The 55,644-nt window shown below is 73.0% G+C and carries 56 protein-coding genes (2 of these 56 cut by a window edge); 25 read left to right on the top strand and 31 right to left on the bottom strand.

Annotation, left to right across the window (positions count from 1 at the left end; all coding sequences use genetic code 11):
• Positions 1–68, top strand: the end of a protein-coding gene (locus tag ACLQ22_RS01925) for a S8 family serine peptidase (protein ID WP_425690763.1). It extends 3,202 nt beyond the left edge of the window; the window shows 68 of its 3,270 coding nt (coding positions 3,203–3,270); its start codon lies off the left edge, out of view; its stop codon occupies positions 66–68.
• A gap of 243 nt (positions 69–311) precedes the next feature.
• Here ACLQ22_RS01925 and ACLQ22_RS01920 read toward each other — a convergent pair whose 3' ends face one another.
• Positions 312–761: a hypothetical protein gene (locus ACLQ22_RS01920; protein ID WP_425690762.1), complete on the bottom strand. Its 450-nt coding sequence runs from the start codon at positions 759–761 to the stop codon at positions 312–314.
• A gap of 42 nt (positions 762–803) precedes the next feature.
• Complete coding sequence (locus tag ACLQ22_RS01915; RefSeq protein WP_132233380.1) at positions 804–1,793, bottom strand: 4-hydroxy-3-methylbut-2-enyl diphosphate reductase; 990 nt, start codon at positions 1,791–1,793, stop codon at positions 804–806.
• Between the two features lie 315 nt (positions 1,794–2,108).
• Here ACLQ22_RS01915 and xseA point away from each other — a divergent pair, with 315 nt between their 5' ends.
• Positions 2,109–3,329, top strand: coding sequence for an exodeoxyribonuclease VII large subunit (gene xseA / locus ACLQ22_RS01910; RefSeq protein WP_121396570.1), 1,221 nt, complete (start codon positions 2,109–2,111; stop codon positions 3,327–3,329).
• 36 nt (positions 3,330–3,365) lie between these two features.
• Positions 3,366–3,578: an exodeoxyribonuclease VII small subunit gene (locus ACLQ22_RS01905; RefSeq protein WP_121396571.1), complete on the top strand. Its 213-nt coding sequence runs from the start codon at positions 3,366–3,368 to the stop codon at positions 3,576–3,578.
• Between the two features lie 107 nt (positions 3,579–3,685).
• On the opposite strand, the gene ACLQ22_RS01900 is transcribed toward ACLQ22_RS01905, so the two are convergent.
• The 3 genes from ACLQ22_RS01900 to ACLQ22_RS01890 form a co-directional block, all read right to left on the bottom strand.
• Positions 3,686–4,540 carry a hypothetical protein gene (locus tag ACLQ22_RS01900; protein ID WP_121396572.1) on the bottom strand — a complete coding sequence of 285 codons (855 nt, stop codon included), beginning with the start codon at positions 4,538–4,540 and terminating at the stop codon, positions 3,686–3,688.
• A gap of 245 nt (positions 4,541–4,785) precedes the next feature.
• A complete protein-coding gene (locus tag ACLQ22_RS01895; RefSeq protein WP_425690761.1) occupies positions 4,786–5,592 on the bottom strand; it encodes a hypothetical protein in 807 nt (268 codons plus the stop codon).
• A gap of 111 nt (positions 5,593–5,703) precedes the next feature.
• The gene (locus ACLQ22_RS01890) at positions 5,704–6,417 is read right to left on the bottom strand and encodes a DUF4245 domain-containing protein (protein ID WP_425690760.1); all 714 of its coding nucleotides are present in this window, start codon (positions 6,415–6,417) and stop codon (positions 5,704–5,706) included.
• 152 nt (positions 6,418–6,569) lie between these two features.
• Here ACLQ22_RS01890 and glpX point away from each other — a divergent pair, with 152 nt between their 5' ends.
• Both glpX and ACLQ22_RS01880 read left to right on the top strand, forming a co-directional pair.
• Entirely contained in the window at positions 6,570–7,601 is a 1,032-nt protein-coding gene (gene glpX, locus ACLQ22_RS01885) for a class II fructose-bisphosphatase (protein ID WP_121396576.1), read from the top strand.
• The gene (locus tag ACLQ22_RS01880) at positions 7,598–8,578 is read left to right on the top strand and encodes a DMT family transporter (protein WP_425690759.1); all 981 of its coding nucleotides are present in this window, start codon (positions 7,598–7,600) and stop codon (positions 8,576–8,578) included. Before glpX ends, ACLQ22_RS01880 begins: the two co-directional genes overlap by 4 nt.
• A gap of 69 nt (positions 8,579–8,647) precedes the next feature.
• Here the strand turns inward: ACLQ22_RS01880 and ACLQ22_RS01875 are convergent, their stop codons facing one another.
• The 7 genes from ACLQ22_RS01875 to ACLQ22_RS01845 form a co-directional block, all read right to left on the bottom strand.
• A complete protein-coding gene (locus tag ACLQ22_RS01875; protein ID WP_425690758.1) occupies positions 8,648–10,237 on the bottom strand; it encodes a hypothetical protein in 1,590 nt (529 codons plus the stop codon).
• Between the two features lie 66 nt (positions 10,238–10,303).
• On the bottom strand, positions 10,304–11,272 hold the full coding sequence (locus ACLQ22_RS01870) for an NAD(P)/FAD-dependent oxidoreductase (RefSeq protein ID WP_425690757.1): 969 nt from the start codon (positions 11,270–11,272) through the stop codon (positions 10,304–10,306).
• Positions 11,273–11,388: 116 nt separating this feature from the next.
• Complete coding sequence (locus ACLQ22_RS01865) at positions 11,389–12,042, bottom strand: rhomboid family intramembrane serine protease (RefSeq protein WP_425690756.1); 654 nt, start codon at positions 12,040–12,042, stop codon at positions 11,389–11,391.
• Between the two features lie 112 nt (positions 12,043–12,154).
• Positions 12,155–12,853 carry a lytic transglycosylase domain-containing protein gene (locus ACLQ22_RS01860; RefSeq protein ID WP_425690755.1) on the bottom strand — a complete coding sequence of 233 codons (699 nt, stop codon included), beginning with the start codon at positions 12,851–12,853 and terminating at the stop codon, positions 12,155–12,157.
• Positions 12,854–13,128: 275 nt separating this feature from the next.
• The gene (locus ACLQ22_RS01855; protein WP_121396585.1) at positions 13,129–14,544 is read right to left on the bottom strand and encodes a PhoH family protein; all 1,416 of its coding nucleotides are present in this window, start codon (positions 14,542–14,544) and stop codon (positions 13,129–13,131) included.
• 380 nt (positions 14,545–14,924) lie between these two features.
• Entirely contained in the window at positions 14,925–15,263 is a 339-nt protein-coding gene (locus ACLQ22_RS01850) for a hypothetical protein (RefSeq protein WP_121396586.1), read from the bottom strand.
• A gap of 31 nt (positions 15,264–15,294) precedes the next feature.
• Positions 15,295–15,639 (bottom strand): hypothetical protein, encoded by a 345-nt coding sequence (locus ACLQ22_RS01845; protein WP_121399059.1) that lies wholly within the window; start codon positions 15,637–15,639, stop codon positions 15,295–15,297.
• A gap of 264 nt (positions 15,640–15,903) precedes the next feature.
• On the opposite strand from ACLQ22_RS01845, the gene ACLQ22_RS01840 reads away from it, so the two are divergent.
• From ACLQ22_RS01840 to otsB, 3 genes are all read left to right on the top strand, one after another.
• Positions 15,904–16,344, top strand: a complete 441-nt coding sequence (locus tag ACLQ22_RS01840; protein ID WP_425690754.1) for a helix-turn-helix domain-containing protein — start codon at positions 15,904–15,906, stop codon at positions 16,342–16,344.
• Positions 16,345–16,506: 162 nt separating this feature from the next.
• A complete protein-coding gene (locus ACLQ22_RS01835) occupies positions 16,507–16,860 on the top strand; it encodes a hypothetical protein (RefSeq protein WP_425690753.1) in 354 nt (117 codons plus the stop codon).
• Positions 16,861–16,962: 102 nt separating this feature from the next.
• Entirely contained in the window at positions 16,963–17,787 is an 825-nt protein-coding gene (gene otsB / locus ACLQ22_RS01830; RefSeq protein WP_425690752.1) for a trehalose-phosphatase, read from the top strand.
• Between the two features lie 66 nt (positions 17,788–17,853).
• Here the strand turns inward: otsB and ACLQ22_RS01825 are convergent, their stop codons facing one another.
• The 4 genes from ACLQ22_RS01825 to ACLQ22_RS01810 all read right to left on the bottom strand — a co-directional run bounded on the left by ACLQ22_RS01825 (position 17,854) and on the right by ACLQ22_RS01810 (position 23,285).
• On the bottom strand, positions 17,854–18,624 hold the full coding sequence (locus ACLQ22_RS01825) for an isoprenyl transferase (protein ID WP_121396592.1): 771 nt from the start codon (positions 18,622–18,624) through the stop codon (positions 17,854–17,856).
• Between the two features lie 31 nt (positions 18,625–18,655).
• Positions 18,656–19,813 (bottom strand): geranylgeranyl reductase family protein, encoded by a 1,158-nt coding sequence (locus ACLQ22_RS01820; RefSeq protein ID WP_425690751.1) that lies wholly within the window; start codon positions 19,811–19,813, stop codon positions 18,656–18,658.
• A gap of 727 nt (positions 19,814–20,540) precedes the next feature.
• Positions 20,541–21,401: a hypothetical protein gene (locus tag ACLQ22_RS01815; RefSeq protein WP_425690750.1), complete on the bottom strand. Its 861-nt coding sequence runs from the start codon at positions 21,399–21,401 to the stop codon at positions 20,541–20,543.
• Between the two features lie 42 nt (positions 21,402–21,443).
• A complete protein-coding gene (locus ACLQ22_RS01810) occupies positions 21,444–23,285 on the bottom strand; it encodes a phosphoenolpyruvate carboxykinase (GTP) (protein WP_425690749.1) in 1,842 nt (613 codons plus the stop codon).
• 398 nt (positions 23,286–23,683) lie between these two features.
• Here ACLQ22_RS01810 and ACLQ22_RS01805 point away from each other — a divergent pair, with 398 nt between their 5' ends.
• Positions 23,684–24,217 carry a GtrA family protein gene (locus ACLQ22_RS01805; protein WP_121399061.1) on the top strand — a complete coding sequence of 178 codons (534 nt, stop codon included), beginning with the start codon at positions 23,684–23,686 and terminating at the stop codon, positions 24,215–24,217.
• A 65-nt stretch (positions 24,218–24,282) separates the two neighbouring features.
• The gene (locus ACLQ22_RS01800) at positions 24,283–25,020 is read left to right on the top strand and encodes a GtrA family protein (protein WP_425690748.1); all 738 of its coding nucleotides are present in this window, start codon (positions 24,283–24,285) and stop codon (positions 25,018–25,020) included.
• Positions 25,021–25,087: 67 nt separating this feature from the next.
• Here the strand turns inward: ACLQ22_RS01800 and ACLQ22_RS01795 are convergent, their stop codons facing one another.
• Both ACLQ22_RS01795 and ACLQ22_RS01790 read right to left on the bottom strand, forming a co-directional pair.
• Positions 25,088–25,660, bottom strand: coding sequence for a PH domain-containing protein (locus ACLQ22_RS01795; RefSeq protein WP_425690747.1), 573 nt, complete (start codon positions 25,658–25,660; stop codon positions 25,088–25,090).
• An 84-nt stretch (positions 25,661–25,744) separates the two neighbouring features.
• Positions 25,745–26,620: a biotin--[acetyl-CoA-carboxylase] ligase gene (locus ACLQ22_RS01790; protein ID WP_425690746.1), complete on the bottom strand. Its 876-nt coding sequence runs from the start codon at positions 26,618–26,620 to the stop codon at positions 25,745–25,747.
• A 105-nt stretch (positions 26,621–26,725) separates the two neighbouring features.
• Between ACLQ22_RS01790 and ACLQ22_RS01785 the strand changes: the two genes are divergently transcribed.
• Positions 26,726–28,309, top strand: a complete 1,584-nt coding sequence (locus tag ACLQ22_RS01785; protein WP_425690745.1) for an acyl-CoA carboxylase subunit beta — start codon at positions 26,726–26,728, stop codon at positions 28,307–28,309.
• A gap of 111 nt (positions 28,310–28,420) precedes the next feature.
• On the opposite strand, the gene ACLQ22_RS01780 is transcribed toward ACLQ22_RS01785, so the two are convergent.
• From ACLQ22_RS01780 to ACLQ22_RS01765, 4 genes are all read right to left on the bottom strand, one after another.
• Complete coding sequence (locus ACLQ22_RS01780; protein WP_425690744.1) at positions 28,421–29,284, bottom strand: hypothetical protein; 864 nt, start codon at positions 29,282–29,284, stop codon at positions 28,421–28,423.
• The gene (locus tag ACLQ22_RS01775) at positions 29,277–29,777 is read right to left on the bottom strand and encodes an RNA polymerase sigma factor (protein WP_121396602.1); all 501 of its coding nucleotides are present in this window, start codon (positions 29,775–29,777) and stop codon (positions 29,277–29,279) included. Before ACLQ22_RS01775 ends, ACLQ22_RS01780 begins: the two co-directional genes overlap by 8 nt.
• 61 nt (positions 29,778–29,838) lie before the next feature.
• A complete protein-coding gene (locus ACLQ22_RS01770; protein WP_425691062.1) occupies positions 29,839–30,813 on the bottom strand; it encodes a ketopantoate reductase family protein in 975 nt (324 codons plus the stop codon).
• Between the two features lie 26 nt (positions 30,814–30,839).
• Positions 30,840–31,583 carry a M50 family metallopeptidase gene (locus ACLQ22_RS01765; RefSeq protein ID WP_425690743.1) on the bottom strand — a complete coding sequence of 248 codons (744 nt, stop codon included), beginning with the start codon at positions 31,581–31,583 and terminating at the stop codon, positions 30,840–30,842.
• A 101-nt stretch (positions 31,584–31,684) separates the two neighbouring features.
• Here ACLQ22_RS01765 and ACLQ22_RS01760 point away from each other — a divergent pair, with 101 nt between their 5' ends.
• Together ACLQ22_RS01760 and ACLQ22_RS01755 are read left to right on the top strand one after the other, a co-directional pair.
• On the top strand, positions 31,685–32,236 hold the full coding sequence (locus tag ACLQ22_RS01760) for a Uma2 family endonuclease (protein WP_425690742.1): 552 nt from the start codon (positions 31,685–31,687) through the stop codon (positions 32,234–32,236).
• Positions 32,237–32,367: 131 nt separating this feature from the next.
• Positions 32,368–33,120, top strand: a complete 753-nt coding sequence (locus ACLQ22_RS01755) for a GH25 family lysozyme (protein ID WP_425690741.1) — start codon at positions 32,368–32,370, stop codon at positions 33,118–33,120.
• 99 nt (positions 33,121–33,219) lie between these two features.
• On the opposite strand, the gene ACLQ22_RS01750 is transcribed toward ACLQ22_RS01755, so the two are convergent.
• Together ACLQ22_RS01750 and ACLQ22_RS01745 are read right to left on the bottom strand one after the other, a co-directional pair.
• Entirely contained in the window at positions 33,220–33,450 is a 231-nt protein-coding gene (locus ACLQ22_RS01750; protein WP_425690740.1) for a hypothetical protein, read from the bottom strand.
• A gap of 91 nt (positions 33,451–33,541) precedes the next feature.
• Positions 33,542–35,470, bottom strand: a complete 1,929-nt coding sequence (locus ACLQ22_RS01745) for a protein kinase domain-containing protein (protein ID WP_425690739.1) — start codon at positions 35,468–35,470, stop codon at positions 33,542–33,544.
• A gap of 92 nt (positions 35,471–35,562) precedes the next feature.
• Between ACLQ22_RS01745 and ACLQ22_RS01740 the strand changes: the two genes are divergently transcribed.
• The 5 genes from ACLQ22_RS01740 (at position 35,563) to ACLQ22_RS01720 (ending at position 40,340) form a co-directional block, all read left to right on the top strand.
• Positions 35,563–35,772, top strand: a complete 210-nt coding sequence (locus ACLQ22_RS01740) for an acyl-CoA carboxylase subunit epsilon (RefSeq protein WP_121396611.1) — start codon at positions 35,563–35,565, stop codon at positions 35,770–35,772.
• Positions 35,773–35,915: 143 nt separating this feature from the next.
• Positions 35,916–36,395: a hypothetical protein gene (locus tag ACLQ22_RS01735; RefSeq protein WP_425690738.1), complete on the top strand. Its 480-nt coding sequence runs from the start codon at positions 35,916–35,918 to the stop codon at positions 36,393–36,395.
• A 1,477-nt stretch (positions 36,396–37,872) separates the two neighbouring features.
• A complete protein-coding gene (gene mycP / locus ACLQ22_RS01730) occupies positions 37,873–38,934 on the top strand; it encodes a type VII secretion-associated serine protease mycosin (protein ID WP_425691061.1) in 1,062 nt (353 codons plus the stop codon).
• Between the two features lie 98 nt (positions 38,935–39,032).
• Complete coding sequence (locus tag ACLQ22_RS01725) at positions 39,033–39,677, top strand: Maf family protein (protein WP_425691060.1); 645 nt, start codon at positions 39,033–39,035, stop codon at positions 39,675–39,677.
• 9 nt (positions 39,678–39,686) lie between these two features.
• The gene (locus tag ACLQ22_RS01720) at positions 39,687–40,340 is read left to right on the top strand and encodes an O-methyltransferase (RefSeq protein ID WP_425690737.1); all 654 of its coding nucleotides are present in this window, start codon (positions 39,687–39,689) and stop codon (positions 40,338–40,340) included.
• 171 nt (positions 40,341–40,511) lie between these two features.
• On the opposite strand, the gene ACLQ22_RS01715 is transcribed toward ACLQ22_RS01720, so the two are convergent.
• From ACLQ22_RS01715 to ACLQ22_RS01700, 4 genes are all read right to left on the bottom strand, one after another.
• Positions 40,512–41,972, bottom strand: coding sequence for an MFS transporter (locus ACLQ22_RS01715; RefSeq protein ID WP_425690736.1), 1,461 nt, complete (start codon positions 41,970–41,972; stop codon positions 40,512–40,514).
• Positions 41,973–42,054: 82 nt separating this feature from the next.
• Positions 42,055–42,810: an ABC transporter permease gene (locus ACLQ22_RS01710; protein ID WP_334605359.1), complete on the bottom strand. Its 756-nt coding sequence runs from the start codon at positions 42,808–42,810 to the stop codon at positions 42,055–42,057.
• An 18-nt stretch (positions 42,811–42,828) separates the two neighbouring features.
• Positions 42,829–43,788: an ATP-binding cassette domain-containing protein gene (locus ACLQ22_RS01705; protein ID WP_121396619.1), complete on the bottom strand. Its 960-nt coding sequence runs from the start codon at positions 43,786–43,788 to the stop codon at positions 42,829–42,831.
• Positions 43,789–43,918: 130 nt separating this feature from the next.
• A complete protein-coding gene (locus tag ACLQ22_RS01700) occupies positions 43,919–44,530 on the bottom strand; it encodes a PadR family transcriptional regulator (RefSeq protein ID WP_425691059.1) in 612 nt (203 codons plus the stop codon).
• Between the two features lie 146 nt (positions 44,531–44,676).
• On the opposite strand from ACLQ22_RS01700, the gene ACLQ22_RS01695 reads away from it, so the two are divergent.
• Complete coding sequence (locus ACLQ22_RS01695; protein WP_425690735.1) at positions 44,677–46,428, top strand: acetyl/propionyl/methylcrotonyl-CoA carboxylase subunit alpha; 1,752 nt, start codon at positions 44,677–44,679, stop codon at positions 46,426–46,428.
• 163 nt (positions 46,429–46,591) lie between these two features.
• On the opposite strand, the gene ACLQ22_RS01690 is transcribed toward ACLQ22_RS01695, so the two are convergent.
• A complete protein-coding gene (locus ACLQ22_RS01690) occupies positions 46,592–47,479 on the bottom strand; it encodes a LysR family transcriptional regulator ArgP (protein WP_425691058.1) in 888 nt (295 codons plus the stop codon).
• Positions 47,480–47,575: 96 nt separating this feature from the next.
• On the opposite strand from ACLQ22_RS01690, the gene ACLQ22_RS01685 reads away from it, so the two are divergent.
• Both ACLQ22_RS01685 and ACLQ22_RS01680 read left to right on the top strand, forming a co-directional pair.
• Complete coding sequence (locus ACLQ22_RS01685; protein WP_425691057.1) at positions 47,576–48,172, top strand: LysE/ArgO family amino acid transporter; 597 nt, start codon at positions 47,576–47,578, stop codon at positions 48,170–48,172.
• Between the two features lie 77 nt (positions 48,173–48,249).
• On the top strand, positions 48,250–49,689 hold the full coding sequence (locus ACLQ22_RS01680; RefSeq protein ID WP_425690734.1) for a GuaB1 family IMP dehydrogenase-related protein: 1,440 nt from the start codon (positions 48,250–48,252) through the stop codon (positions 49,687–49,689).
• A gap of 92 nt (positions 49,690–49,781) precedes the next feature.
• Here the strand turns inward: ACLQ22_RS01680 and ACLQ22_RS01675 are convergent, their stop codons facing one another.
• Positions 49,782–50,351, bottom strand: a complete 570-nt coding sequence (locus ACLQ22_RS01675) for a TetR/AcrR family transcriptional regulator (protein ID WP_425690733.1) — start codon at positions 50,349–50,351, stop codon at positions 49,782–49,784.
• An 82-nt stretch (positions 50,352–50,433) separates the two neighbouring features.
• On the opposite strand from ACLQ22_RS01675, the gene ACLQ22_RS01670 reads away from it, so the two are divergent.
• The 4 genes from ACLQ22_RS01670 (at position 50,434) to ACLQ22_RS01655 (ending at position 55,228) form a co-directional block, all read left to right on the top strand.
• On the top strand, positions 50,434–50,880 hold the full coding sequence (locus ACLQ22_RS01670) for a DoxX family protein (protein WP_425690732.1): 447 nt from the start codon (positions 50,434–50,436) through the stop codon (positions 50,878–50,880).
• A gap of 25 nt (positions 50,881–50,905) precedes the next feature.
• On the top strand, positions 50,906–51,370 hold the full coding sequence (locus ACLQ22_RS01665) for a MarR family winged helix-turn-helix transcriptional regulator (protein WP_121396628.1): 465 nt from the start codon (positions 50,906–50,908) through the stop codon (positions 51,368–51,370).
• On the top strand, positions 51,364–53,097 hold the full coding sequence (locus ACLQ22_RS01660; protein WP_425690731.1) for an ABC transporter ATP-binding protein: 1,734 nt from the start codon (positions 51,364–51,366) through the stop codon (positions 53,095–53,097). The genes ACLQ22_RS01665 and ACLQ22_RS01660 overlap by 7 nt, the downstream gene beginning before the upstream one ends.
• A 175-nt stretch (positions 53,098–53,272) precedes the next feature.
• Positions 53,273–55,228 (top strand): ABC transporter ATP-binding protein, encoded by a 1,956-nt coding sequence (locus ACLQ22_RS01655; protein ID WP_425691056.1) that lies wholly within the window; start codon positions 53,273–53,275, stop codon positions 55,226–55,228.
• Between the two features lie 59 nt (positions 55,229–55,287).
• On the opposite strand, the gene thrS is transcribed toward ACLQ22_RS01655, so the two are convergent.
• Positions 55,288–55,644, bottom strand: the end of a protein-coding gene (gene thrS, locus ACLQ22_RS01650) for a threonine--tRNA ligase (protein WP_425690730.1). Its footprint extends 861 nt past the window's final position; 357 of the gene's 1,218 nt are visible here — the last part of the coding sequence; the start codon falls outside the window, past its right edge; its stop codon occupies positions 55,288–55,290.

Below are 55,644 nucleotides of genomic sequence, written 5' to 3'. Positions count from 1 at the left end.
TGTCCGTGGTGACCACCGAGGGCGCGGTCGTCGGCCGCGGTGCCGTCTCCATCGGCACCGTGAACTGACCCGTCCCGCACCGGAACACCGGAGCCCGTCCCCATCCGGGGGCGGGCTCCGCCCGTTCCGGCGACTTCCGTCGCGACGCACAGGCTCGGGACGTCCGGCTAAGACGGGCTCGGGGATGTCCCGCGACGCACGGGCTCGGGGTGTCCCGACGCGACCGCGAGTGGACGGGCTCCGGCCCCTCCGGTCAGTCGTGGCGGGCGATCTCGGGGCGTCCCGACGCGGACGGGCTCCGGCCCCTCCCGTCAGCCGCGGCGGGCGGTCTCGACCAGGAAGGGCGTGCCCTGCTGGCAGGTCGTGAGCAGGTCGCGCTGGACCCGGCCGGTGACCGTGACCTTCGCGCCCGCCTTCAGCAGGTCGCGCGGGCCGCCGATCAGCAGGTAGTTGTCGAGCAGCAGGCAGTTGGGCTCCACCCCGGAGGTGACGGTCCCGGTCAGGGTGGTGCCGCCGGCCGGCGGCGTCTTCGTCGGCCCCCCGGTGGGCCGCGTGGGCGGCGGCAGGGCCGGCCCCGTCGGGTCCACCGGGTCGCCGGGGGTCGGCGTGGGGATGCTCGGATCAGGGCTGGGCGGGCTGGTCACCGGCTGCGCTCCCGTCGGGGTCGGGGTGGGGGTGTCGCCGGTACCGTCCTGCCCGCCGCAGGCGCTCAGCGCCACGCAGACGGCCAGCGCGGAGACGGCGAGCCGAAGAGTCCTCATACCCGTGTCTGACGCAGCGGGGCCGCGTGCCGTTCCCGCCGGTCAGCCGCGGGCCGCGGCGGCGGCCTTCATGTCCCGCTTGAGCTCCTGCGGCAGCGAGAAGGTCAGCCGCTCGTTGGCGGTCACCACCTCGTCGACGTCGGTGAAGCCCCGCGCGGCGAGGTGGGCGAGCACCTCCTGGACGAGCTGGTCGGGAACGCTGGCACCCGAGGTCAGGCCGACCGTACGCGCCCCTTCCAGCCACGCGTCGTCGATCTCGTGCGCGAAGTCGACGAGGTGACCGGCGCGCGCCCCGGCGTCCAGGGCGACCTCGACGAGGCGTACGGAGTTGGAGGAGTTGGCCGAGCCGACGACGATCATCACGTCGCACTCGGGCGCGATCTCCTTGACCACGTGCTGCCGGTTGGAGGTGGCGTAGCAGATGTCGTCGCTGGGCGGCGACTGGAGCATCGGCAGCCGCTTCTTGAGCCGGGCCACCGTCTCCAGCGTCTCGTCGACCGAGAGGGTGGTCTGGGAGAGCCAGACCACCTTGTTCGGGTCGCGGACGGTGATCCGGTCGGCGTCCTCCGGGCCGTCCACGAGCTGGATGTGCTCGGGGGCCTCGCCGGAGGTGCCGATGACCTCCTCGTGCCCCTCGTGGCCGATCAGCAGGATGTCGTAGTCCTCGGCGGCGAACCGCTTCGCCTCCTGGTGCACCTTGGTGACCAGCGGGCAGGTCGCGTCGATCGCCCGCAGCGAGCGGGTCCGGGCCTGCTCGTAGACCTCCGGGGCCACCCCGTGCGCGGAGAAGATGACGGTGGCGCCCTCCGGCACCTCCTCGTTCTCCTCCACGAAGATCGCGCCCTGGGCCTCCAGGGTCTGCACGACGTGCTTGTTGTGCACGATCTGCTTGCGTACGTAGATCGGGGCGCCGTAGAGCTTGAGTGCCTCCTCCACGGTCTGCACCGCGCGGTCCACGCCCGCGCAGTAGCCGCGGGGCTTGGCCAGGATCACGCGCTTGCCGGTCCGGGACGTCACTTCAGCCTGAGTCACCCGCCCATCGTACGTGCCGCTCCCGAGGGCGACACGGGACGCGACCGCCACCACGGCGCCGGCCGTGGCCTGCCGGAACGGGCGCACCGGCGGCGCGCGCGGCCACCGGCGCACCTCCGGAAGGCCCTTTCCGGCACCGACGCGCCCAGGGTGATCCTGATCCCATCATGCCCTCGCGCGGGGCACCGGCACGCCGGCCCGCCCGCCCGCCGCCGCCGCGCCGGTGCCGACCGGGCGCCGCCCGCCCCGCCGAGCCGCGCCCGCCGGCCCGGCCACGCCGGGTCGCTCGCGCGGGGCGGGCCGTAGGGTGGGCCGGTGAGCACAGGCGAGGTGGGGCGGAGCACGTCCGAGGAGCCGTGGCCGGTCCGGGTGGTCAGCCAGAAGGTCGGCGCCTGGATCGCCCGGCTGGGCTGGGTGTGGGTGGACGGGCAGGTGGCGCAGATCAGCCGCCGGCCCGGCGCCAGCACCGTCTTCCTCACGCTGCGGGACCCGTCGGCCGACCTGAGCCTGACGGTCACCACCAACCGGGACGTGCTGGACGTCGGCGCGCCCGAGCTGCGCGAGGGCGCCCGGGTGGTGCTGCACGCCAAGCCGGAGTTCTACGCCGCCCGGGGCACGCTGAGCCTGCGCGCCGACGAGATCCGGCAGGTCGGCCTCGGCGAGCTGCTGGCCCGGCTGGAGAAGCTGAAGAAGCTGCTCGCGGCCGAGGGGCTGTTCGACCGGGCGCGCAAGCGCCGGCCGCCGTTCCTGCCCAACCGGGTCGGGCTGATCACGGGCCGCGCCTCGGCCGCCGAGCGCGACGTGCTGACCAACGCCCGCCGGCGCTGGCCGGCGGTGGAGTTCCGCACGGTGAACGTGGCCGTGCAGGGGCCGAGCGCCGTGCCGCAGATCGTCGACGCCCTCAAGGTGCTGGACGCCGACCCGACCGTCGACGTGATCGTCATCGCCCGGGGCGGGGGCGGCATCGAGGACCTGCTGCCCTTCTCCGACGAGGCGCTCTGCCGGGCCGTCTTCGCCTGCCGCACTCCGGTGGTCAGCGCGATCGGCCACGAGACCGACGCGCCGCTGGTCGACTACGTCGCCGACGTACGTGCGTCGACGCCGACCGACGCCGCCAAGCGCGTGGTTCCGGACCTCACCGAGGAGGTGCGCGTCATCCGGCAGGCCCGGCACCGCCTCGAACGCGCGGTGCGCAACCTGGTGGACCGCGAGTCGCACCGGCTCGACGGCCTGCGCTCCCGACCGGTGCTGGCCCGCCCGCAGGTGATGGTCGACCAGCGGCTCGCCGACCTGACCGGGCTGCGCCAGCGGGCCGGGCGCTGCCTGGACCACCGGCTCGCCGCCGCCGACGACGACCTGCGGCACACCCTGGCCCGGCTGCGCGCCCTCTCCCCCGCCGCGACCCTCGACCGGGGCTACGCGATCGTCCAGCGCGCCGACGGCCATGTTGTGCGCGCGGCGTCCGAGGTCGGCAAGGGCGACCCGCTCCGGGTACGCCTCGCCGACGGCGAGCTGGCCGCGACGGTCGACGGCTGAGCGGGGACGGGATCACGATGTGGTGGGATGGCCGCGATGACTGACGAGAAGAAGGACGAACGGCTCAGCTACGAGCAGGCCCGCGCCGAGCTGGCGTCGGTGGTCGAGCGGCTGGAGACCGGCGGTACGACGCTGGAGGAGTCACTGGCGCTCTGGGAGCGCGGCGAGAAGCTCGCCGACACCTGCCAGCGCTGGCTCGACGGCGCCCGCGCCCGCATCGACGCCGCCCGCCAGGACCCCGCCTCCTGACCCACCCCCGCGCGTCGATCATGGAGTTGTGGTGGGCGATACAGGGCAGTTTGCACCTTGTGTCACCCACCACAACTGCGTGATCCACGAGGCGGGGGCGGGGTGGGTCAGTTGAAGAGGTTGTAGAGCTCCGCCGGGGCCTCCACGACCTGGTCGGCCGGCGGCTTCTGGGCGGCGGTGGCGCTGCCGTAGTCCGAGTACGTGATCCGGATGTCCTGCGCCTTGGTCTGGCCGGCGGCCGGGATCTGGATGACCATCTCGCTGAGCCGGCCCTGCGGGTCGAGCTTCGCGGTGAACGGCACCGACTTGGCCTGCGCCCCGAGGGCCGTGATCACCGTCGGGTCCACCGAGCCCGCCTCCGCCGCCTTCGACACGTCGATCGTGCCGGCGTACGCGCCCTCGCCCGTCTGACGCACCTCCGTGATGCCCTGCGTCAGCACCTCGCTGCCGGCGGGGTCGACCTTGTCGAAGTCGAAGCCGAGGTTGCGGTTGCCCTTGATCCGGGTCTGGTCCAGGTGCTGGTACTTGCCGAGGTTGAGCTTCTGCACTCCCGGCACGCTGCTGGCGGTCGTGCCGCCGAGTTCGACCTTCACCCAGCTGTCGGGCTTGTAGTGGACGAGGTCGAGCTTCATGAACAGGTCGTCGGTCGGCTTGCCGATCGTCACCCGCATCTCGGCGCTCTGGGTCGGCTCGTGCACCCGTCCCTCGGCCGTCGAGCCGACGCCGGACATGGTGAACCGGAAGTTGCCGTTGCTGATCTCACGGGTGGAGGCCAGCAGCGCCTGCTTGGCGTCACCGGACGCCGGGGCCGCGCTGCCGGAGGCCGCGGGCGTACCGGAGGCCGAGACGGACGGGGAGGCGGACGAGCCCGCCGTCGGGGTCCCGGAGGCGTTGCAGGCGGCCAGACCGGGAGTGAACAGGGCGGCGGCCACCAGGCCGGCGCTCAGGCGTCGAACAGTCATACGTGTCTCCCACGTGGGTCACCCGACGCACCTGGCGGCGGCCGGAAACCGGGCGGCGCACCACGTCGGCTGCGCCGCGCGAACCCCCTGAGGCCGGCTGCCGGGGCGACCGGTCCGGGTCCGCCCCACTCCTGTTCCCTGTCGCCGCGTCGCACAATCACCGGGATGTCCGGTTGCCCCGGACGGGTGACCCCGGAACGCGGAAACGGGGCGGCCGAGGCCGCCCCGTTTCCGTCGTGCCGGTGCTACTTCTTGAACATCTCGTACGTCTCGGGGGACGCCTCGACCACCTTGTCGGCCGGCGGCTTCTGCGCGGCGGTGGCGTTGCCGTAGTCCGCGTACGTGACCTTGATGTCGTGCGCCTTGGTCTCGCCGGCGCCCGGCACCGAGATGACCAGCTCGGTGAGCCGGCCCTCCGCGTCCACCTTGGCGGTGAAGGGCAGCGCCTTGGCCTGCGCGCCGAGGGCCTTGACCGTGTCGGCGTCCAGGGCGGAGGACTCGGTCGCGGCGGACGCGTCGAGCTTGCCGGCGTAGCTGCCCTCGGCGGTCTTCTGCACCTCGGTGATGCCCTTGGTCAGCGCTGCGCTGCCGGCCGGGTCGACCTCCTCCATGTAGCGGCTGAGCTCACCGGCGCCCTTGACCTTGGACTGGTCGAGGTGCTGGTACTTGCCCTTCATCTTGTCCGCGCCCGGAATCATGGCGCCCAGCTCGCCGAGGTCGAGCATCACCCAGCTGTCCGGCTGGATGAAGATCAGCTCCATGCCCATCGACGTGCCGGAGCCGTCGTCGAACTTCATGGAGAACTGGGCGCTGTTGCTGGGCTTGTGGACCAGGCCCTTGCCGCTCAGTCCGTCACCGGCCAGGGTGAAGGTGAAGTTGCCCTTCTCGATCTCCTTGGTGGAGGCGAGCAGCGCCTCCTTCGGGTCGGCGGGCACGGCCGACGTTGCCGAGCCCGCGTCGGCCGGCGCGGGACCGTCCGACTTGCAGGCGGCCAGGCCGGGAACGAGCAGGGTGGCGGCGAGCACGCCGACGCTCCACCGTCGAATGTTCACAGTTGTCTCTCTTCGTAAAACGGTAAGCACCCGGCGGACTTCAGCCACCGGGCAGTGAGCCGGGGCAGCGTAGCCGATCCGACCGACACTCGGGGGGCGGTTTCCGGCCGCCTACCGGATCGCGGTGGCCAGGTGTCGCAGCTCGTTGTCCCGGGCGTCGCCGACCACGATCACGGTCCGGTTCGGTTCGAGCAGGACCAGCGCCTGCTCGTTGCCCCGGGCGGTGTACCGCTGCCAGGTGCGCCCGCCCAGGTCCGTCTGGCCCTGCGGCTGTCCCTCGGCGGTCAGCTCGGTCGGCAGCAGCCGCTCCGGCGGCACGCTGCTCTGCACCATCTGGGCGGCCCGCCCCTCCGGCGTGAGATAGCCGAGCCGGAGGCTCGACCCACCCTCGACGGTCTGGAATTTCGCGCTGACCGTGCGCCAGCCGTCGCCCAGCTCCGCCGGCTCGCTGACCGGGAAGGCGTTGGCGGCCCGCGCCGATTCGAGGGCGGGCGCCGGGTCGACGGTCGTCGGCTGGTCGCCGCCGAGGAACCCCCGGTAGAAGGCCAGCAGCAGGGCGATCGGGATCAGCAGCACGAGCAGCGAGATCGCCATGTCCTTCGGCGAGCGCTCCGACTTGCGGGTGTCGATCCCGGGCGGCGGCGCGGGCTGCTCGCCCGTCTCCGCCCCGCCATCGGGCGGGGCCGCCCCGGGGGCGCCGGCGGGTTCGACCAGCGCCGGCTCCCCCTCCGGTACGGCGGCGGCCCGGCTCGGGGCGACCGGCGGCTGGCCGTCCGGCGGCGTCGAGTCGGCGGGTACGCGATCGGCAGGCTGTGCGGCTTCCACCCCACCATCTTCGCAGCCGCCCGACCGGCCGTATCCGGGCCATCACCGCCCCGACCCCGCGCCGGGTGAGCGATCGTGTGAGGATCAGCGACAAACCCGGCAGCGGCGACGCCGCACCCTGCCGCCCCGCAACGTCGCGAGGAGGAGCCGTCATGACGAACACCAGGACGCGGATCCCACAGGATCTCGACCGCAACCTCGCCCTCGACCTGGTCCGGGTCACCGAGGCCGCGGCGATGGCCGCCGGTCGCTGGGTCGGTCGGGGCGACAAGGAGGGCGGCGACGGAGCCGCGGTCGACGCGATGCGCAAGCTGATCAACTCGATCCCCATGCGGGGCGTCGTGGTGATCGGCGAGGGTGAGAAGGACAACGCCCCGATGCTCTTCAACGGCGAGCACGTCGGCGACGGCACCGGCCCGGAGGTGGACGTCGCCGTCGACCCCGTCGACGGCACCACGCTGATGAGCAAGGGCATGCCGAACGCGGTGGCGGTGCTCGCCGTCTCCGAGCGGGGTGCGATGTTCGATCCGAGCGCGGTCTTCTACATGGAGAAGCTCGCCGTCGGACCGGCGTACGCCGACGTGGTGGACATCAACGCCGGGGTGGCCGAGAACCTGCGCCGGATCGCCAAGGTCAAGGGCACGGACGTCTCCGAGGTCACGGTCTGCGTGCTGGACCGTAGCCGTCACGACGACCTGGTCACGCAGATCCGCCGGACCGGGGCGGGCATCCGGTTCATCTCGGACGGCGACATCGCCGGTTCCATCGCGGCGGCCCGCGGCGAGTCGGACGTCGACGTGCTGATGGGCATCGGCGGCACCCCCGAGGGCATCATCTCGGCCTGCGCGCTGAAGTGCATGGGCGGGGCGATGCAGGCCAAGCTCTGGCCGCGCGACGCCGAGGAGCGGGAGAAGGCGCTCGCCGCCGGGCACGACCTGGACCGGGTGCTCACGACCGACGACCTCGTCACCGGGGACAACTGCTTCTTCGTGGCCACCGGCGTCACCTCCGGCGACCTGCTGCGGGGCGTGCGCTACCGGGCCGGCGGCGCGTACACGCAGTCGATCGTCATGCGCTCGAAGAGCGGCACCATCCGGGTCATCGACTCGTACCACCGGCTGGAGAAGCTCGCCCTCTACTCGGCGGTCGACTTCGACGGCCGCCCCCTGGCCGAGCAGGAGTGAGCGTCGCCGGGACGCTGGCGCCGGCCCCGTCGGCGGCCCGCCGGATCACCGGCGTGGGCCTCGCGACCGCCTCCGGGCTGGCCGTGGCCGTGCAGTCCCGGATCAACGGCGAGTTGGGCGTACGCCTGGCCGACGGGATCGCCGCCGCGGTCGTCTCGTTCGGGCTGGGCCTGCTGGTGCTGCTGGTGCTGGTCCCCGCCACCCCGGGTGGGCGGCGGGGGCTGGTCGCCCTGCGCGGCGCGCTCGCCGACGGCACGTTGCGGCCGTGGCAGTGCCTCGGCGGGGCGTGCGGCGCGCTCCTGGTCGCCGCCCAGGGGCTGACCATCGGCACCCTCGGCGTGGCGGTCTTCACCGTCGCGGTGGTCGCCGGCCAGTCCGGCAGCAGCCTGGCCGTCGACCGGGCCGGGATCGGCCCGGGCGGTCCCCAGCCGGTCACCGGCCGGCGGCTGGCCGGCGCGGCGCTGACCGTGGTGGCGGTCCTGCTGGCCGTCGGCGACCGGCTCGGCGACCCGGGCACCCTCGGGCTGGCCCTGCTGCCGCTGCTCGCCGGGGTGGCCATCGCCTGGCAGCAGGCGGTCAACGGCCGGGTACGGATGGCCGCCGGCAGCGCGCTGACCGCCACGCTTGTCAACTTCTCCGTCGGTACGGTGGCCCTGCTGGTCGCCTTCGCCGTCGACCTCGCGCTCCGGGGCTGGCCGGCGGGCGGCGCGCCAGCCGAGCCGTGGCTCTACCTGGGCGGGCCGATCGGGATCGTGTTCATCGCGATCGCCGCGGCGATCGTCCGGTTCACCGGCGTGCTGCTGCTCGGTCTGGCCACCATCGCCGGGCAGATCGTCGGCGCCGTACTGCTGGACCTGCTGCTGCCCACGGCGGCCTCCCGCCCGGGGGCGGTCACCCTGCTCGGCGCGGCGCTGACCCTGGTCGCGGTGGGCGTCGCCGCCCTCGCGCCGACCGCGCCCCGGCCCTCGGTCCGCTGACCGTCGCCGACCGCGCCCGGCGGCCAGGGAACCGCCGGCCGGGCCCCGCGCCACACACCGGCGGCGGGATCAGCGGGGCGGCCAGGCGGGGCCCGTTGGCCAGGGCGGGTCGGCCCGGTGGGCGGGCGCCGTGACCAGCCGGGCCGCCCGCCAGCCCAGCAGCAGCCCCGGCGCGGTGGCCGCCACGGCGAGCAGCAGCGCGGTGTGGCTGTACGCGGGTCGCCCGTAGAGCCAGCCGACCAGCGGCAGCGCGGCCAGCGCCAGGGCCAGCGCGGCGGCCAGCAGCACCTCCAGCGTCCACCGCCCCGACTGCTCGGCCGGCGTCCGGACGGACAGCAGCAGCACACCGAGCAGGACTGTGAGCAGGGCGACGACACCCGCCTGCGCGAAGAGCAGCGCGCCCGACCAGACCACGGCCAGCAGCGCCCAGGCGGCGACACCGAGCGCGGCCAGGCAGATCAGCCGCAGGCGGGCGGTGCCGGCCCGCAGCCCCGCCCGCACACCCGACACGGCGAGCACCGACCCGGCCAGCGTGAGCCCCAGGAACAGCGCCAGGAGCGGATCGTCGCGTCGGTCCCCGGGGGTGCTCCGGCCGAGTGCCGGTGGTCGCCCGTCGAACGGATATCCTCCGGCCTCCTCGGATCCGACGAAGCCGAGCCGCTCCCAGCTCCCGTCGGGCCGACGGACGGCGAAGCCGTCCCGGCCGTTGGCCACCAGCACGACGTGCCGGCCGTCGCCGGTGTCCCGCACCGTCAGCTCCTGCGCGGCGATCCGCTCCCCGCGCGGCCCCGGATCCGGGTACTGCCGGCGGAGCACGGCCCGCTGCGCCTCGGTCGCCCCCCAGGCCGGACGCCAGCTGCGACCCGCGTCGTCGCTCTGCTCCACGGCGAGCCGGCCGGGGACCACCCGGTAGCAGCGCGTCGGCGTGGCGGTCGAGCAGCCCCGGCTGACGGCGCCGGCGACCGGCCCCTTCGCACCGGTCAACGCTTCGACCTCGCCCCGCGTCGGGTCGCGCCACGTCGCCCCGGCGTCGTCACTCACCCGCCAGGCGGGACTGTCGTCGAAGACCTTGTCGGCGTAGCCGTGGCCGATGCCGGCCGCCAACCGTTCGTCGAGGACCGCCGCCCGGACGGCGTCGGGGTGGTGGACGGGGCTGGTGGCCGCCACCGCCAGCGTCGCCGCCGGCAGCAGCACCAGCAGCCGGACCAGCCGGGCGGAGCGCCGTCGCACCGGCTCCCGCCGCGCCCGGGACCAGCTCCACCACGCGACGGCCAGCGCCGGCAGGGCGAGCAGGTCGGTGCCGTCCGCCCGGACCAACGACGGCCCGCTCACGGCGCTCCACGCCGCCGAAGCGACGCCGGCGGCGTACCCGCTGGACTTGACCGCGGTGAACCCGACGGCGACGAGCCCGAGCCCGAGCCCGGCGGCGGCGCGGGCCGGCAGCCGCGGCGCGAGCAGCGCGAGCAGCACCGCGACCAGCGGCGGCGCGAGGACCAGCCCGGCGACGTCGCTGAGCTTGCCGGTCACCGGGCCGGGGAAGGCCGCCTTGAGCAGGTGGTCGTTGGTCACCAGCAGGACGAGGGCGGCGACCGTCGCGGGGTGCCCCAGCCAGGCCAGGGTCGCGGGAGCGCCGTCGCGGCGCGGGGGCGGAGCGCTCATCGGCCCACGATCACAGTCGTTGATCTCGATCCGGCCACGGCCGGGGCAGCATCCGGTACCGGCGCGTCAGGTGCCGTCGGACGAGTGCCCGGGGAACAGGTGCGCGCTCGGGTCGATGGCCACCGCCGCGTTGTTGACCGCCGTGGCGGCCTCGCCGAAGCCGGTCGCGATCAGCCGCACCTTGCCCGGGTACTCGGTGATGTCGCCCGCCGCGAAGACCCTGGGCAGGTTCGTCGCCATCGCGCTGTCGACGACGATGTGCCGGCGGTCCAGCCGCAGCCCCCACTCGGCCAGCGGGCCGAGGTCGGCGGTGAAGCCGAGCGCGGCCACCACCGTGTCCACCGGCAGCAGCTCCGCCGCGCCGCCGCGTACGGTGATCTCGGCGCCGGTGACCGTGCCGTCGCCGTGCAGCCTGGTCACCTCGGCGTTGACGATCACGCGCACCGGCAGCCCCAGCACCCGGGCGACGGTGGCCGCGTGCGCCCGGAACTTCTCCCGCCGGTGCACCACGGTCACCGAGCGGGCCAGCGGCTCGAGCGTCGACGCCCAGTCGAAGGCGGAGTCGCCGCCGCCGACGATCAGCACGTCCCGGTCGGCCAGCTCCGTCGGCTGCGGTACGAAGTAGACGATCCCGGCGCCGGCGAAGTGCTCCGCCACCGGCAGCGGGCGGGGCGTGAAGCTGCCCAGCCCACCGGTGACGATCACCGCCCCGCACCGCAGCTGCCCGCCGCCGGCGAGACCGAGCACCGGCTGCCCGTCGGCGTACGAGAGCTTCTCGGCGCGGGTGCCGAGCAGGTAGCACGGGCCGAAGGGTGCCGCCTGGGCGACGAGGTTGGCCACCAGCTCCCGCCCCTTGACCGCCGGGAAGCCGGCCACGTCGTGGATCAGCTTCTCCGGGTACATGGCGGTGATCTGGCCGCCGGGCTCGGGCAGCGCGTCGACGACCGCGACGGAGAGCCCACGGAAGCCGGCGTAGTACGCCGCGAACAGCCCGGCCGGGCCGGCCCCGATCACCGCGACATCGACCTCGCGCATGTGCGTACCGTCGCTTTCCGCTCACGGGTCAACGCGTGCTGATCCAGACGGTAGGGCCGGCGGCGCACCCGGGCAAGCACGTCCCACCGGGCCGCACGGCACCGGCGCGTCGGCGCTCAGGGCATGGTGAGCGTGGACTCCGAGCGGTAGGGACCGCCCAGGTCTCCCCGGCGGCGCCGGAAGATGATCGCGGCGACCACCCCGCCGAGCAGCCCGAACAGGTGGCCCTGCCAGGAGATCCGCTCGTCGGTGGGGAGGATGCCGACCAGCTGCCAGCCGTAGAGTAGGCCGACGAGCAGGAAGACCGCGAAGTTCCACCAGCTCCGTTCGACGATGCCCCGGGTCAGCAGGATGCCCAGGTAGCCGAAGATGACGCCGCTCGCGCCGACCACCACCGAGGTCGACGAGCCGGTGAACCACACCCCCAGCCCGCTGACCAGGATGATGACGAGCGTCGACCAGAGGAAGCGGCGGGCGCCGGCGGCGAGCACGAAGGTGCCCAGCAGGATCAGCGGGATGCTGTTGCTGTAGAGGTGGTCGAAGCCGTGGTGCAGGAACGGCGAGAAGAAGACCCCGTCGAGCCCGTCGATGCGCTTCGGGATGATGCCGGCCGTGGCGTCGAGGCCGAACGCGAGCCCCTGGTCGAGGGCCTCGATGAGGAAGAGGAACGGCACCACCGCGCACATGGCGACGAAGGCCCGGCCGAGCGCGGCGTAGAACGCCTCGGTGCCGAACCGGTGCGGGTCGCCGCTTCCCGGGTGCAGGGTCACCCGTCAAGAGCTATCAGGTGTGGGGCGCAGCCGCCACTTCTGCGGCGATCCGTACCCGGAACGACGAGGGCGGGGTGTGTGGACGCCCACACACCCCGCCGTCGGAGGTCGATCAGTACCAGCCCACGTCCTGCGAGTGGGCCCAGGCCTTGCAGGGCGAGCCGTAGCGGCCCTCGATGTAGCCGAGGCCCCACTTGATCTGGGTCGCCGGGTTGGTCTGCCAGTCGTCGGCGACGGAGCCCATCTTGCTGCCCGGCAGCGCCTGCGGGATGCCGTACGCCCCGGACGAGGAGTTGCGGGCCTTGTGGTTCCAGCCGCTCTCCTTGTCCCAGAGCTTGTTCAGGCACGGGAACTGGTCCATCCCGAAGCCGGCCTTCACCATGAGCGCGCAGCCGACCTCGCGGTTGCCGCTGAACTCGGCGCAGGACGCCGGGATCGGCCCCTCGTACGGCTTGCTCTCGGCAGCCTTCTCGGCTGCGGCCTTGGCGGCGGCCTCGCGGGCCTTCTTCCGCGACGCGGCGGCGGCCTCGGCCTCGCGGGCGCGCTTGGCGGCCTCCTTCGCCGCCGCGGCGGCGCGCAGCTTCGCCTGGTACTCGGCGGTCCGCTGCTTCGCGGACTGCACCTGCTGGGCGGCCTGCCGCTCGCGCTGGTACTCGAACTCGGCCTGCTCGACAGCGACGCCGACCTGTGCGGTCAGGCCCTGCTGCTGGCTCTGTCGGTCTTCGCCCAGGTAGACACCGCCGGCGACGCCCACGGAGAGCAGCGCGACAGCGGCCGTACGGGCGCCGAACCGGCTCCACAGCCGACTCACGAAGTGGTCCCTTCGTCGGGTGCAAGGACACGGCGCGGGGCGGCAACCCGGGTGGGTCGCGTCCGCGTCGCGAGCGCCCCGACCCGGTGCCGGTCGCAGCCGACGTACCCCGGTGGATGCTGGCGCGTCCTGTGACGAACGATCACCAACGATCTTCTCGGTACGTGGGCGCTCGTTGGACACCATTGCGCACGGTGAGGCCGATGGGAAACGAAGAGCCTCTATTGTGACCTGCGCCACAAAGAGAATGCGGACAAACCCCTACATACAGGACGTCATTGGGGGATGTCCTCCAGGAGATCGGTCACCATCGCGGCGATCGGCGAACGCTCCGAACGGCTGAGGGTGACGTGGGCGAAGAGCGGATGGCCCTTGAGCGCCTCGATCACCGCGGTCACCCCGTCGTGCCGGCCGACGCGGAGGTTGTCCCGCTGGGCGACGTCGTGGGTGAGGACCACCCGGGAGCCCTGGCCGATCCGGGAGAGCACCGTGAGCAGCACCCCGCGCTCCAGCGACTGCGCCTCGTCCACGATCACGAAGGCGTCGTGCAGGCTGCGGCCCCGGATGTGCGTCAGCGGCAGCACCTCCAGCAGCCCCCGGGAGGTGACCTCCTCCAGCACGTTCTCGTGCACCACCGCGCCGAGGGTGTCGAAGACCGCCTGCGCCCAGGGCGACATCTTCTCCGACTCCGAGCCGGGCAGATAGCCCAGCTCCTGGCCGCCGACGGCATAGAGCGGGCGGAAGACGATCACCTTCTTGTGCCGGCGGCGCTCCATCACCGCCTCCAGCCCGGCGCAGAGGGCCAACGCCGACTTGCCGGTGCCGGCCCGTCCGCCCAGGGAGACGATGCCCACCGACTCGTCCAGCAGCAGGTCGAGCGCGATCCGCTGCTCGGCCGAGCGACCGTGCAGTCCGAACGCCTCCCGGTCGCCACGGACCAGCCGTACGGTCTTGTCGGGCAGCACCCGGCCCAGCGCGGAGCCCCGGCCCGAGTGCAGCACCAGGCCGGTGTGGCAGGGCAGCCCGGCGGCGGCGTCCAGGTCCAGCGCCTCGCCGGCGTAGAGCTGGCCGATCTGCTCCTCGGCGAGTTCCAGTTCGGCCATCCCGGTCCAGGTGGGGTCGCTGGCCTGGCCGTGCCGGTACTCGTCCGCCCGCAGGCCCACCGAGGCGGCCTTGACCCGCAGCGGCATGTCCTTGCTGACCAGGGTCACCTCCCGCCCCTCGGCGGCGAGGTTCAGCGCGACGGAGAGGATCCGGGTGTCGTTCGAGTCGGTGCGGAACCCCGGCGGCAGCACGCCGTCGTCGGAATGGTTGAGCTCCACCCGCAGCGTGCCGCCGGAGTCGTTGGCGGGCACCGGGCGGTCCAGCCGCCCGTGCCGGACCCGCAGCTCGTCCAGCATGCGCAGGGACTGCCGGGCGAACCAGCCCAGTTCCGGATGGTGCCGCTTGCCCTCCAGTTCGGAGATGACCACGAGGGGCAGGACCACCTCGTGCTCGGCGAAGCGGTGGAAGGCCGCCGGGTCGGACAGGAGCACCGAGGTGTCCAGGACGAACGCCTGGCCCGCTGGTCGGGGCTCCTCGGTGTCGACCGGGGCGGCGGACGCGCCGCGGCGGCTCCGGGTGGCGCGGCGGGTCGTGGCAGTCGCGGCCGGGGTCTGGTCGGTCCCGGCGGGCGTACGGCGAGTCGTCACAGGCCTGCTCCGACGGATGGGCACCCGCCACCCGTGTTCCGCCTCCTCCGGTGCCCGGGGACACGGGGTCGGATGCGGAACCCCGTGCGCGAGGTCGCAGATCCGGGCGGACCGGCTGGCCCGGGAGAACCCCGTGCCATGCCTAGACGCTAGCCGCGTCGGACCCCGTCGGCTAGAGGGCGGAGGTGGATCTCCGGGGACCGGCGGGTGAACTCGGCCGGCGGCGGAACCGGCCGGGATGCATGCCCCCTGCGCGCATCCCGGCCGGTGGGACCACCGTCACCGGTCTGACGTGGTCCCGACGGTGCGTGTCCGCCGCGGACGACGCACCGCGTCCTGGTTCCGGTCGACGGGGCCTCGGGCTCCCCGTCGACCGGGGTTCAACCGGTCCGCCGGACCAGGGTGCCGGTCGGGTGCCGCCCGGCGACCGGGGCGACCGGCGCCGAGAACGACGAGCCGGTGTACGTGGTGCCGGGCCGCACCACCGTGCCGGTGACCCGGGTGGTGGCGGCGGGCGACGGGCCGGCCAGGGCGGAGGCGATGGCGGCCTGGGCGTCGCGGCGCCGCCGGTTCCACGCCCCCCGGTCGCCGTCGAAGTAGCCCTGCCGGTAGCCGAACCGGTAGCCGATCCGGTAGCTGAGCTGACCGTGTAGCCGCCCGGCCGCGTAGCTCGTGGCGCCGAGGACGAGGACGAGGAAGACGGCGAGGAAGGGGCTCATCCGGCGGCTCCGGTGCGCCGCGGGTCCCGGGTCATCGCTCCTCCGGCTCGGTCGACGTGGGCTCGGCGACCAGGAGCCGGTCCAGGTCGTCGGTGCTGACCTCCTCGACCAGCTCGACGCTGATCCGGCAGCCGTCCAGGACGACCTCGGCCACGGAGGAGCGGCGGATCTCCCCGCCGGCGTCGTACACGCGGACGCTGACCTCGGGGCAGCCGAGGTGGGTACGCCAGGCGTCCCACTCGGTGCGGTCGCCGACGCTGAGTGACAGGTAACGGCAGCCCCGGGCGAGGTAGAGCCGCCATGGCGCGCTCAGGCCCGTGGCCACCCCCTCCGCGATCAGGCCGAAGGCCTGGGCACGGGTGGCTAGCTCGGTCACCACACCCCCCTCGCGCCGGGGGCGTGACGCATGTGAGCACTGATCGTCTCATGCACGTGACACACCGTAGATTGTCTCATGGGCGTGACAGTATCAGCTTTTCGTCCGTTTACGACGACCTCTACGGGCATCTATTCTGCCCAGGTGACACCCCTCAGGAGCGGTGCCGGATCGTTTACCGGCGCCTCGACAGCTACGTCACGTCCGCGTGACAACAGCGTGCCAGGACACGCACCGGTGGACGGATGGTCGTACCGTCACCGAGTGACCGAGACGGCCAACGCACGGAAGATCGCCTTCGCCACCTTCGTCCGGAGGGCGCTCGACGAGGCCCGGGCCACCCGGGCATGGAGCGGCACCGAGGTGTCCCGTCGCACCGGCGTCTCCCGGCAGACCATCAACCGCTGGGTCCGGGGCGACTGGGCGAGCGACCCGGAGGCCGAGCGCGTGGTCGCGTTCTGCGAGGGCCTCGGCCTCAGCCCGGCGACCGCCTTCGCCGCGCTGGGCTGGGAACGGGCGACCGCCCCGCGCAACACCCCGGCCCCGCCGCCGATGGACCCGGACGTGGAGGCGCTGCTGCGGCGGCTCGTGGACCCCGACGTCTCCGACGCGGAGAAGTTCCACATCCGGGAAACCATCAGATATCTCGCGTACCGCCCCACACTCCCGGTCGATGTCCGAAAACGAGGGAAACAGGCCGGCTAGTTCCTCAGATGGCGAAAGAACGGCAGGTCAGACTCATTCGTTTCGCTCCGGGGCCGGAACGGGCGCGCTAGCGTCCGTACTCGTACTGCTTGGGCTCGTCGTCGGCGGGGGGACGGGACAAGGCCGAACCCAGCCCTGCGGGACAGAAGGAGGGGTCTGTCCATGACCCTGAAGTGGATGGCAGTCGTGATCGCCACCGTGTCGCTGACACTGGGCGTGACCGGAAACGTGGTGACCCTGGCGGTCAACGGCGGGCAGCTTCCCCTGCTCGTCAACCTCGTCGCGCTCACCTGTGCCGGCACCGCGGTGATCCTGGCCGTGGTCGCCGAGCTGCACCACCGGCTCGACGACCGGGTCAGCGCGCTGACCGAGTTCCTGGTCAACAAGCTGCAGGAGATCGAGGACCGCACCGGTGACCGCAACAGCGGATTCGTCGAGGGTTACCTGCTCAACCACGGCCAGGACGCCGCCGTCGTGCCGTTCGGCCGGCGGGGACGGGGAGCCGCCGAACGCTGACCGTCGGGCCCGCCACATCCCGACCGCGCGCCCCCGGGGCGCCGGCCGGAGCCACCTCTCGGCCGGGGGTTGAGCCGCCCCGCCCGGGGTACGCTGTCGCGCGTGCCGCCGTTGAATCTGGGCAACCAGCAGCCGAGGATCCCGTTGGACGCCGACCAGGCCTGGCGGACGACCGCCGGGAGGTCGGCCGGGACCGTGCTCTTCTTCGACTTCGACGGCACCCTGGCGCCGGTCGACGACGATCCCACCGCCGTGCGCCCCGCCCCGAAGGTGCTGGCGGCGATCGAGGCGCTCGCCCCGGTCGTCCGGCGGATCGCGATCGTCTCCGCGCGTCCGGTCGACTTCCTCCGCGACCACCTCGGTGGCCTCGCCGGCGTCGACCTGTACGGGCTCTACGGCCTGGAGCACAGCCACTCCGGCGGCGAGACCGTGACGGAGCCGGCGGCCCTGCCCTGGGTGCCCACCATGGCGGAGCTGGCCGACCTGGCCCGGGCCGAGCTGCCCGAGGGCGCGCTGGTGGAGTACAAGCGGCTCTCCGTGGCGCTGCACTGGCGCACCGCGCCGCAGCTCGGCGCGGCCGTGGAGCGGTGGGGCCGGGCCCAGGCCGAGCGGCTCGGGCTCAGGGTCCAGGCCGGGCGGATGGTGCTGGAGCTCAAGCCCCCGGTCGACCGCGACAAGGGCATGGTCATCGACGAGATCGTCCGGGACGCCGAGGGCGCCTGGTACTTCGGCGACGACGTCTCCGACATCAAGGCGTTCGCCGCGCTGCGGGCCCGGGCCGCCGCCGATCCGCACTTCTTCGGCGTCTGCGTCGCCGTCGCCAACCCTGAGACGGGCCACGAGGTCGCGGAGGCCGCCGACCTGACCCTGGACTCCCCCGCCGCCCTCGGCGCGTTCCTCACCGACGCCACCCGACACCTCACCTGACGCGCTCCCGGCCGGCCGGGGCGACGCACCTACGACCGGCCGGGCCGGCGAGGCGTTCCGGGTCGGTCAGGCGCCGTAGCGGCGCTGGCGGTTGGCGTACGAACGCAGGGCGCGCAGGAAGTCGATGTGCCGGAACTCCGGCCAGTTGAGTTCGCAGAAGTAGAACTCCGAGTGCGCCGACTGCCACAGCATGAAGCCGGAGAGGCGCTGCTCGCCGCTGGTGCGGATGACCAGGTCGGGATCGGGCTGGCCCCGGGTGTAGAGGTGCTCGGCGATGTGCTCGACGTCCAGCACCTCGGCCAGTTCCTCGAGGGTGCCGCCGGTGGCGGCGTACTCCAGCAGCAGCGACCGCACCGCGTCGGTGATCTCCCGCCGGCCGCCGTAGCCGACCGCGATGTTGACCTCGGTCCCGCCGCTGCGGTCCCGGGTGCGTTCCTCGGCGGCCTTCAGCGCGGCGGCGGTCGAGGCCGGGAGCAGGTCGAGCGCGCCGACCATCCGCAGCCGCCAGGGATTGCCCTCCTCGGCCAGCTCGACCACCAGATCCTCGATGATCTGGAGCAGCGGGTCGAGTTCCTTGGCCGGTCGGCGCAGGTTGTCGGTGGCCAGGAGATAGAGCGTCACGTGCCCGATGCCGGCCTGGTTGCACCAGCCCAGCATGTGCTTGATCTTGACGGCGCCCATCCGGTGGCCGTCGTTCGGGTCGACGTAGCCCATCTCCCGGGCCCACCTGCGGTTGCCGTCGCACATCACGCCGACGTGCCGGGGCACCGGCTTGCCCGCGAGCTTCGCCGTGAGGCGACGCTCGTACACGGAATAGATCAGGTCCCGCAGAGTCATCACCTTGCAGCGTAGCGACCTGCGCGCCGGATCACCGCCTCGGAGTCCGCTCCCGCGCCGACAGACCGATGCCGATCATGCCCAGCGTGCGGGCGTCGAGCCGCCCGTCGCCCAGCCCCAACTCCACCACCGTCCGGTAGACGCGGTCGTCCCGACCCGCCGCGCGGACCGCCGCGTCGACCACCCGGCGGCGCCGGGCCAGCCAGGCCGCCAGCGAGCTGTGCCGCAGGTGGGTCCCGAGGCGTCGACGCAGCGTCGCCGCGTACCGCCCGGCGGCCCGCTCGGGCGAGCCGGCGGCCGCCGCCCCGGCGAGCGCGCCGGAGAGCAGCGCGTAGAAGATGCCCTCGCCGGTGAACGGGTTGATCAGGGAGAGCGCGTCGCCGGCGAGCAGCAGCCGGCCGCGCCCGGGGGCGGGCCGGTGCGTCGACAGCGGCAGGTGGTGGGCCCGCAGGTCGGTGACCGTGGCCGGGTCCGTGCCGGGCAGCAGCGCGCCGAGCCGGTCGACCAGGTGCGCCCGGGTCAGCGGCTCGCCCCGCAGCACCTCCCCGTACCCCACGTTCGCCCGACCGTCCCCGATCGGGAACGACCAGGCGTACGCCGGCCAGCGCGGCGCCGAGGTGACGATGAGCTGTTCGGGCGGGCCGGGCAGCGCCGGGGCGTACCCCCGGATGGCGAGCGCCAGGTGCCGGTCGGGATTCGGCCGGCTCCCGAGCGCCCGCCGGACCACGGACCCGGCGCCGTCCGCGCCGACCACCGCCCGCGCCGCCAGCGCGCCGTCGAGCACCACCCGGTCCGCCCGGACCTCGACGTGCCGCACCGCGTGCCGGCGCAGCCGCGCGCCGGCCGCGACCGCCGCCGCCACCAGCCGGGCGTCGAAGACCCTCCGGGGCACGGTGTACGCCGGCCGGGGCAGCGCCCGGGCCACGGCGCCGCCGCCCGGACCGACCAGCCGCAGCGCCGGCAGTGGCGCGTACCCGGCCACCGCGTCGGGCACCCCCAGCTCGTCCAGCACGTCCAGCGCGTGCGCGGCGATGCCGTCCCCGCACGCCTTGTCCCTCGGGAAGTCGGACCGGTCCAGCAGCAGCACGCTCGCCCCCGCCCGCCGGGCGGCCAGCGCGGCTGCCGACCCGGCCGGACCGGCCCCCACCACCACCACGTCGAACTCGTCGCCCACGGACTCGTCGCCCACCGCGTCGCCTCCCACCGCCGGTCCGGCCCTCTAGCCATCCTGCCGCCGGACACGCCCACCGCGTCGAAACCCGCCCGGCACGTCGGCCGGGTCGTCCTGGTGCCGCCGGTGCCGCCGGTGCCGCCGGTGCCGCCGGTGCCGCCGGCGCCGATCCGCACCCGCACCGGCCGCGGGCCCGTGGGATGCCGCCGCGGACCGCCGGGCAGGAACCGGTCGTCCCGGTCCCGGTCCCGGGGCCGAATGGTCGGGGCCGGGGCAAGGGCCGGGGCCGGGGCCGGGGCCGAATGGTCGGGTCTCGCCGGACAGCGCGCCCATGAGGATCCGCTGATGTTCACGTAGCCGGCGATCGCCCCCGGAGTCCCGCCGGTTCCGCCGCCCCGCCGACGGGGCCGACCCCGGACGCAGCTGCCCGCGGACACCGATGTGCAGGCGCTGTCGAGCTGCCCGCACGGATGGGGCAGGGAGTCCGGTGTGCAGGCGCTGTCGAGCTGCCCGCACGGATGGGGCAGGGAGTTCCCGGGTCCGTGGCCGCTGGCGGTCTCATGGACGGGGCAGCTCGACAGCGCGCAAGGGGACCGCCTCCGGCTGGCCACCTCTCCCTGCGGCGGCGACTCACACCCCCGGCGCGCGGACATGACCCGCGACGTCCCTCTCCGGGTTCCCTGCGCCGGCTCCCTGCGCCGGCTCCCTGTGCCGGCTTTTTATGCCGGCTCCCTGCGCCGGCTCTTTATGCCCGCCGAGCGGCGTGTTCGGCGCGGGTGGCGCGCCAGAGGCCGTAGATCGTCAGCGCGGCGGCGGCCACCAGTGGGCCGCCGTCGCGGACCAGCCCGTCCGGGCCGAGCAGCCACCAGCACAGCGGCAGGTCGACGGCGAGCACGATCGCGGTCACGGCCACCAGCAGTGTGCGCGCCCAGCCCTTGCCGCGCATGAGGAAGGCGGTGCAGAAGAGCACCGCGTAGCTGGTCACGATCCCGGCGGCGAACCAGAGCAGCACGGCGGGCACGGCGGCGAGCCGGTCGTCCAGCACCGCACCGCCGGCGACCAGCGCCGGGACCAGCATGAGCGGGCTGTAGGTGAACGCCGCGACCCGGCTGGTGAGCAGCCAACCGCTGACCTCCGGCCGGCGGGGCGGGGTCTCCCGCCAGGAGATGCCCTCCCGGTCGATGACCAGGCGGGGCCGGTGGCGGACCAGGTGCCAGGACACCGCGGGCGAGCGGTAGAGCAGCCAGACCACGGCGGTGCAGAGCACGGTGAGCAGGGCGAACCCGAGCAGGCCCGGCAGCGGCGGCACCCCCTGCCGGGGCACGATCAGCCGGCCGATCGCGAAGACCGTGGTCACCGCCAGGATCAGCCCGAACGGCCGGGCCACGGTCCGGCCCCGACGGACGTGCCCGATCAGCAGCAGGAAGCCGAGCGAACGGAGCATCGCCCAGCCCGTCCGCACCGCCAGCCCGAAGCCCTGCTCCGGGGCGTACCACCAGTTGAGCAGCTCGACCACGACGGTGGCCGCCGCGGTCAGCGCGAGCAGTGCGGTCAGCGCCCGGACGGCGGACGGCCGCCGGACCTCGGTCGCGGCGGCCGTCCTCATGGGATCCGATGATGCCCGGTCGGGGCGTCTGTCACACCTGTCTCAGCGCTGCGGCGCCGCGTCGAGCCGGGCACGCAGCGCGTCCAGCTCCGCCCAGAGCACGCCCGGCAGCTTGTCGCCGAACTTCTCGAACCACTCGGTGACCATCGGGAGCTCCTTGCGCCACTCCTCCGGGTCGACCTTCAGCGCGATCCGGACGTCCTCCGGGGTCATGTCCAGACCCTCGACGTCGAGCGCGTCCTGGGCCGGGACCATGCCGATCGGCGTCTCCACCGCCTCGGCGCGCCCCTCGATCCGCTCGATGATCCACTTGAGCACCCGGGAGTTCTCGCCGAAGCCGGGCCAGAGGAAGTTGCCCTCCGGGTCCTTGCGGAACCAGTTGACGTAGTAGATCTTCGGCAGCTTGGACTCGTCGCCGTCGGTGCCCTTGCCCATCTCGATCCAGTGCCGGAAGTAGTCGCCGGCGTGGTAGCCGATGAACGGGAGCATCGCCATCGGGTCGCGCCGGACGACGCCGACCGCGCCGGAGGCGGCGGCGGTGGTCTCCGAGGAGAGCGTCGCGCCCATGTAGACGCCGTGCACCCAGTCGCGGGCCTCGGTCACCAGCGGGATGGTGTCCCGGCGGCGACCGCCGAAGAGGATCGCGTCGATCGGCACGCCGTTCGGGTCGAAGTAGTCCTCGGCCAGGATCGGGCACTGGGTGATCGGGGTGCAGAACCGGCTGTTCGCGTGCGAGGAGAGGCTGTCGCTCTCCGGCGTCCAGTCGTTGCCCTTCCAGTCGACCAGGTGCGCCGGCGGCTCGCCCATGCCCTCCCACCAGATGTCCCCGTCGTCGGTGAGGGCGACGTTGGTGAAGATGGAGTTGCCGCGGTCCAGCGTCCGCATCGCGTTGGCGTTGGTCTTCCAGTCGGTGCCGGGCGCGACGCCGAAGAGGCCGTACTCGGGGTTGACCGCGTAGAGGCGGCCGTCCGGGCCGAAGCGCATCCAGGCGATGTCGTCGCCGATGGTCTCGACCTTCCAGCCCGGGACGGTCGGCTCCAGCATGGCCAGGTTGGTCTTGCCGCAGGCCGACGGGAAGGCCCCGGCGACGTGGTAGACCTTGCCCTCGGGCGAGGTGATCTTGAGGATGAGCATGTGCTCGGCGAGCCAGCCCTCGTCGCGGCCCATCACGCTGGCGATGCGCAGCGAGTAGCACTTCTTGCCGAGCAGCGAGTTGCCGCCGTAGCCGGAGCCGAAGGACCAGATCTCCCGGGTCTCCGGGAAGTGCGAGATGTACTTCGTCTCGTTGCACGGCCACGCCACGTCCTGCTGGCCGGGGGCGAGTGGGGCACCGATGGAGTGCAGCGCGTGGACGAAGTCCGCGTCGTCGCCCATGGCCTCCAGGACCTTGGCACCCATCCGGGTCATGATGCGCATGGAGGCGACCACGTACGGGCTGTCGGTGATCTCGACGCCGAACATGGGGCTCTCGGCCTCGACCGGGCCCATGCAGAACGGGATGACGTACATGGTGCGCCCGCGCATGCACCCGCGGTACAGCTCCGTCATCGTCCGCTTCATCTCGGCCGGCGCCATCCAGTTGTTGGTGGGGCCGGCGTCCGCCTCGTCGGCGGAGCAGATGAAGGTGCGCTCCTCGACCCGGGCGACGTCCGTCGGGTCGGTCCGCGCGTAGAAGGAGTTGGGCTTCTTCTCGGGGTTGAGCCGGATCAGGGTGCCGGCCTCGACCAGCTCGTCGGTGAGGCGGCGCCACTCCTCGTCGGACCCGTCCACCCAGACGACGCGGTCGGGGGTGGTCAGTTCAGCGACCTCACGGACCCAGGCGAGCAGTTTCGGGTGGGACGTCGGGGCCTGATCGATACCCCGAACGGTAGCCGGAGCAACCATGACACATCTCCTTGGTGGTCGACGCTGACCGATCTATGGGATGCACGAGTCTTGACGGCGCTATGCGTCGCCTTCGTGGAAACCTGGGATTGGCCTCAGCGTAAACCGGGCGAGGTCACCAGTCAGTGGGACTGGTTGTGAAGAACTGCACAAGGTACGGGCACGCTGCGGCATCACGAGCTAATACCCGCTTTCACGAGCAGTTTCACGCAAATCCTGTGGGGAACCCGTCACCGGCCGGGCCGGGCCGCGTCCCTGGCGGCGGAACCCACGAACCGCCCCGGAGGACGCCCGATCCCGTTACGCTCTGTCCACAGACACACACCCGGGCGAGCGGTCCGCCGTTGCTACCCGTGCGGGATGACCCCAGCCGGTAGGCTCGCGTCGTGGCCGCGACGATGACCGGGGAGCCAGGCTCCTCGCAGACCCGCCCGGGTCTGGTCCGCTCGCTGGTGGACCGTTTCGGTCACCTGGTCCGCGAGTTGAGCAAGTTCGCCACCGTGGGCGGGATCGCCTTCCTGATCGACTTCGCGCTCTTCAACTACCTGACGAGCGTGCGGGGTGTCGAGCAGGTCACCGCGAAGACCATCTCGACGGTGATCGCGGCGTCCGTCGCGTTCGTCGGCAACCGGTTCTGGACGTGGCGGCACCGCAAGCGCTCCCACCCGGCCCGCGAGTACGCGCTGTTCTTCTTCTTCAACGGCGTCGGCCTGGGGATCGCCGTGGCCTGCCTGGCGATCAGCCGCTACGGCCTGGGCAGCATCTGGCCGGAGGTGTTCCAGACCCCGCTGGCCGACAACGTCGCCAGCTTCATCGTCGGGACCGGGCTCGGGACGCTGTTCCGGTTCTGGTCCTACCGACGGTTCGTCTTCGTCGAAGCGGGAACCCCGTCCGTTCCGGAAGAGAAGCACGACCGAGACCACCGGGCGTGACCTACCGCCCACCTTCGTCCCGGCCGGAGCCTGCCGGCCCCGCCCACTGCCCTAAGGTGTTCCGCATGCGTCTTGTCCGTCTGCTGCCTGAGCGCTGGCAGAAGTTCATCCACGAGGCGCTCAAGTTCGGAATCGTCGGCGGCGTCAACACCGTAATCAATTACGCCGTGTTCAATGTGCTCGCACTGACTGTTTTCGTTGACGGTCAACTGAAGGCGACGGTCATCGCTACCGTGGTGGCGACGATCACGTCTTATCTGATGAATCGTCACTGGACGTACCGTGATCGCCCCAAATCGGCCATGCGGCGTGAGTACGTCCTCTTTTTCCTCTTCAACGGTGCGGGCCTGCTCATCGAGCTGGGCGTCCTGGCCGCCGCCAAGTACGGGCTGGGCCTGACCAGCCTGCTGGCCCTCAACGTGGCCAAGACCGGTGGCGTGCTGCTCGCGACGCTGTTCCGCTTCTGGTCCTACCGGACGTTCGTCTTCCAACCGGCGCCGGCCCACGCGGCCGAGACGTGGCACAGCATCCCGCGCGACGAGTGGGACACCATGGCCGAGATGGACCCGGTGGCCGAGTTGGCTGAGTCGATCTCCGAGCTGGAGGAGTCCGAACCACCACCCGGCGCCGCGCGCCGTGGCCCACGCGTCGCGCCCGGCCCCGAACCCGCGTCGGCGGCGGCCCCCGTCCAGGGGCGCCCCGTCCCGCTCGACGCCGGCCTCGGCGGCTCCCTCGACCGGGAGCTGGAAGCGGAACTGGCCGCCGAACTCCAGGCCACCACCCGCCGTCCGCCGCGCCGCTGACCCACCCGCCGCCCTGGCCTGACCGGTTCCGGCCCGCTTCGGGCCACACCGGTCAGGCCGGGCCGGTTCAGGCGGTGGGGTCGCGCAGCGACTTGCCCTCGTGCAGGTCCGCCAGGATGTCGCGCATCTCGCCGTCGCCGAGGGAGTGCTTGTCGTGGTGGGCCTCCACCAGCTCGTAGAGCTTGGTCTGGACCCGGCCGACCCCCGGCACGTCGTGCAGGACGGACTGGCCGCGCTCGCCGGCGGACTCGATGGTCAGCGTCCCGCAGCCGAGCAGGCGCTCCACGAACCGCTGGTTCATGGCGTGGTCGTTGATCCGGGTCAGCGGGATGTCCCGCCGGTCGCGCGAGAGCACTCCCTGCTGAAGCAGCACCCGCTCGTTGGTGAAGAGGTAGTGGGTGCTCCGCCAGACCAGGAACGGCCAGAGCGTCAGCCACAGCACCACCAGCAGGGCCAGGCCGCCGATGACGGCGAGCGCGATCGAGCCGCCCCCGCCGGACGGCAGCAGGACCAGACCGGCCACCACCGCCGCGACGGCGAGCACGAGCACCGCGACCGGCCGGATCAGCGCCTTCCAGTGCGGGTGCAGGTGCAGCACGACGTGCTCGTCCTCGGTGAGCACGTCATCGGGGAACGCCACGGGAACCTCCTCGCAGAAACGGACGCGCTGACCGTAACCGCTCCCCTCAGGCCGGGGGATCAGCCGCGCGGCGGGAGTCGCCCTTCAGCGGAGGTGCAGGACGTCGCCGGCGGCGAGGGCACGGGTGCCGGTGGGGGTGGCGACCAGGAGCTGGCCGTCGGCGTCCACGCCGGTCGCGGTGCCGGTCACCTCGTCGCCGCCGGGCAGCAGCACGCGTACCTGCCGGTCGATCGTCGCGCAGCTCGCCAGGTAGGCGTCGCGCAGGCCGCTGGCGACCGCGTCCCCGCCGGCCGCGCGCCACTCGCCGTACCAGTCGGCGATCCCGCGCAGCAGGGCCCGCAGCAGCGGGTCCCGGTCGGTGGCCACCGCCCCGGCCAGTTGCAGGGAGGTCGCCGGCAGCCCTGTCGGGTTCTCCGGCAGCTCGTCGGCGCGCAGCGTGACGTTGAGGCCGACACCGAGCACGATCGCGGGCGGCCGGGACGGTGAGGATCCCGGCACCGCCTCGGCGAGGATGCCGGCGCACTTCGCGTCGCCGACGAGCAGGTCGTTGGGCCACTTCAGGCCCGCGTCCAGCTCGGCCAGCCGGGTCACCGTCTCGACCAGGGCGACGCCGGCGAGCAGCGGCAGCCAGCCGTACCCCGTCTGGGGTGCGGCCGGCCAGCCACGGTCAGCGACGGCCTCCCCGGGGCGGAGCAGCACGCTGGTGGCGATGCCGGCCCGGGCCGGCGACTGCCAGGCCCGGCCGCGCCGGCCGCGCCCGGCGGTCTGCCGCTCCGCGACCACCACCAGCCCCTCGGGCTCGCCGGCCCGGGCGGCCTCGGCGACGTCCGCGTTGGTCGAGCCGGTATCGACGCGCAGCTCCAGCCGGGTCCAGGGCCCGTGCGGGGCGACCAGCGCCCGCCGCAGCCGCGCCGCCGACAGCGGCGGGCGGTCCAGATCGGTGTACGGCGAGCCCGGCATCCCGTCAGCCTACGGCCGCCCCCGTCCGGCCGACCGGGGGCGTCGCGGTCGGGCTGAGGCGAACTGCACAGCGGCGGCGGCCTGAACCATCGTTATATTCCCAGGGTGACTACCGAGACCGGGATCAACATCCACAGCACCGCGGGCAAGCTGGCCGACCTGGAGCGGCGGGTCGACGAGGCGGTGCACGCCGGGTCGGCGCGCGCGGTCGAGAAGCAGCACGCGAGGGGCAAGAAGACCGCCCGCGAGCGGATCGAGATGCTGCTCGACGAGGGTTCCTTCGTCGAGCTGGACGAGCTGGCCCGGCACCGGTCCACCAACTTCGGGCTGGCGAAGACCCGCCCGTACGGCGACGGCGTCATCACCGGCTACGGCACCATCGACGGCCGGCAGGTCTGCGTCTTCGCCCAGGACTTCACCGTCTTCGGCGGCTCCCTCGGCGAGGTCTTCGGCGAGAAGATCGTCAAGGTCATGGACCTGGCCATGAAGATCGGCTGCCCGGTCGTCGGCATCAACGACTCCGGGGGCGCGCGCATCCAGGAGGGCGTCGCCTCGCTCGGCCTCTACGGCGAGATCTTCTTCCGCAACGTGCGGGCCAGCGGCGTCATCCCGCAGATCTCCCTGATCATGGGCCCGTGCGCGGGCGGCGCGGTCTACTCCCCGGCGGTCACGGACTTCACCGTGATGGTCGACCAGACCTCGCACATGTTCATCACCGGCCCGGACGTCATCAAGACGGTCACCGGCGAGGACGTGGGCATGGAGGAGCTGGGCGGCGCCCGTACGCACAACGCGCGCAGCGGCAACGCGCACTACCTCGCCACGGACGAGCAGGACGCGATCGACTACGTCAAGGCGCTGCTGTCGTACCTGCCGTCGAACAACCTGGACGAGCCGGTGGTCTTCGACGCGCCCGCCGACCTCGACGTGACCGAGGAGGACCGGGAGCTGGACACGCTGATCCCCGACTCGGCGAACCAGCCGTACGACATGCACCGGGTGATCGAGCACGTCCTCGACGACGGCGAGTTCCTGGAGGTCCAGCCGCTCTACGCGCAGAACATGATCGTCGGCTACGGCCGGGTCGAGGGCCGGCCGGTCGGCGTGGTCGCCAACCAGCCGATGCACTTCGCCGGCACCCTGGACATCGCCGCCTCGGAGAAGGCCGCCCGGTTCGTGCGCACCTGCGACGCGTTCAACATCCCGGTGCTGACCTTCGTGGACGTCCCCGGGTTCCTGCCCGGCACCGGCCAGGAGTGGGACGGCATCATCCGCCGGGGCGCGAAGCTCATCTACGCGTACGCCGAGGCCACCGTCCCGAAGGTCACCGTGATCACCCGCAAGGCGTACGGCGGGGCGTACGACGTGATGGGCTCCAAGCACCTCGGCGCGGACCTGAACTTCGCCTGGCCGACCGCGCAGATCGCGGTGATGGGCGCGCAGGGCGCGGTGAACATCCTCTACCGCTCGGAGCTGGCCGCCGCCGAGGACCCGGCAGCCGTGCGGGCCGAGAAGATCGCCGAGTACGAGGACACCCTCGCCAACCCGTACATCGCGGCGGAGCGCGGCTACGTGGACAGCGTCATCCCGCCGCACGAGACGCGGGCCCAGATCGTCCGCGCGCTGCGGGTGCTGCGCACCAAGCGCGAGACCCTGCCGCCGAAGAAGCACGGCAACATCCCGCTGTGACGCCCGCCCCGCCGCGCCCCCACTTGGTGTCCCCTGCCGGCCGTGGCGGGCCACGGCTGCCCTGACCTCGTGCGGGCCGGGGGCGGGCGGGCGATCGGGGATGGGCGGCGGTCAGCAGGACGGGTTGGCGGCGGCGCACATGCGCCGCGCGGCCAGCCCGGCCAGGCGGACCAGGTCGGCCTCGGCGGTCGGTTCCAGGATCAGCACGCTCACCAGGTCACCGACCCGCACCACCACTGTCGCGTCCGGCACGGACGGGCGGCCGGGGGCCCTCCCGTCGACCGGATCGAGGGTCGCGGAGACGGAGTGGCGCAGCAGCAGGGACTCGTCACCGGCGAAGTCGCGGCGTGGCACGTCCCAGCGGTGCACGTCCTCGACGGTGACGGACTCGCCGCCCCACTCGATCGACCGCAGCTCCCGCCACTCCCGGCAGACGGTGAGTTGCCGGCGCAGTCCGTCGAGGAACCGTGCGGCCCCGTCGCCCCGCATCCGGTGCAGGTCCTGAACGACCAGGACGTCGCCGAGCCGCCCCCCGCCGGTCGCCGGTCGCAGCACCGTCTGGGACCGGCTCACCCAGGTCTCCTGCGCCGGCACACCGCTCTCGCGCCTGGCGGCGCACCGGCCCAGGGCCGTGCCCACGTCGACGGTCCCGCCCAGGCCGGCCTCGCTGAGTTGCAGACCACTGCGCGCCGTCAGGTCGTCCTGTTGCAGCAGGGCCGCCGGGGGGATCTCGACCCGGGCCACCGGCGCCGCCGGCCGCGGTGGGGACGCCGCCGGGGACAGCCCCCGCTGCCCGGACCGGTCCCCGACCGCCACGGCGGAGGCGGAGACGACGACGAGCACCGCGACCGCCGCCAGCGCCGCCGTACGCCTGCTGCGCCTGCGGGCCCGGGCGCGGATCTCCGCCGGCTCCGGCCAGCGGACGTCGCGCAGGTCCCGGTGCACCTGTTCGACGAACGTCATCTCGTCACGCATCGGCGGCCTCCTCCAGGTCAGAGACGGCGAGCAGCCCGGCGAGCGCGGCGCGCCCCCGGAAGAGTCGGGCCTTGACGGTGCCCACCGGGGTGGCCGTCTGCCGGGCCACCTCGGCGACCGGCATGCCGACCAGGTAGTAGAGGGCGATCGCGGTGCGCTGCTCCTCGGGGAGCCGGCGCAGGGCGGTGACCACCTCGACGGTGGCGGTGTCCGGGCCGGGCACGCTCTCGTTGGCGCCGTGCCGCAGGTAGGCGCGGGCCCGGCTGCGCAGGCTGCGCCACCGGCTCACCGCGATCCGGCTCGCCACCACCCGCACCCACGCCTCCGGCTCCTCGTACGCGCTCACCGTCGACCAGCGCTGCCAGGCCCGGATGTACGCCTCCTGCACGGCGTCCTGCGCCTCGGCGAGATCGCCGGTGAGCGCGTAGACGTAGCCGAGCAGCCGTTGCCGGCTGCCCCGGTAGAACTCGTCGAACCCGTCGACGTCCGGCACCTGCTACCTCCCCGTGACGGTCGCAGGGGACACGCGCCCGGCGGTGCCGCCGGTTGCCCGGTCAGCCGATCATTTTCGCCAGCTCGGTCGCGTCGAACCCGCCGGCCGGGATCCGCCCGCGTAGCGCGCGGCGTACCGCGAGCTGGACGGCGGCGTTCGCCGGGGTCGGTACGCCGTGCAGCCGGCCGAGCAGCACGATCTCGCCGTTGAGGTGGTCGGTCTCGGCCGAGCCCGCGCCCCGGGCCAGGCTCTGCCAGGTGGAGCCGCCGGCCCGCTCCTCGCCGTCGACCGGCCGGTGGTCGACGAGGTCACCCCGCTCGGCCTTCTCCTCCTCGGGCGTGGTGTGCGCGATTCCGGCTTCGGCGAGCACGGCGACCCCCTCGGCCCGGACCCGCTGCCGCAGGTCGTCGGGGACGTCCCGGCCGAGCAGCGCCTGGAGGCCGTTGCCGAGGTTGGCCAGCAGCTTGCCGTACTTCCAGCGCAGCACGTCGGCGCGCACCGGGGCGACGAAGCCGGCGGCGGTCAGGTCGGCGGCGACGGCGTCGTCGGTGGCGTCCGCACCGGACGGGTAGCGGCCGAGGTGCAGCATGCCTGGGTGCGGGTGGCCGTTGGCCACCACCACGCCCGGCTCCAGGTGGGTGGCGGGCAGCCAGACGCAGACTCCGTGCACGTCGGCGAAGAGGCGCAGGGCGGCACGTTCGTTGGCGACCCCGTTCTGCGCGGTGAACAGCGGCAGGCGCTCGGAGGCCGTACCGCCGCCGGCCACGGGCGCGTCCGCCCATGCCGCCAGGGCCGCTTCGGTGTCCTGCGACTTGACGGTGAGCACCAGGGCGGTGTCGTCGGGCAGCGGCCGGTCGCCCGGCCCGTCGGTGGCCGGCCCGCGCCAGGTCGTCTCGCCGTCGGGCCGCCGCAGGGTCAGCCCCCGCCGCCGGATCGCGTCCAGGTGCGCGCCGCGCGCCACCAGGGTCACGTCGTGGCCGGCCTGCCCCAGCCGTACGCCGATGGTGCCGCCGACCGCGCCCGCTCCGATGATCATGTATCGCACGGGCCCATTCTGCCCGGTCAGGGCGTCAGGCCGGCCTCGGTGAGGATCGGGCCGGCCAGCAGCAGCGCGCCGGCGCCGAGGGCGACCAGGTTGACCAGGGCGAAGACCGTGACCCAGAAGAACGCGGGCAGCGGGGTGAGGCCGGCGAGCTGGTCGGCGTCGGAGGCGGGCATCCGCCCCCGCGAGCGCAGCCGTTGCAGCTCCACCACCGGCCGCACCCCGCCGAGCAGCAGGAACCACACCCCGGCGTACGCGAACGCCGCCTGCACCTGCGGCTCGGCGTACCAGGAGACGGCGAGCACCACCCCGCCGGTGACCAGCAGCGAGAGCACGCCGAAGACGTTGCGGATCATGACCAGCATGGCCAGCAGCAGCGCCACGGCGACCCAGAGCAGCAGGGTGATGCGGTTGCCGCCGAGCAGCCACGCGCCGGCCAGCCCGACCAGCGGCGGGGCGACGTAGCCGGCGAGCAGGGTGAGGATCATCCCCGGGCCGGTGGGCCGGCCGGCGGAGAGGGTGAGCCCCGAGGTGTCCGAGTGCAGCCGGATGCCGTGCAGGCGGCGGCCGGTGAGCAGGGCGACCAGCGCGTGCCCGCCCTCGTGGGCGATCGTGATCGCGTTGCGGGCGATCCGCCAGGGCAGGCGGGTGCTGACCACCACCAGCGCGACGACGGCGGTCAGCAGCACCAGCAGGGGCGGCGGGTCCGGCTGCGCCGCGAACAGCTTGTCCCAGAGACCGCCGAGCCCGTCGATCGACACCATGGGGCGCGAGCCTACCGGCCCCGACCTGTGTCGCTGCGACCTCGTCGGTCCGTATCGTGTGAAGCTGACCTGGTGGCGATCGAAGCGGGAGGTGGACGCCGGTGAGCGCGGCACCCCTGGAACCCCACATCGGCCTGTGGACCGAGGCCGAGTACCTCGCCATGGGCGAGACGTCGAACCGGATCGAGTTGCTCGACGGGAGCCTGATCGTGAGCCCTGCCCCGAGCAAGCGACACCAGTTGGTGTCGTGGAGCCTGACGAACAGCCTGCGGCTGGCAGCGCTGCCGCAGGGCCTACTGGTCTTCGAGGCGGTGAACGTCCGGCTCGGTGTCGACCGCATCGTCATCCCCGACGTGGTGGCGGCCGACACCGACGACGAGGGGACCGTGGTCGAGGCGGGCGAGGTCGTCCTCGTCTGCGAGATCGTCCCGCCGGGGAACGCGGCCGCCGACCGGTTGGTCAAGATGCAGCTCTACGCGATCGCCGGGATCCCGTGGTACCTGCTGGTCGAGCAGGACGGTTCCGGCCACTCGCTGCGGCTGCACCGGCTCGACGGCACGCACTACGTCGAGGAACAGGTCGCGAAACCGGGCGAGGAACTCCGCCTGACCGAGCCGATCCGCTGGCGCGTCGACCCGGCCGCGCTGCGCTGAGGCGGAGACCCGCGCCCGTCGGGGTGGTCGGCTTCCACCGTTCCTGAAGATTTCCTTAGCTACCCTTGCCATTCGAGGCACTTACCTCCAAAGATGAACGTCTATTAAGTCCGGCGTCCTTGGAGGCATCCATGACCCGTACCGGAACATCCCTGCGGCGGCTGCTGGCCGCCACCCTCGCGGCCCTCGCCACCGCGGCGGCGGGGCTCGTCGCGACCGCGGCCCCGGCGTCCGCCGCCACCACCCCCGGCATCGACGTGTCCCACTACCAGGGCGCCATCAACTGGACCAGCGTCCGCAACGCGGGCATCCAGTTCGCCTTCATCAAGGCGACCGAGGGCACCAGCTACAAGGACCCGAGGTTCAACACGAACTACGTGGCCGCCTACAACGCCGGCGTCATCCGGGGGGCGTACCACTTCGCCCGGCCCAACATCTCCTCCGGGGCGGTCCAGGCGAACTACCTGGCCTCCAACGGCGGCGCCTGGTCGGCCGACAGCCGCACCCTCCCGGCCGCGCTGGACCTCGAAGCCAACCCGTACGCGGGCGGCTACTGCTACGGCCTGAGCACGACCGGCATGCGGAACTGGGTCCAGGACTTCCTCAACACCTACCGCGCCCGCACCGGCCGCTACGCCGTCATCTACACGACCACGAGCTGGTGGAACCAGTGCACCGGCAGCTGGACCGCCCCGTGGGCGAACCACCCGCTCTGGATCGCCCGCTGGTCGAGCACGGTCGGCGCGCTGCCGGCCGGGGCGCCGTTCTGGAGCTTCTGGCAGTACACCGACCGGGGCAGCGTCGCGGGCATCAGCGGCGGGGTCGACCGCAACCACTGGAACGGTGACCGGAGCCGGCTGATCGCCCTGGCCAACAACACCTGAGCCTGAGTCGCCTGGGGAGGCGGTTGGCGGCAGCGGGATCGGTTGTCACCGTACGGTCGACAACTGGTCCGGCTGCCGCCACGCCGCTCCTTGCGGGCGTCAGGCCCGCCGTCGGGCCGCCACGGGAACGGTCGCCGCGTTCTCCCGGGCGAGCGCGCCCCGCCGGGCGAAGCGCCGGACGCCCACCCCGGCGAGGGTGACGGTGACGACGCTGAGCAGTGCGACCAGCACCGGCAGGCCGGCGGCGGCGAGCAGCAGGACGATGTCGCCGAGGGCCACGAGCATCCACAGTGCCACTCGGGGCCGGGCGTCCCTCCGTCGGTATCCCATGTCGTACCCTCCCTTCCGTCGTGAAGGTCAGATACCCCGTACGACGGAAGATCATGCGAGTCGATCTCGCAACGGGCACGAATCCCGCGGATCAGTCCTTGCGGTCGGGCACGAAGCCCTTGGCGATCCGGTCGAAGTTGGCCAGGTTGGCCTGCCAGTCCTTCGCGGCGACCTCCCAGCGCAGGGCGTAGCCACGATTCTTGGCCGTCACGAAGCCCCGGTTGCGCACGTGGATGCGGGTGCCGTCGCGGGTCTCCAGCCACTCCCAGTCCGCGCAGGTCTTGTAGTAGTCACAGCGCTCGATGCTCAGGTACTGGTAGTTCCTGACGAGCTCCCGGCGGCCCGGCTCGATCCGCTTCCAGTCGGCGTACGCGTCGGACTTCGGCGTGGAGGTCCACTGCACCAGCAGCTCGCCCGGCCCGTTGGACTGGTCGAAGACGACCGTGCTGCCGTCCACCTGTCGGCGCACCCAGCCCTCCGGCAGCGGCAGCGCGAAGCCGGCCGGGTCCTTGTGCAGCTTCCAGCCCGCCGGCAGCGCGTCCGGGGTCGGGGAGGGGGTGGCCGAGGGCGTCGGGCTGGGCGCGGCGCTCGTGGGCGGGGCCGGCGCGGAGGACTGCGGCTGCCCCTGCGAGGTCGCCGCGCCGGTCGGGTCGGCCTGCGGGCTGCCGCCGCCGTCCCCACCGTCGCCGCTGGTCAGCATCGGCACGACCACCACCAGGCCGAGCAGCAGCAGCGCCACCAGCACGCCGATCAGGACGTTGCGCCGGGTGTTGTCGGGCTTCGTACCGTCGGGCGCCACGACCGTCGCCCGGCCGGACGGCGGGCCCACCGGCGGCGGCATCACCGAGGTGGGATTCGCCGGCTTGCGGGGCGCCGGCTCCACCGGCTCGGCCTTCGTGTCGTCGAGCGCGGGCTTCGGCGGGTCGACCTTCGCCGTCGGGGCCGTGTCCGAGGTGGACGCTCCGACCTTCGCGGTCGGCGCGAGATCCGAGGAGACCGCCGTCGCGTCCTCGGCGGTGGACGCCGCGGCGGCACCGGCACCGGTCGCCGCCAGGGGCGCACGCGGCGCCGGCGGGCTGACCGGCTTGTCGGACCCGCCCTCGGCCGGTCGTGGCGCCGGCACCAGCGGCGGGCGCGGCTCACGTGGACCGTTCGGCCCCGGCCGGCGTACGCCGTCGAGCAGCGGGATGGTGCGCGTCCGCTTGCCGCCGGCACGGCGCAGCAGCTTCTCCGCCACCTCGGCGGTGATCCGCTCCTTCGGGTCCTTGCGCAGCAGGCCGTTGAGCACCGGCTTGAGCGGCCCGGCGTTCTTCGGCGGCGGCATCGGCTCGGTGGCGAGCGCCGCCAGGGTGGCGATCGCCGACGGCCGCGCGTACGGCGACTTGCCCTCGACCGCCGCGTAGAGGGTGGCGCCCAGCGACCAGAGGTCGGCCTCCGGCCCGGCGGTGCCCTCGCGGGCCCGCTCCGGCGAGATGTACGCGGGCGACCCGAGCACCATTCCCGTGCGGGTCACGTTCGGGTCGCCGGGAATCGTGGCGAGGCCGAAATCGGTCAGCACCACCCGGCCGTCGTCGCCGAGCAGCACGTTGCCGGGCTTGACGTCGCGGTGCATCACACCGGCCTTGTGCGCCGACTTCAGCGCGGCCAGCACGCCCAGGCCGATCTCCACGGCACGCGCCGGCGTCACCGGGCCGTCCTCGGCGAGGGTGTCCTGCAACGACTTCGACGGCACGTACTCCATGACGATCCACGGGTCGCCGTCGGTGCGCAGCACGTCGAAGATGCGGACCACGTTGATGTGGTTGAGCCGGGCGATGGCCCGGGCCTCACGCAGCGAGCGCTCCCGCATCTCGCGGCGCTCCTCGTCGGTGAGGCTGGGCGGCGGGACGAGTTCCTTGATCGCCACGTCCCGGTGCAGCACCTCGTCGCGCGCCTTCCACACCCGACCCATGCCGCCCTGACCGAGCGGCGAGAGGAGCCGGTATCGGTCAGCGACGAGTTGGGGCAGCGCGTTCGACATCGCCCAGACGGTACCCGGAGCCGACGACGCTCACACCGCCGGCACGCCACTGTGCGGTTCAGGTCAACCTCTCCGACGCGTACGCTGGCGCCATGTCTGCCGAAGAGCCGCTGTTCCGGGTCGTCCGCGGGGTCCCCACCGCCGAGGAGCTGGCCGCGCTGGTGGGCGCGATCGTCGTACGGTCCCGCCCGGTCGCCGCGGCCGGACCGGTCGCCGCGTCCGCCTGGGCGCGCTCCGGCCGGCCCGTCGCAGCGCCGGCCGCCGGCCCCGGCGCCTGGCGGGCGTCCGGCCTGCCCCGCTGACCTTTTCCGTACGGATCACCGCAGCTCGGCGCCCCTGCGCACCCGTGGGGTGGCCGGCGCGTGCCGGGGCGGGGCTGCCGACAGCCCGGGGGACCCATTAACCTCACTCAGGGAAACGACGCAGTGACAGGCAGGGAGGGCCGATGATCCCCGAGGAGGACGGTCCAGCGTCCTGGCTCCGTGGCTACGGCGGCATCGAGGCCGACATCCGCCAGCTCCGCGAGTTCGCCGACAAGCTCCAGGCCGAGGTGGAACGCAACTACGCCCCGCACCTGTCGTACATCGCCGAGGACATGACGGCGCCGGTGCCCAACCCGGCCGACGCGTTCATCGAGCTGGTCGACTTCCTGCGCGCGCACCACGAGACCCAGCAGGCCACCGCCGACATGGTCTGGGGCGTCCGCGACGCCACCGGCCACCTGGCCGTCGCCGCCGGCACCGTCGCCACCCACTACACCGGAACGGACGCCTTCGCCGCCGCCCGCGTGACCGACGTCGAACGGGCCCTCGCCAACCCGGCCGCCACCGCGCCTCGCGGCGCGCCGCCGGTGTTGCCCGATCCCACCGGCCCGGAGCCCGCGCCGGGGCAGGGGCGAGGGCAGGGTCCGGTGGTGCTGCCATGATCGAACGGGGCACCGGCGGCCGCACGTCCGCCCTCACCGACTGGCGGCTCATGGACGTCGCCAGCATGTGGGCCTGCCTTCAGGACCACGACACCACCAACCACTGGAAGCAGGTCGCCGGCTGGCGCAAGGTCTGCGACCTCGCCCGGACGCACCTGAGCCGGCTCCAGGAATACCGCAAGGGGCTGGCCGAGGCCTGGCCCCCGGAGACCAACGAGGCCGCCCGGGCATACGTCCGCGAGCTGGACGAGCTGATTGACAAGGTGCAGCGCACGCACGACGCCGCCAGCGCCAACTACACCGCGCTCTCCGCCGCCACGCAGGCCATCAGCGCCACGCGGGCGGAGCTCAAGAAGATCTACGAGACGTACGCCGTCAAGGTCCGGGAGAAGCAGACGTACGACGCGACGCTCGCCGACCCGAAGGCGGCCATGGGCAGCCGGGTCCCCGATCGCCCGGTGACGGACGCCGACCTCGAACGCCTCAACGTCCAGGCGCGCGGCATCATGTACGGGCTCAGCGGCGAACTCCAACACGCCCAAGTAATGCTCCGCCAACCACCGCCCAAATACAAAATAGACAACGGAGCGGTCGAGTCCGGGTTTACCAGTCCACCGGCCCCGACCATCCCGCCAATCGTGCCGGTTCCGATACTGCCATCCATTGGCACCCCTTCCGCAGGTCGACCAGTGTCGCCGCTTCGACAAGTATCTAGCCCGAGTACACCCGGCCTCGGTCCCGTTCTGGGCGGAACTGGCACCGGATTAGCACCTTCCCCGCCAGGGCCAGGCCTACCTAGTTCACCGCCCACCCCGCAACCCAGTCCATCACAAGGCAACGGAACACCAGGACTCCCGACGGGAGTGACTCGACCTGGCATATCAGGGCCAGTGGGCAACCAGCCAGGTCGGGGAAATCGCCCGACTGCGGGGGCCGGCCAGCCGCCCGCGCCTCCGCCCACGAACTCACGACCACTGCCTCACGGCGGCCTAATCGGCAGCACGCCCGGAATCGGGTATGGCCCGCCTGGAACAGGAAATGCCCAACCGAAGCGAGTCAACCCGATTGGCGGCGTAATTGGAGGCGGCGGCGCAGGCACCGCCCCAACAGGCGGTGCGGGATCTCGCCCAGGTGGCGGTCGGGGCGGCGCATCCGCCCACGGAATGCCTCCGATCAGCGGAACTCCCTTCGGTGCCGCCAACCCTACGCAGGGCCGCATGGGACATCGTGAACGGAGCGGCGAGCAGCCGCGACAGTGGGATCCGAATCATCCCTGGGAGATTGATCAAGGCGTGCCACCGGTCGTCCGCCCACCCGACGAGGACGGTCCAATCGATCCCGGACCAGCAATTGGATTCAACCGGTGATTCTTGGCAACATCCCGCACATCTGCACAATACTCTCACTATCGACAACCTTTGCAGCAGCACCTACGCACGCTGATTCCGCGCGAACCACTAGCCGGATCAGCATTAATATCGACGTGCGCAACAGCCAGTGGCACTTAGAGTATCTACAGGCAACTGCAGCGCATCGAATCACCCAAGGGGCAGGGGTGACGGTAGCGCTACCTGACACTGGCGTTGATCCACACCCCGATCTTGTCAGCAACATTCTCCCCGGAATCAACGTGGTCCCTGGCGAGAACGGCGACGGCAGACGAGATCGGAACGGCCATGGCACAGGAATGGCCGGCTTGATAGCGGCACACGGGAAAATCGATGGCGATGGCGCACTCGGCATCGCGCCCAAAGCTCAAATTCTGCCCATTGTCGATTCTCCGGCCAACGGCAACGGCGATCCAGAAATTTTGGCCCAAGGCGTCGAATACGCGATCGACAAGGGCGCGGATGTAATCAGCATCTCTAGCGGAGGAGGCACCAGCCCTCGGCTGACCCAGGCGGTGAAAAAAGCGCTGGTGTCTGATATCGCCGTAGTTGCAGGCGTCGGGAATCTTCCCTCTGACCAGAGAGTCGCATACCCAGCAAGGGAGCCCGGCGTCATCGCAGTCGGTGGCATAGATCGAGCCGGACATCATGCCACGATCTCAGTGTCAGGCCCCGAGGTTGACGTGGTCGCCCCCGCCGTCGACATCTACAGCACGAGTCGAGACGGGCGGTACCGCAAGGCAACGGGAACCTCCGGTGCCACGGCGATCGTCGCCGGGGCCGTCGCATTGATCAGATCGAAGTATCCGGACCTGCCTGCTTCCGAGGTGGCGCACCGGCTCACCGCCACAGCGATCGACAAGGGCCCTCCGGGACGGGACGACGAGTACGGCCACGGGGTCATCGATCTGGTGGCGGCGTTGACGGCTGACGTACCGCCGCTGGGGTTTGGTTCGGCGACGGCAAGCGCGCCTACCCAGACCACCTCGACCACGACGGCGGTAGCGGAGCCGGCGGGTGACGGGAACGGCGGGGCGACGGCCCGCGGCCTGGTCACCCTCGGCGTGATCGTGGCAGCCAGCGGCGCGTGGACGTTCATCGCCCGTCGGCGTCGTCGTGGCGACGACCCGCCGCCCCGCATCAGTCGCTGAGCACCGGACGACGGAGACGGGCGGACAAGGGTGGACACGTCCCACCCGAGACGTCGTCGTCCCGGTCAGCCGGTAACGTCGGCGACGTGCCGAAATCCATGCCGCCCCGCCTCGTGCTCGCCTCGGCGAGCCCTGCCCGCCGCAAGATTCTCCAGGCCGCCGGGATCGAACCGGAGGTGCTGGTCAGCGGCGTCGACGAGTCCCTCGTGGTCACGGAGCGGGCCGAGGAGCTCTGCCTGGAACTGGCCCGGATGAAGGCGCAGGCGGTACTCACCCGGCTGCGGCCGGCCGCCGACCAGCGGACGTTGGTGATCGGGTGCGACTCGGTGCTGGCCTTCGACGGGGAGATCCTCGGCAAGCCGGACGACGCGGCCGACGCCACCCGGCGCTGGGAGCGGATGCGCGGGCGCAGCGGCGTGCTGCACAGCGGGCACTGCCTGATCGACGTCGAGGCGGGGCGGCGGGCCGAGGCGGTCGCCTCCACCGTCGTGCACTTCGCCGACGTCGGCGACGACGAGATCGCCACGTACGTGGGTACGGGCGAGCCGCTGGCCGTGGCGGGTGCCTTCACGATCGACGGGCTGGGTGGGCCGTTCGTGGAGCGGATCGAGGGTGATCCGAGCACGGTCATCGGGCTGTCCCTGCCGATGCTGCGCCGCCTCCTCGCCGAGCTGGACCTGCGAATCACCGATTTGTGGACGAAGGTCGCGCCCGGCAACCAGACGGTCGAGTCGCTCGGCTAGCGTCCGTTCATGACCACCAAGTCGATCCCGCTCACGTCGGAGCTGCACGCCTACCTGGTCGGGCACGGTGCGCCGCCGGACGAGATCATGCGGGACCTGGCCGAGGAGACCCGCGCGGTCCTGCCGAACGACGCGCACATGCAGGTCGCACCGGAGCATGCCGCCTTCCTGACCTTCCTCACCCGGCTGCTCGGGGTACGGCAGGCCGTCGAGGTGGGTACGTTCACCGGCCTCTCGTCACTGGCGATCGCCCGGGGCCTGTCCGAGGGCGGGCGGCTGACCTGCTTCGACATCTCGGAGGAGTTCACCGCCATCGCCCGGCGATACTGGGAGCGCGCCGGTGTGGACGACCGGATCGAGCTGCGGATCGGCCCGGCCGGCGACACGCTGCGCGGGCTGCCCCACGAGCGCCACCTGGACTTCGCGTTCATCGACGCCGACAAGACCGGTTATCCGATCTACTGGGCGGAGCTGGTGCCCCGGATGCGTCCCGGCGGGGTGATCGCGGTCGACAACGTGCTGCGCGGCGGTCGGGTGATCGCCCCGCAGAACGCCGACGACCGGGCCATCGCGGCGTTCAACGACGAGGTGCTCGCCGACGTCCGGGTGGACGCGGTGATGCTCCCGATCGCCGACGGCCTCACCCTCGCCCGAGTGCACTGACCTGACCGGGCAGGACTCGCCTCGCGCGATCTTGGTAGGAAACGGCCCCTACAAGGGCCGTTTCCTACCAAGATCGCGGGGAACCCACTCGGCGGGCAGGCAGGGACCGTCTTCCAGCTAGGTGCCGGGGAAGGGCACCCGGCGGGCAGGCAGGGCCAGGTCCGTCAGTGCCTAGGCGTTCGTCGTCGCGGGGATGGTGGGGGCGGGCTCGCCGGCCGGGCGCAGGGCGCGGCCCAGGCGGGCGGCGAGCAGCGCAGCCCCCGCGATGAAGGCCGGCAGCAGCAGGAAGGCCAGGTGCGGTCCGACGCCGTCGGCCACCCAGCCGAGCGCGACCGGCGCGATCCCGAAGCCCACCCCCATCGAGTACGACGCATAGCCGGCCGCCCGGTCCGCGGCCGGCCCGGCGACGGCGAGCGCGATCGAGATCGCCAGCGGGTAGTGCAGGGCGTTGCCGAGGCCGAGGACGACCAGGCCGGTGACGGCGAGCCAGCCGACCGGCGCGATCCAGAACAGCGCGAACCCGGCCAGCGACACGCCCAACGCGGCCAGCAGCAGCGGCACGGGCCGGTACCGCAGGGCGAACCGGCCCCCGACGACCCGCCCCACGAACATGCCGCAGACGATCGCGGCGACGGCGGCCGAGGCGCCGCCGGCCGCCATCCCGGCGTGCGAGCGGAGCACGTCGGCCGTCCAGAGCGACAGGCAGACCTCGATCGAGCCGGTGACCGCCATCAGCACCCAGGCGATCCAGTACGCCGCCGGCAGGCGTCGGCCAGCCCCGTGGGCGCCGGCCACCGAGGCGACATCGCCCGGAGCCGAGGAGGCGAGAGCCCCGGAACCGGAAGCCGCCGGACCGGAGGCCAAAGAGCCGGTAGCCGAGGAGGCGAGAGCCGCGGAACCGGAAGCCGTGGAACCGGAGGCCGCGGAACCGGAGGCCGCGGAACCGGAGGCCGCGGAACCGGAGGCCGCGGAACCGGAGGCCAAAGAGCCGGAGGCCGAGGAGCCGGGAGGACCGCCGGGAGCCGGGGCGGTGAGAGGACCGCCGGGAGCCGCGGCAGCGGGGGCGGGTCGCGGCAGGCGTACGCGGAAGGTCACGGCGGCGAGCGCGACCAGGGCGATCAGGCCGACCTCGACGGCCATCGCCGGTCGCCAGCCCCACCCGGCGTCCACGCTGGCGCCGATGACCAGCGGGGCGAGGATGCCGGCGCCGGCGCAGACGGCGTTGGCCTCGGTCAGCGCCGCCGGGGCGCCGGCGCCGTGTCGGTCGGTGAGCACCACGGACACGCCGCTGATCACCAGCATGCCGAAGGTGGCGATCACGGCGACGGCGGTGATCGTGGCGGGCAGGGCGCGGACGAGGCCCAGGGCGGCGACGCCGGCCGCGACGCCTGCCAGCCCGATCCAGATCGCCCGGCCACGGCCGAGGCGGCGGGCCAGGGGTGCGAAGAGCGCCCCGCCGGCCAGCGCGCCGACGGCGATGCCGGTGCTGTGCAGGCCGGCGACGGCGGCTGAGGTGCCCTGTTCGTCGCGGAGCAGCGGCACGACCGGCCCGAAGCCGTAGAGGAAGAAGCCCCACAGCCCGAGCTGGGCGTAGGTCAGCCAGGTGAGCCGGTCACGGGTGAGGCGGGGCACCGGCCTCACGCTACAAGCGTCGGGCCGGCGCCCCGCCCCTGGTGAGAGGCAACTCTCCCCGCGTCAGGAAGGGGACCTGCGCTCAGCGGACGCTACGGGCGAACTGCCGGGCAGCCCAGAAGACGCCGGCGGCGGCGAGGATCGCGATGATGCCTAGCCCCTGCCAGACCTTGTCGTCGCCGAGTTCGCCGGCGAAGAGGGCCCGGGTGCCGTCGACCGCCCAGGAGAACGGGTTCCACTCGGCGATGCCCTGGAGCCAGCCCGGGGCGAAGGTCAGCGGCAGCAGGATGCCGGAGAGCAGCAGCACGGGCTGCGCCACGGTGTTCATCAGCGGGGCCAGCGCGTCCTCACTCTTGACCTTGAGCGCGATGCCGTAGGAGACGGCCGAGGTCATCAGCGCGATCAGGGCGAGCATGAGGTATGCCAGCAGCAGGTCGACGAGGGAGACGCGCAGGTCGAACAGGAGCGCGAGCAGGGTGATGATGACCGCCTGCACGATGAGCGACACCACGTCGCGCAGCGAGCGGCCGAGCAGCAGGGCGAGGCGGCTGACCGGGGTGACCCGGGAGCGTTCGATGACTCCGGCGCGCAGCTCGGCGATCAGGCCGAAGCCCTGGAACAGGCCGCCGAAGATGGCCAGCAGCACCAGCAGGCCGGGTACGAAGATCTTGTAGGCCTCCGCCTGCGTGGGCGCGTTCAGCGCCGGCTTGAGCAGCGGGGCGAAGAGCAGCAGGTACATCACCGGCTGGAAGACGCCGACGAAGACCCAGACGGGGTTGCGCAGCAGCAGTTGGAGCTGGCGCTGGAAGATCAGCCAGGTGTCACGGGCGAGTTTCATGAGGGCTCTCCGGTCGGGTCAGGACTCGCGCAGCGAGCGGCCGGTCTTGGTGAGGAAGACGTCGTCGAGGCTGGGCCGGTGCAGCTCGATGGAGTTGAGCCCGAGGCCGGCGGTGTCGACGCGGCGCAGGATCTGCGGGATGGCGGTGGCGCCCTCGTCGACGTAGAGCCGCAGCCCGCCCTCCTCGACGGTCTCCAGCTTGTTGACGTACGGCTCGCCGTCGAGCAGTTGCGCGGCCTGCGGGGTGGCCGCCGCGTCGAGCCCGACCAGCACGACGTCGCCGGAGATCTCGCGCTTCAGCTCCGTCGGGGTGCCCTCCGCGACCACCTCGCCGTGATCCATGATCGCGATCCGGTCGCAGAGCGCGTCGGCCTCCTCCAGGTAGTGGGTGGTGATGAAGACGGTCATGCCGTCGCCCCGCAGCCGGCGGATCTCGTCCCACATGTGCGCCCGGCTCTGCGGGTCGAGGCCGGTGGTCGGCTCGTCCAGGAAGACGATGCTCGGCTCGTGGATGATGCCGAGGGCGATCTCCACCCGCCGGCGCTGACCGCCGGAGTAGGTCTTGCACTTGCGGTCGGCGTACTCGGTGAGCTGGAAGGCGTCGAGGGCGCGGGCGGCCCGCCGGTGCGCGTCGGCCTTGCCGATGCCGTACATCCGGGCGTGCAGGACGAGTTCCTCCCGGGCGGTGGACTCGTCCCAGGTGCTGCCGCCCTGGGCGACGTAGCCGATGCGGCGGCGCACCTCGGCCGGGTCCTTGCGCAGGTCGGCCCCGGCGACGGTGGCCTCGCCGCCGTCCGGCTCGATGAGCGTGGCCAGCATCCGCAGGGTGGTGGTCTTGCCGGCGCCGTTGGGGCCGAGGAAACCGAAGATCTCCCCCTCGGCGACCTTCAGGTCGACGCCGCGCACCGCGTCGACGGTCTTCGTCTGGCGACCCTCTCGGGAGCGGAACGACTTCCGCAACCCTCTGGTCTCGATCATCTCTGCTCCTGGTCGTCCGGGCCGGTGCCACCGGCCACCTGTCTGTCCCTCGGAGACGACGCCGGACGGCATGCTCCCCCGTGGCGTCCCGGGCAGGCTAACGCGATATAGCTCTTATGGTCAACGTTGATTATTCGCCTTCCGTCGGCCGGGGCGGCAGCCGTTCCTCCCAGCCCTGCCATCCCTCCGCCCGCTCCAGCCCCTCGGGCAGGTACGACACCCCCGACTCGATCCGTTCCGCGATCCGCTCGCACCAGGAGATCTCCGCCTCGGCCCGGGCCGTCCAGAGCTCGAACATCCACCCCACGTGCACCGGCTTGGTCGAACGCATCCAGTCAGAACTCAACGACGTACGCATCCACTCGACACCGGCGCGCAGCAGGTTCGCCCGGTTGCGCAGGGCGGCCGCCGCCTCGTCGCGCGGCATCGCGGGCAGGAAGGAGAACGCCGCCGCGAACGGATCCGGCGGCTCGTGCAGCTGCCACCACAGGCCCCGCAGCAGCGACTCGAACTCCTCCTCGCCCTTCGGCGTGACCTCGTACGTGGTGCGGGCCGGACGGGCGCCCACCTGCTCGGTGGCCACCTCACGCAGCAGCCCTTCCTGGGTCAGCTTGCGCAGGGCGTGGTAGATCGACCCGGGCTGCACGTTCGCCCACCTGTCGGCGCTCCAACTGAGCAGCTCGCGGCGTACGTCGTAGCCGTGCACGGGCTGCATCCAGCGCACCAGGCCGAGGATCATCATTCGCGTGGCAGACACCCGGTGAGCGTAATAAGCAAATTTGACTAGGGCGCGGCGAACAGTGCGGCATCCCACACTGAGCGATCGTTAGGGCCGCCACGGTGGCCGATACACTCCCGGTCAGTGACCCTCCGGGAGGAGCCAGCAGCGTGCGCAAGGTACTCATCGCCAACCGCGGCGAGATCGCCGTCCGCGTCATCCGCGCCTGTCGCGACGCCGGTCTGGGCAGCGTCGCCGTCTACGCGGACTCCGACCGGGACGCCCTGCACGCCACGCTGGCCGACGAGGCGTACGCCCTCGGCGGGGACACCGCCACCGAGACGTACCTGCGCATCGACAAGCTGCTGGAGGTCGCCGCGAAGGCCGACGCCGACGCGGTCCACCCCGGCTACGGCTTCCTCGCCGAGAACGCCGACTTCGCCCAGGCCGTCATCGACGCCGGGCTGACCTGGATCGGCCCCACCCCGCAGGCGATCCGGGACCTCGGCGACAAGGTCACCGCCCGGCACATCGCCCAGCGCGCCGGCGCGCCCCTGGTGCCCGGCACCCCCGACCCGGTCGGCGGCCCCGACGAGGTGTTGGCGTTCGCCGTCGACCACGGCCTGCCGGTCGCCATCAAGGCCGCCTTCGGCGGCGGCGGGCGCGGGCTCAAGGTGGCCCGCACCATGGAGGAGATCCCGCACCTGTTCGAGTCGGCCACCCGCGAGGCGGTCGCCGCGTTCGGCCGGGGCGAGTGCTTCGTCGAGCGCTACCTGGACCAGCCGCGCCACGTCGAGGCGCAGGTGCTGGCCGACCGGCACGGCAACGTGATCGTGGTCGGCACCCGGGACTGCTCGCTCCAGCGCCGGCACCAGAAGCTGGTCGAGGAGGCTCCCGCGCCGTTCCTCACCGACGCGCAGCGGGCCCAGATCCACGACAGCGCCAAGGCCATCTGCCGGGAGGCGGGCTACCACGGCGCCGGCACGGTGGAATACCTGGTCGGCGCCGACGGCACCATCTCCTTCCTGGAGGTCAACACCCGCCTCCAGGTCGAGCACCCGGTCACCGAGGAGACCGCCGGCATCGACCTGGTCCGCGAGCAGTTCCGCATCGCCGACGGCGAGAAGCTGCGGTTCACCGAGGACCCGACGCCGCGCGGGCACTCCATCGAGTTCCGGATCAACGGCGAGGACCCGGGCCGCAACTTCCTGCCCGCCCCCGGCACGGTCACCGCGCTGCGGCTGCCCACCGGCCCCGGCGTCCGGGTCGACACCGGCATCTCCGCCGGCGACGTGATCGGCGGCAACTTCGACTCGCTGCTGGCCAAGGTGATCGTCACCGGCGAGACGCGTACCGAGGCGCTGGAGCGGGCCCGCCGCGCCCTGGACGAGATGGTCGTCGAGGGCATGGCCACCGCGCTGCCGTTCCACCGGCTGGTGGTCCGGGACGAGGCGTTCACCGCCGAGCCGTTCACCGTGCACACCCGGTGGATCGAGACCGGGTTCGACAACACCGTCCCGCCGTTCACCGCCGCCGCCGGCCCCGCCGAGGCGCCGGCCGACCGCGAGACCGTCGTGGTCGAGGTCGGCGGCAAGCGGCTGGAGGTCAGCCTCCCCGCCGGCCTCGGCGGGGGTACGGCCACCGCCGCGCCCGCCGCGCGCAAGCCGGCCCGTCGCGGCGGCGGGGCCAAGGCCGGCGTCGCGGTCAGCGGCGACGCGCTCACCTCCCCGATGCAGGGCACCATCGTCAAGATCGCGGTGGCCGACGGCGACACCGTGGCCGAGGGTGACCTGGTCGTGGTGCTGGAGGCGATGAAGATGGAGCAGCCGCTGCACGCCCACAAGGCGGGCACGGTCAGCGGCCTCGCGGCCGAGGTCGGCGCCGTCATCACCGCCGGCGCGGCGATCTGCACCATCGCCTGACCCGCGCCCCGGGCACGCGGCCCCCGGCCTCGGCGCGGCACAAGGCGGACCCGCCTCGGCGCGGCTCAGGGCCGGCCCCGGCCTCGGCGCAACCCTGGGCCGGCCCGGCCCCCGGCGCGGCCCCGGGCCGGCCCCCGACCTCAGCGCGGCTTGAGGTGCGTAGTCAGCGCAGCTCGGCGCCGGCCACCGCCCGGACGGCGGTCGTCAACGCGTCCAGGGTGGTGGAGTCCACCCGCCAGTGCTGCCAGTACAACGGGCGGTCCAGGTGGCGGCCGGCACCGAGGTCGACGCAGCGTCCGGCGGCGATGTCGGCGTGGGCGATCCGTTCCGGGACCATCCCCCAGCCGAGCCCGAGCCGTACCGCCTCGTTGAAGCCGTCGAAGGACGGGACGTAGTGGATCGGCGGGTCGAGCCGGCGCCGGGTGACGGTGCGGGCGAAGCGCTGCTGGAGCTGGTCCTTGCGGTCGAACGCCAGCATCGGCGCCGACGCGAGGGCGGCCTCGGTGAGACCGTCGGGGAAGTGGCGGGATGCGAACCCGGTCTCGGCCAGGGCGACGTACCGCATGGCGCCCAGCCGCTCCACCCGGCAGCCCTGCACGGCCTCGCGCTGCGCGGTCACGGCCGCCATCGCCGTGCCGTCGCGGATCAGCTCCGCCGTGTGGTCCTCGTCGTCCCGGCGTACGTCGAACAGCAGCGCCAGCTCGGTGGGCAGTCGCGCCAGCGCGCCGACGAACCAGGTGCCCAGCGAGTCCCCGTTCGCCACGACCGTCACCCGGGTGGGTGCGGACCCGCCGACGGCGGGCCGGGCGGCGGCCAGCGCCTCCCGCTCCAGCAGGGCCACCTGCCCGGCGAGCCGCAGCAGCGGCCGACCCGCGTCGGTGGCCCGGCACGGCTTCGTCCGCCGGACGAGCACCTGACCGACGGACTGCTCCAGCGCCTTGAGCCGCTGGCTGACGGCCGAGGGGGTGACGTGCAGGGACCGCGCCGCCGCCTCGAAGCTGCCCTCGCGGACCACCGCGGCGAAGGTCCGGAGCTGCGTGGTGTCGAGCATGATGAAGCAAAGCTTATCCACCGTGAGAATCTTTAGCTGGGCTGCATCGGGCGGGGCTCGTAGCCTCGGCTCGTGCCCGACATCCTCAGCAGTTCCGTGGCCGGCTCCGCCGCCGCCGGCTTCTCCCTCGCCATCGCGCTGATCGCCGCCATCGGCGCGCAGAACGCCTTCGTCCTGCGGCAGGGCCTGCGCCGCGAGCACGTCCTGCCGGTCGTCGCCGTCTGCGCCGCGTCCGACGCGCTGCTCATCGCGCTCGGCATCGCCGGCATGGGCGGCGCGACGGCGGAGCACCCCGCCGCCCTCACCGCCGTGCGGTGGCTCGGCGCCGCGTTCCTGCTCGGGTACGCCGCGCTGGCCGCCCGCCGCGCGCTGCGCCCCGGCGCGCTCTCCCCCGCCGACCGGCCGCCGGCCACGCTCGGGGCGACGCTGCTGGCCTGCCTCGCGTTCACCTACCTCAACCCGCACGTGTACCTCGACACCGTCCTCCTGCTCGGCGGGGTGGCCCGCCAGCACCCGCACCACTGGGTCTTCGGCGCGGGCGCCGTGCTGGCCAGCGCGGTCTGGTTCACGGCCCTCGGCGCCGCCGCCCACCGGCTCGCGCCCGTGCTGGCCCGCCCGGCGGCCTGGCGGATCATCGACGGCACGGTGGCCGTCGTGATGGTGGCGGTCGCGGCCGCCCTGCTGCTCGACTGACGGCGCCGACCTGCCGGTCGGGGTGTTTTCGGCTACCACCGGGGGCGCGGACGCCGGCGGGCGGGAATGATGGCGACGTGCGGTTCCTTCACGGCGCGGTCCCCGCGCACGACCTGACCTACAACGACGTCTTCATGGCGCCCGTCCGTTCCGAGGTGGGTTCCCGGCTCGACGTCGACCTGGCCACCACCGACGGCACCGGCACCACCATCCCGCTGGTCGTGTCGAACATGACGGCGGTGTCCGGCCGCCGGATGGCCGAGACGGTCGCCCGGCGCGGCGCGATCGCGGTCATCCCGCAGGACATCCCCATCGAGGTGGTGGCGAACGTCGTCGCCTGGGTCAAGCAGCGGCACCTGGTGCACGACACGGCGATCACGCTGGGCCCGACCGACACCGTCGGCGACGCGATCCACCTGCTGCCGAAGCGGTCGCACGGCGCCGTGGTGGTCATCGACGAGGAGAGCCGGCCGGTGGGCGTGGTCACCGAGGCCGACACGGTCAGCGTGGACCGCTTCGCCCAGCTCCGGCACGTGATGTCGACGGAGCTGCACACCGTGCCGGCGGACGCGGACCCGCGTACCGGCTTCGAGCGGCTCTCGGCGGGGCGGCGCCGGCTGGCCCCGGTGGTCGACGCCGAGGGGCGCCTGGTCGGGGTGCTGACCCGGCAGGGCGCGCTGCGGGCGACCCTCTACCGGCCGGCACTGGACGACCGGGGCCGGCTGCGGATCGCCGCCGCCGTGGGCATCAACGGCGACGTGACCGGCAAGGCGGCGGCGCTGCTGGAGGCCGGGGTGGACACGCTGGTGGTGGACACCGCGCACGGCCACCAGGAACGGATGATCACCGCCCTGCGGGCGGTCCGCGCGCTGGACCCGGCGGTCCCGGTCGCGGCGGGCAACGTGGTGACCGCCGAGGGCGTACGCGACCTCGTGCGGGCGGGCGCCGACATCGTCAAGGTCGGCGTCGGCCCCGGCGCGATGTGCACCACCCGGATGATGACCGGGGTGGGCCGGCCGCAGTTCTCCGCCGTGCTCGACTGCGCCGCGGCGGCCCGGCAGCTCGGCCGGCACGTCTGGGCCGACGGCGGCGTGCGGCACCCGCGCGACGTGGCGCTGGCGCTGGCCGCCGGAGCCTCGAACGTGATGATCGGCTCCTGGTTCGCCGGCACCTACGAGTCCCCCGGCGACCTCTACACCGACGCCGACGGCCGGCGTTACAAGGAGAGCTTCGGCATGGCCTCGGCGCGGGCCGTCAGCGCGCGGACGGCCGACGACAGCGCGTACGACCGGGCCCGCAAGGCGGTCTTCGAGGAGGGCATCTCCTCGGCGCGGATGTACCTGGACCCGACCCGGCCGGGCGTGGAGGACCTGATCGACGAGATCATCGCGGGCGTGCGGAGCGCCTTCACCTACGCGGGCGCGCGGGACCTCGCGGAGTTCCACGAGCGGGCCCTGGTCGGCGTGCAGAGCGCGGCCGGCTACACCGAGGGGATGCCGCTGCCCACCAGCTGGTGACACCGCCGGCCGGCTGGCGGCCCCAAGCGCCGCCGCCGGCTCGCGCGGCCTTCCTGGTCTTCCCCGGCCTGGTGCCCAGCGGCGGGGATTCGTCAGGGCTTCGGGAAGAGGCGGTGGATCACCTCGCGGGCCGCCGCCCGGGGGTCGTCGCCGACCCGGGGCGGCAGCGCGCCCGAGAGCCAGAGCGTGGCGAAGCCGTGCACGATGGACCAGGCCGCGAGCGCGTCGCCCTGCGGGTCCTCCGCCGTCGGGCGTCGCTCGGGCAGCGCGGCGACGCCCGCGTGCAGCGCCTCCCCGGCGCGCTGGCGGGCCGCCACAAGCTCCTCCGCGTCGGGCCGGTAGAGGTCCGGACGGAACATCACCTCGAAGTGCGCGCGGTGGCCGACCGCGAAGTCGACGTACGCGACGCCCCGGTCGAGCAGGTCGCCGCCGGCGCCGTACAGCGCCTCGGCCAGCAGGTGGAAGCCCTCGGCGGCGAGGGCGGTGAGCAGCCCGGACTTGTCGCCGAAGTGGTGCGCCGGGGCGGCGTGCGAGACGCCCGCCCGGCGGGCCAGGTCGCGCAGGCTCAGTGCCGCCGGGCCCGACTCCTCGATCACCTGCACCGCCGCCGCGAGCAGGGCGCGACGCAGGTCGCCGTGGTGGTAGCCGCGCGTTCCACTCATGCCGTCATCGTATCTAGCCGTTGACAAGATGACACCTCCGGGGCAATCTTGTCGGCGACAAGTTGCTACCGAGGAGGTACCGATGGCTCCCCTGATCGCACTCGTGGCCGGCGCCGCGCTCGCCCGACTGGCCGGACTGGTCGGCGTGGCCGCCCTCGACGGCTGGCACCCGGCGCTGCGGGTGGGCCTGGCGCTGATGTTCGTGGTGACCGGCGTCGCGCACTTCGCCCCCGCCTACCGGGCCGACATGATCGCGATGGTGCCGCCCGGCCTGCCCCGACCCGACCTGCTGGTCACGATCACCGGGGTGCTGGAACTGGTGGGCGCCGCCGGGTTGCTGGTGCCGGCGACCGCCCGCTGGGCCGCGGCCGGGCTGGCCCTGCTGATGCTGGCCATGTTCCCGGCGAACGTCTCGGCGGTCCGGCGCGGGCTGACCCTGGCCGGCCGCCCGGCGACCCCCCTCGGCCCGCGTACGGCGGAGCAGATCCTCTTCGTCGGAGTGGCGGCCGCTATTTCGTTTGGGGCCTGACGTTCAGGCCGCTAATCTATCGGCCATGGAACTGATGACGCTACGGGACGTGCCCATAGCGCGACTGCTCGTGGTCGCCGGGCACGTCACCGGACAGCGGTGGAACCGCTACCTGGCCGAGGCGCACGGCCTCACCCAGGCGGGGATGGTCACCCTGATGACCCTCGCCGAGCACGGCGAACTGCCGCACCGCACGGTGGCCGAGCACTGTTTCGTCCGGCCGGCCACCCTGACCGGCATCGTCGACACCCTCGAACGCGACGGCCTCGTCGAGCGGCAGCGCGACGAGGCCGACCGGCGCAGCGTCAAGATCGCGATCACGCCGGCCGGCCGGGCCCGGATCGACGCGCTGACCGCCATGATCCGCTCCGGGCACCCGTTGACCTCGGTCGACGCCGACCCGGCGAAGGCGGCGGTGATCCGCGAGTTCCTCCTCGAAGTCATCGGCAACGGCGACCAGGGCACCCCGGAAGGGGGCCCGGCATGCTGACCCGGCTGCTGCGTACGCACCTTCGCCCGTACCACCGGCCGCTGGCCGCCGTGGTGCTGCTCCAGTTCGTCGGCACCATGGCGTCGCTCTACCTGCCCAGCCTCAACGCCGACATCATCGACCTCGGCGTGGCCCGGGGCGACACCGGCTACATCCTGCGCACCGGCGGCTGGATGCTCGCGGTCAGCCTGGTCCAGATCGTCTGCTCCGTCGCGGCCGTCTACCTCGGCGCGCGCACGGCGATGGCCTTCGGCCGGGACGTCCGGTCGTCGATCTTCGGGCACGTCAACCGCTTCTCCGCCCGCGAGGTCGCCCGGTTCGGCGCGCCCTCGCTGATCACCCGCAACACCAACGACGTGCAGCAGGTGCAGATGCTCGTGCTGATGAGCTGCACGATGCTCGTCGCCGTACCCATCATGAGCGTCGGCGGCGTGGTGATGGCGCTGCGCGAGGACGTCGGGCTCTCCTGGCTGATGCTCGTCAGCGTGCCCGTGCTGGCCGTCGCCCTGTGGCTGATCATCCGGCGGATGGTGCCGGGCTTCCGGCTCATGCAGACCCGCATCGACACGGTCAACCGGGTGCTGCGCGAGCAGATCACCGGCATCCGGGTGGTGCGCGCGTTCGTCCGGGAGCCGTACGAGACGGATCGCTTCGCCACGGCGAACGCCGACCTCACCGCGACCGCCCTGCGCATCGGCCGCCTGATGGCGTTGATCTTCCCGGTGGTGATGCTGGTGCTCAACGTCTCCAGCGTCGCGGTGCTCTGGTTCGGCGCCGAGCGGGTGGACGCCGGGGCGATCCAGGTCGGCGCCCTCACCGCCTTCCTCCAGTACCTGATGCAGATCCTGATGGCCGTCATGATGGCCACCTTCATGCTGATGATGGTGCCGCGGGCGGCGGTCTGCGCCGAACGGATCGTCGAGGTGCTCGACACCGACTCCTCCGTGGTGCCCGCCGCCCACCCCGTGACCGAGGTGACCGCCCACGGCGAGCTGGAACTGCGCGACGTCGCGTTCCAGTACCCGGGCGCGGCCGAGCCGGTGCTGCGCAACGTGTCGTTCCGGGTGACGCCGGGGACGACGACGGCGGTCATCGGCAGCACCGGAGCGGGCAAGACCACCCTGCTGTCGCTCGTGCCCCGGCTGGTCGACGCGACCGCCGGCGCGGTGCTGGTCGACGGCGTCGACGTGCGGGACCTGGCGCCGGACGAGCTGTGGCGCCGCATCGGTCTGGTGCCGCAGCGGCCGTACCTGTTCACCGGGACCGTGGCGAGCAACCTGCGCTACGGCAACCCGGACGCGACCGACGCGGAACTCTGGGAGGCGCTGGAGATCGCCCAGGCGCGGGACTTCGTCGAGGCGATGCCCGAGGGGCTGGAGGCGCCGATCGCGCAGGGCGGCACGAACGTCTCGGGCGGGCAACGGCAGCGGCTGGCCATCGCGCGGGCCCTGGTCCGGCGGCCGGAGATCTACCTCTTCGACGACTCGTTCTCCGCGCTCGACCTCGGCACGGACGCGCGGCTGCGGGCGGCGCTGCGCCCCGTCACCGCGGACGCCGCCGTGGTGATCGTGGCGCAGCGGGTCTCCACCATCGTCGGCGCCGACCAGATCGTCGTGCTCGAGAACGGGGGCGTGGTCGGGATCGGCCGGCACGACGAACTACTACTCACCTGCCCGACGTACGCCGAGATCGTGGCGTCGCAGAACACCACGGGGGTGGTCGCGTGAGCGAGCGGAGCGAGCGAACCATCAGGCACGGCGGCGCGGCGCCTCGCGCCGTCGCCGAGCGGAGCGAGGTGGCGCAGTGAGCACCGTACCGCAGCAGAAGCCGGCCGCCGACGCGGCGACGCCGACGCGGCTGCCGCCCGGCGGGCAGCGCGGCGGTCCGCACGCGGGCGTCGGGATGCCCGCCGAGCGGTCGATGAACTTCGGGCCCTCGGCCCGGCGGCTGCTGGGCCGGCTGCGCCCGCAGCGCCTCCAGCTCATCGCCGTGATCGCGCTGGCGGTGCTCAGCGTCGGGCTCAGCGTGGTCGGGCCGAAGGTGCTCGGCTGGGCCACCGACCTGATCTTCACCGGGGTGATCGGCCGGCAGTTGCCGGCGGGCACCACCGCCGACCAGGCGGTGGCCGCGGCGCGGGCGGCCGGCAACGACAACTTCGCCGACATGCTCGCCCGGATGGACGTGGTGCCCGGCGTGGGCATCGACTTCGCCGCGCTGGCGCGGGTGCTGCTGCTGGCGCTCGGGCTCTACCTGGCGGCCAGCCTGCTGATGTGGTGGCAGGGTTGGCTGCTCAACGGGGTGGTGCAGCGCACCGTGCTGCGGCTGCGCGCCGAGGTGGAGGAGAAGCTGAACCGGCTGCCGCTGCCCTACTTCGACCGGCAGCCCCGGGGCGAGCTGCTCAGCCGGGTCACCAACGACATCGACAACATCTCGACGAGCCTCCAGCAGACGCTGAGCCAGCTGCTCACCTCGCTGCTCACCGTGGTCGGCGTGCTCGCCATGATGTTCTGGATCTCGCCGCTGCTCGCCCTGGTGGCCCTGGTCGCGGTCCCGGTCTCGGTGGTCGTCACCACCGCCATCGCCAAGCGGTCGCAGCGGCAGTTCATCGCCCAGTGGGCGCACACCGGCGAGCTGAACGGGCAGATCGAGGAGGCGTTCACCGGCCACGAGCTGGTCAAGGTCTTCGGCCGGCAGCGCGAGGTCGAGGCGGCCTTCACCGCGAAGAACGACGAGCTGTTCCGGGCGAGCTTCGGCGCCCAGTTCATCAGCGGGATCATCATGCCGGCGATGATGTTCGTCGGGAACCTCAGCTACGTGGCGATCGCCGTGGTCGGTGGCCTGCGGGTGGCGTCGGGGTCGATGAGCCTCGGCGACGTGCAGGCGTTCATCCAGTACTCGCGGCAGTTCACCCAGCCGCTCACGCAGGTCGCCTCGATGGCGAACCTGCTCCAGTCCGGGGTGGCCTCCGCCGAGCGGGTCTTCGCCGTGCTCGACGCCGAGGAGCAGAGCCCCGACCCGGCCGAGCCGGCCCGGGTACGCGACCCGCACGGCCGGGTCGAGTTCGAGAACGTCTCCTTCCGGTACTCCCCCGACAAGCCGCTGATCGAGGACCTCTCCCTGGTCGCCGAGCCCGGCCACACGGTCGCCATCGTCGGGCCGACCGGGGCCGGCAAGACCACGCTGGTCAACCTGGTCATGCGCTTCTACGAGCTGGACGCCGGCCGGATCACGCTCGACGGGGTGGACGTCACCACGATGCGCCGCGACGACCTGCGCGGCCGCATCGGCATGGTGCTCCAGGAGACCTGGCTCTTCGGGGGCACCATCCGCGACAACATCGCATACGGCCGCCCCGGGGCGACCGAGGAGGAGATCCTGGCCGCGGCCCGGGCGACGTTCGTGGACCGGTTCGTACGCAGCCTGCCAGACGGCTACGACACGGTGATCGACGAGGAGGGCAGCAACGTCAGCGCCGGCGAGAAGCAGCTCATCACGATCGCCCGGGCCTTCCTCGCCGAGCCGTCGCTGCTGATCCTGGACGAGGCCACCAGCTCGGTGGACACCCGCACCGAGGTGCTGCTCCAGCGGGCGATGGCGGCGCTGCGGTCGGACCGGACGAGCTTCGTCATCGCGCACCGGCTCTCCACCATCCGCGACGCCGACCTGATCCTGATGATGGAGGACGGCCGGATCGTGGAGCAGGGCACGCACGACGAACTGCTCGCCGCGCGGGGCGCGTACCACCGCCTGTACCGGTCGCAGTTCACCGCCGCCCTCCAGCCCGACCCCGAGGCCGCCCCCGGGCCCGACCTGCGGCCCGACCCCGAGCCCGCGCCGCTCGAAGGGTCGTCCCGGTGACGGGGCGGCCCCCGGCGGCGACGGGCGGGCGGTCGACGGGGTCGGGGCCGGGCGAGGGCTCAGCGGGTCGGCAGCAGGGCCGGGCCGCGGTCGGCCACCACCGCGCCGATCAGCCGGAGGGCGTCGGCGGCGGGCATCGGGGCCAGGGCCCGGCCGCCGCGCAACCGCAGCGACACCGCGCCTTCGGCCGCCTCGCGGGGGCCGACGACGGCGGCGTACGGGACCCGGGCGCGGGCCGCGTCGCGGATGCGGGAGCCCAGCGAACCGGCCCCGTCGACCTCGACGCGCAGCCCGGCGGCCAGCGCGTCGCGGGCGAGCCGGGCCGCCGCCCCGGCCTGCTCGTCCCCGACGGGCAGCACCACCAGCTGCACCGGGGCGTACCAGGCGGGGAAGGCGCCCTCGTGCACCTCGATCAG

Origin of the sequence: Micromonospora sp. DT178 (genome assembly GCF_049841695.1) — a bacterium.
In the GTDB taxonomy this organism is placed as follows: Bacteria; Actinomycetota; Actinomycetes; order Mycobacteriales; family Micromonosporaceae; genus Micromonospora.
This window is presented reverse-complemented; position numbering and strand designations above follow the sequence as displayed.

What these genes read in the sequence shown, in the direction of transcription:
- ACLQ22_RS01920 (WP_425690762.1), bottom strand. Translation starts at nt 761, where the DNA reads ATGAGGACTCTTCGGCTCGCCGTCTCCGCGCTGGCCGTCTGCGTGGCG.
- ACLQ22_RS01905 (WP_121396571.1), top strand. Translation starts at nt 3,366, where the DNA reads ATGACTGACGAGAAGAAGGACGAACGGCTCAGCTACGAGCAGGCCCGC.
- ACLQ22_RS01900 (WP_121396572.1), bottom strand. Translation starts at nt 4,540, where the DNA reads ATGACTGTTCGACGCCTGAGCGCCGGCCTGGTGGCCGCCGCCCTGTTC.
- glpX (WP_121396576.1), top strand. Translation starts at nt 6,570, where the DNA reads ATGACGAACACCAGGACGCGGATCCCACAGGATCTCGACCGCAACCTC.
- ACLQ22_RS01875 (WP_425690758.1), bottom strand. Translation starts at nt 10,237, where the DNA reads ATGAGCGCTCCGCCCCCGCGCCGCGACGGCGCTCCCGCGACCCTGGCC.
- ACLQ22_RS01870 (WP_425690757.1), bottom strand. Translation starts at nt 11,272, where the DNA reads ATGCGCGAGGTCGATGTCGCGGTGATCGGGGCCGGCCCGGCCGGGCTG.
- ACLQ22_RS01850 (WP_121396586.1), bottom strand. Translation starts at nt 15,263, where the DNA reads ATGAGCCCCTTCCTCGCCGTCTTCCTCGTCCTCGTCCTCGGCGCCACG.
- ACLQ22_RS01835 (WP_425690753.1), top strand. Translation starts at nt 16,507, where the DNA reads ATGACCCTGAAGTGGATGGCAGTCGTGATCGCCACCGTGTCGCTGACA.
- ACLQ22_RS01825 (WP_121396592.1), bottom strand. Translation starts at nt 18,624, where the DNA reads ATGACTCTGCGGGACCTGATCTATTCCGTGTACGAGCGTCGCCTCACG.
- ACLQ22_RS01815 (WP_425690750.1), bottom strand. Translation starts at nt 21,401, where the DNA reads ATGAGGACGGCCGCCGCGACCGAGGTCCGGCGGCCGTCCGCCGTCCGG.
- ACLQ22_RS01810 (WP_425690749.1), bottom strand. Translation starts at nt 23,285, where the DNA reads ATGGTTGCTCCGGCTACCGTTCGGGGTATCGATCAGGCCCCGACGTCC.
- ACLQ22_RS01805 (WP_121399061.1), top strand. Translation starts at nt 23,684, where the DNA reads ATGACCGGGGAGCCAGGCTCCTCGCAGACCCGCCCGGGTCTGGTCCGC.
- ACLQ22_RS01800 (WP_425690748.1), top strand. Translation starts at nt 24,283, where the DNA reads ATGCGTCTTGTCCGTCTGCTGCCTGAGCGCTGGCAGAAGTTCATCCAC.
- ACLQ22_RS01790 (WP_425690746.1), bottom strand. Translation starts at nt 26,620, where the DNA reads ATGCCGGGCTCGCCGTACACCGATCTGGACCGCCCGCCGCTGTCGGCG.
- ACLQ22_RS01780 (WP_425690744.1), bottom strand. Translation starts at nt 29,284, where the DNA reads ATGCGTGACGAGATGACGTTCGTCGAACAGGTGCACCGGGACCTGCGC.
- ACLQ22_RS01770 (WP_425691062.1), bottom strand. Translation starts at nt 30,813, where the DNA reads ATGATCATCGGAGCGGGCGCGGTCGGCGGCACCATCGGCGTACGGCTG.
- ACLQ22_RS01765 (WP_425690743.1), bottom strand. Translation starts at nt 31,583, where the DNA reads ATGGTGTCGATCGACGGGCTCGGCGGTCTCTGGGACAAGCTGTTCGCG.
- ACLQ22_RS01755 (WP_425690741.1), top strand. Translation starts at nt 32,368, where the DNA reads ATGACCCGTACCGGAACATCCCTGCGGCGGCTGCTGGCCGCCACCCTC.
- ACLQ22_RS01750 (WP_425690740.1), bottom strand. Translation starts at nt 33,450, where the DNA reads ATGGGATACCGACGGAGGGACGCCCGGCCCCGAGTGGCACTGTGGATG.
- ACLQ22_RS01745 (WP_425690739.1), bottom strand. Translation starts at nt 35,470, where the DNA reads ATGTCGAACGCGCTGCCCCAACTCGTCGCTGACCGATACCGGCTCCTC.
- ACLQ22_RS01740 (WP_121396611.1), top strand. Translation starts at nt 35,563, where the DNA reads ATGTCTGCCGAAGAGCCGCTGTTCCGGGTCGTCCGCGGGGTCCCCACC.
- ACLQ22_RS01735 (WP_425690738.1), top strand. Translation starts at nt 35,916, where the DNA reads ATGATCCCCGAGGAGGACGGTCCAGCGTCCTGGCTCCGTGGCTACGGC.
- ACLQ22_RS01725 (WP_425691060.1), top strand. Translation starts at nt 39,033, where the DNA reads ATGCCGCCCCGCCTCGTGCTCGCCTCGGCGAGCCCTGCCCGCCGCAAG.
- ACLQ22_RS01720 (WP_425690737.1), top strand. Translation starts at nt 39,687, where the DNA reads ATGACCACCAAGTCGATCCCGCTCACGTCGGAGCTGCACGCCTACCTG.
- ACLQ22_RS01710 (WP_334605359.1), bottom strand. Translation starts at nt 42,810, where the DNA reads ATGAAACTCGCCCGTGACACCTGGCTGATCTTCCAGCGCCAGCTCCAA.
- ACLQ22_RS01705 (WP_121396619.1), bottom strand. Translation starts at nt 43,788, where the DNA reads ATGATCGAGACCAGAGGGTTGCGGAAGTCGTTCCGCTCCCGAGAGGGT.
- ACLQ22_RS01700 (WP_425691059.1), bottom strand. Translation starts at nt 44,530, where the DNA reads ATGATGATCCTCGGCCTGGTGCGCTGGATGCAGCCCGTGCACGGCTAC.
- ACLQ22_RS01690 (WP_425691058.1), bottom strand. Translation starts at nt 47,479, where the DNA reads ATGCTCGACACCACGCAGCTCCGGACCTTCGCCGCGGTGGTCCGCGAG.
- ACLQ22_RS01675 (WP_425690733.1), bottom strand. Translation starts at nt 50,351, where the DNA reads ATGAGTGGAACGCGCGGCTACCACCACGGCGACCTGCGTCGCGCCCTG.
- ACLQ22_RS01670 (WP_425690732.1), top strand. Translation starts at nt 50,434, where the DNA reads ATGGCTCCCCTGATCGCACTCGTGGCCGGCGCCGCGCTCGCCCGACTG.
- ACLQ22_RS01665 (WP_121396628.1), top strand. Translation starts at nt 50,906, where the DNA reads ATGGAACTGATGACGCTACGGGACGTGCCCATAGCGCGACTGCTCGTG.
- ACLQ22_RS01660 (WP_425690731.1), top strand. Translation starts at nt 51,364, where the DNA reads ATGCTGACCCGGCTGCTGCGTACGCACCTTCGCCCGTACCACCGGCCG.
- ACLQ22_RS01655 (WP_425691056.1), top strand. Translation starts at nt 53,273, where the DNA reads ATGCCCGCCGAGCGGTCGATGAACTTCGGGCCCTCGGCCCGGCGGCTG.